Source organism: Pseudomonas vlassakiae, from assembly GCF_014269035.2.
GTDB classification, from domain to species: domain Bacteria; phylum Pseudomonadota; class Gammaproteobacteria; order Pseudomonadales; family Pseudomonadaceae; genus Aquipseudomonas; species Aquipseudomonas vlassakiae.
In genome coordinates this window covers 1-56386 of sequence record NZ_JABWRP020000001.1, presented here as the reverse complement: position 1 = coordinate 56386, position 56386 = coordinate 1, and the positions used below count along the sequence as shown (strand labels likewise).

General features: G+C 63.1%; 54 protein-coding genes (1 of these 54 cut by a window edge). 28 read left to right on the top strand and 26 right to left on the bottom strand.

Features of this window, described 5'->3' with window-relative positions:
- The 4 genes from purM to HU738_RS00250 all read left to right on the top strand — a co-directional run.
- Positions 1-64, top strand: the end of a protein-coding gene (gene purM / locus HU738_RS00265; protein ID WP_186602155.1) for a phosphoribosylformylglycinamidine cyclo-ligase. It extends 995 nt beyond the left edge of the window; 64 of the gene's 1059 nt are visible here — the last part of the coding sequence; the start codon falls outside the window, past its left edge; it ends in the stop codon at positions 62-64.
- Positions 64-717 carry a phosphoribosylglycinamide formyltransferase gene (purN, locus tag HU738_RS00260; protein WP_186602157.1) on the top strand — a complete coding sequence of 218 codons (654 nt, stop codon included), beginning with the start codon at positions 64-66 and terminating at the stop codon, positions 715-717. Before purM ends, purN begins: the two co-directional genes overlap by 1 nt.
- An 8-nt stretch (positions 718-725) precedes the next feature.
- Positions 726-1436: a DUF3108 domain-containing protein gene (locus HU738_RS00255; RefSeq protein ID WP_176509897.1), complete on the top strand. Its 711-nt coding sequence runs from the start codon at positions 726-728 to the stop codon at positions 1434-1436.
- A 169-nt stretch (positions 1437-1605) separates the two neighbouring features.
- Positions 1606-1788 carry a hypothetical protein gene (locus HU738_RS00250; protein ID WP_054885555.1) on the top strand — a complete coding sequence of 61 codons (183 nt, stop codon included), beginning with the start codon at positions 1606-1608 and terminating at the stop codon, positions 1786-1788.
- A 45-nt stretch (positions 1789-1833) separates the two neighbouring features.
- On the opposite strand, the gene HU738_RS00245 is transcribed toward HU738_RS00250, so the two are convergent.
- The 7 genes from HU738_RS00245 to HU738_RS00215 all read right to left on the bottom strand — a co-directional run bounded on the left by HU738_RS00245 (position 1834) and on the right by HU738_RS00215 (position 10116).
- The gene (locus tag HU738_RS00245) at positions 1834-2373 is read right to left on the bottom strand and encodes a DUF2058 domain-containing protein (RefSeq protein ID WP_186602159.1); all 540 of its coding nucleotides are present in this window, start codon (positions 2371-2373) and stop codon (positions 1834-1836) included.
- 26 nt (positions 2374-2399) lie between these two features.
- On the bottom strand, positions 2400-3233 hold the full coding sequence (gene mazG, locus HU738_RS00240) for a nucleoside triphosphate pyrophosphohydrolase (protein ID WP_186602160.1): 834 nt from the start codon (positions 3231-3233) through the stop codon (positions 2400-2402).
- Between the two features lie 104 nt (positions 3234-3337).
- Positions 3338-5578: a GTP diphosphokinase gene (relA, locus tag HU738_RS00235; RefSeq protein ID WP_054885558.1), complete on the bottom strand. Its 2241-nt coding sequence runs from the start codon at positions 5576-5578 to the stop codon at positions 3338-3340.
- A 96-nt stretch (positions 5579-5674) separates the two neighbouring features.
- Complete coding sequence (gene rlmD / locus HU738_RS00230) at positions 5675-7033, bottom strand: 23S rRNA (uracil(1939)-C(5))-methyltransferase RlmD (RefSeq protein WP_186602168.1); 1359 nt, start codon at positions 7031-7033, stop codon at positions 5675-5677.
- Positions 7034-7933 carry a cysteine synthase CysM gene (gene cysM / locus HU738_RS00225; protein ID WP_186602170.1) on the bottom strand — a complete coding sequence of 300 codons (900 nt, stop codon included), beginning with the start codon at positions 7931-7933 and terminating at the stop codon, positions 7034-7036.
- Positions 7934-8019: 86 nt separating this feature from the next.
- Positions 8020-9396 carry a sensor histidine kinase gene (locus HU738_RS00220; RefSeq protein ID WP_186602172.1) on the bottom strand — a complete coding sequence of 459 codons (1377 nt, stop codon included), beginning with the start codon at positions 9394-9396 and terminating at the stop codon, positions 8020-8022.
- Between the two features lie 3 nt (positions 9397-9399).
- The gene (locus tag HU738_RS00215) at positions 9400-10116 is read right to left on the bottom strand and encodes a response regulator transcription factor (RefSeq protein ID WP_186602174.1); all 717 of its coding nucleotides are present in this window, start codon (positions 10114-10116) and stop codon (positions 9400-9402) included.
- 191 nt (positions 10117-10307) lie between these two features.
- Between HU738_RS00215 and HU738_RS00210 the strand changes: the two genes are divergently transcribed.
- The 4 genes from HU738_RS00210 (at position 10308) to HU738_RS00195 (ending at position 15020) form a co-directional block, all read left to right on the top strand.
- Entirely contained in the window at positions 10308-13082 is a 2775-nt protein-coding gene (locus tag HU738_RS00210; protein ID WP_186602176.1) for a response regulator, read from the top strand.
- A gap of 78 nt (positions 13083-13160) precedes the next feature.
- A complete protein-coding gene (locus tag HU738_RS00205; protein ID WP_186602178.1) occupies positions 13161-14150 on the top strand; it encodes a 2-hydroxyacid dehydrogenase in 990 nt (329 codons plus the stop codon).
- Between the two features lie 31 nt (positions 14151-14181).
- Complete coding sequence (locus tag HU738_RS00200; RefSeq protein WP_054885565.1) at positions 14182-14619, top strand: hypothetical protein; 438 nt, start codon at positions 14182-14184, stop codon at positions 14617-14619.
- On the top strand, positions 14616-15020 hold the full coding sequence (locus HU738_RS00195; protein ID WP_176509472.1) for an META domain-containing protein: 405 nt from the start codon (positions 14616-14618) through the stop codon (positions 15018-15020). The genes HU738_RS00200 and HU738_RS00195 overlap by 4 nt, the downstream gene beginning before the upstream one ends.
- Positions 15021-15053: 33 nt before the next feature.
- Here the strand turns inward: HU738_RS00195 and HU738_RS00190 are convergent, their stop codons facing one another.
- Complete coding sequence (locus tag HU738_RS00190) at positions 15054-15518, bottom strand: TlpA disulfide reductase family protein (RefSeq protein WP_054885567.1); 465 nt, start codon at positions 15516-15518, stop codon at positions 15054-15056.
- Between the two features lie 85 nt (positions 15519-15603).
- On the opposite strand from HU738_RS00190, the gene arsC reads away from it, so the two are divergent.
- The 3 genes from arsC to HU738_RS00175 are packed head-to-tail and all read left to right on the top strand — an operon-like array spanning position 15604 to position 16965.
- A complete protein-coding gene (arsC, locus tag HU738_RS00185) occupies positions 15604-15957 on the top strand; it encodes an arsenate reductase (glutaredoxin) (protein WP_176509473.1) in 354 nt (117 codons plus the stop codon).
- Positions 15954-16559 carry an NAD(P)H:quinone oxidoreductase gene (wrbA, locus tag HU738_RS00180; protein ID WP_054885569.1) on the top strand — a complete coding sequence of 202 codons (606 nt, stop codon included), beginning with the start codon at positions 15954-15956 and terminating at the stop codon, positions 16557-16559. The genes arsC and wrbA overlap by 4 nt, the downstream gene beginning before the upstream one ends.
- Positions 16552-16965, top strand: coding sequence for a DUF2069 domain-containing protein (locus tag HU738_RS00175; RefSeq protein WP_176509474.1), 414 nt, complete (start codon positions 16552-16554; stop codon positions 16963-16965). Before wrbA ends, HU738_RS00175 begins: the two co-directional genes overlap by 8 nt.
- 40 nt (positions 16966-17005) lie before the next feature.
- On the opposite strand, the gene HU738_RS00170 is transcribed toward HU738_RS00175, so the two are convergent.
- Complete coding sequence (locus tag HU738_RS00170; RefSeq protein WP_176509475.1) at positions 17006-17677, bottom strand: DNA-3-methyladenine glycosylase I; 672 nt, start codon at positions 17675-17677, stop codon at positions 17006-17008.
- Between the two features lie 4 nt (positions 17678-17681).
- Positions 17682-18506 (bottom strand): tRNA 2-thiocytidine(32) synthetase TtcA, encoded by an 825-nt coding sequence (gene ttcA / locus HU738_RS00165; protein ID WP_176509476.1) that lies wholly within the window; start codon positions 18504-18506, stop codon positions 17682-17684.
- A gap of 263 nt (positions 18507-18769) precedes the next feature.
- On the opposite strand from ttcA, the gene HU738_RS00160 reads away from it, so the two are divergent.
- Positions 18770-19369, top strand: coding sequence for a Yip1 family protein (locus HU738_RS00160; protein WP_186602180.1), 600 nt, complete (start codon positions 18770-18772; stop codon positions 19367-19369).
- A gap of 145 nt (positions 19370-19514) precedes the next feature.
- Positions 19515-20009 carry a SprT family zinc-dependent metalloprotease gene (locus HU738_RS00155; protein ID WP_186602182.1) on the top strand — a complete coding sequence of 165 codons (495 nt, stop codon included), beginning with the start codon at positions 19515-19517 and terminating at the stop codon, positions 20007-20009.
- A gap of 53 nt (positions 20010-20062) precedes the next feature.
- On the opposite strand, the gene HU738_RS00150 is transcribed toward HU738_RS00155, so the two are convergent.
- From HU738_RS00150 to HU738_RS00135, 4 genes are all read right to left on the bottom strand, one after another.
- Positions 20063-21385: a dicarboxylate/amino acid:cation symporter gene (locus tag HU738_RS00150; RefSeq protein WP_176509479.1), complete on the bottom strand. Its 1323-nt coding sequence runs from the start codon at positions 21383-21385 to the stop codon at positions 20063-20065.
- A gap of 297 nt (positions 21386-21682) precedes the next feature.
- Positions 21683-23029, bottom strand: coding sequence for an ATP-binding protein (locus HU738_RS00145; protein ID WP_186602184.1), 1347 nt, complete (start codon positions 23027-23029; stop codon positions 21683-21685).
- Positions 23026-23703, bottom strand: coding sequence for a response regulator (locus tag HU738_RS00140; RefSeq protein ID WP_186602186.1), 678 nt, complete (start codon positions 23701-23703; stop codon positions 23026-23028). The genes HU738_RS00145 and HU738_RS00140 overlap by 4 nt, the downstream gene beginning before the upstream one ends.
- 133 nt (positions 23704-23836) lie before the next feature.
- Positions 23837-24442 carry an outer membrane beta-barrel protein gene (locus HU738_RS00135; protein ID WP_176509482.1) on the bottom strand — a complete coding sequence of 202 codons (606 nt, stop codon included), beginning with the start codon at positions 24440-24442 and terminating at the stop codon, positions 23837-23839.
- 128 nt (positions 24443-24570) lie between these two features.
- On the opposite strand from HU738_RS00135, the gene HU738_RS00130 reads away from it, so the two are divergent.
- Both HU738_RS00130 and HU738_RS00125 read left to right on the top strand, forming a co-directional pair.
- Positions 24571-25365, top strand: a complete 795-nt coding sequence (locus HU738_RS00130) for a dienelactone hydrolase family protein (RefSeq protein WP_186602188.1) — start codon at positions 24571-24573, stop codon at positions 25363-25365.
- A gap of 66 nt (positions 25366-25431) precedes the next feature.
- Positions 25432-26133 carry a 4'-phosphopantetheinyl transferase family protein gene (locus tag HU738_RS00125; RefSeq protein ID WP_186602190.1) on the top strand — a complete coding sequence of 234 codons (702 nt, stop codon included), beginning with the start codon at positions 25432-25434 and terminating at the stop codon, positions 26131-26133.
- 3 nt (positions 26134-26136) lie between these two features.
- Here the strand turns inward: HU738_RS00125 and HU738_RS00120 are convergent, their stop codons facing one another.
- Together HU738_RS00120 and HU738_RS00115 are read right to left on the bottom strand one after the other, a co-directional pair.
- Complete coding sequence (locus tag HU738_RS00120; RefSeq protein WP_186602192.1) at positions 26137-27738, bottom strand: ATP-binding protein; 1602 nt, start codon at positions 27736-27738, stop codon at positions 26137-26139.
- Positions 27735-28433 (bottom strand): response regulator, encoded by a 699-nt coding sequence (locus HU738_RS00115; protein ID WP_054885582.1) that lies wholly within the window; start codon positions 28431-28433, stop codon positions 27735-27737. Before HU738_RS00115 ends, HU738_RS00120 begins: the two co-directional genes overlap by 4 nt.
- A 663-nt stretch (positions 28434-29096) precedes the next feature.
- Here HU738_RS00115 and HU738_RS00110 point away from each other — a divergent pair.
- The 5 genes from HU738_RS00110 to HU738_RS25880 all read left to right on the top strand — a co-directional run bounded on the left by HU738_RS00110 (position 29097) and on the right by HU738_RS25880 (position 35452).
- Positions 29097-31976 carry a ribonucleoside-diphosphate reductase subunit alpha gene (locus HU738_RS00110; protein ID WP_186602194.1) on the top strand — a complete coding sequence of 960 codons (2880 nt, stop codon included), beginning with the start codon at positions 29097-29099 and terminating at the stop codon, positions 31974-31976.
- 247 nt (positions 31977-32223) lie between these two features.
- Positions 32224-33474, top strand: a complete 1251-nt coding sequence (locus HU738_RS00105; protein WP_054885584.1) for a ribonucleotide-diphosphate reductase subunit beta — start codon at positions 32224-32226, stop codon at positions 33472-33474.
- A gap of 471 nt (positions 33475-33945) precedes the next feature.
- The gene (locus HU738_RS00100; protein ID WP_186602196.1) at positions 33946-34248 is read left to right on the top strand and encodes a helix-turn-helix domain-containing protein; all 303 of its coding nucleotides are present in this window, start codon (positions 33946-33948) and stop codon (positions 34246-34248) included.
- On the top strand, positions 34248-34856 hold the full coding sequence (locus tag HU738_RS25885) for a HipA N-terminal domain-containing protein (RefSeq protein ID WP_225923366.1): 609 nt from the start codon (positions 34248-34250) through the stop codon (positions 34854-34856). The genes HU738_RS00100 and HU738_RS25885 overlap by 1 nt, the downstream gene beginning before the upstream one ends.
- A complete protein-coding gene (locus HU738_RS25880; protein ID WP_225923365.1) occupies positions 34853-35452 on the top strand; it encodes a type II toxin-antitoxin system HipA family toxin in 600 nt (199 codons plus the stop codon). The genes HU738_RS25885 and HU738_RS25880 overlap by 4 nt, the downstream gene beginning before the upstream one ends.
- Before the next feature lie 376 nt (positions 35453-35828).
- Here HU738_RS25880 and HU738_RS00090 read toward each other — a convergent pair whose 3' ends face one another.
- On the bottom strand, positions 35829-38210 hold the full coding sequence (locus HU738_RS00090; RefSeq protein WP_186602198.1) for a glucose/quinate/shikimate family membrane-bound PQQ-dependent dehydrogenase: 2382 nt from the start codon (positions 38208-38210) through the stop codon (positions 35829-35831).
- Positions 38211-38520: 310 nt separating this feature from the next.
- Between HU738_RS00090 and HU738_RS00085 the strand changes: the two genes are divergently transcribed.
- The 8 genes from HU738_RS00085 (at position 38521) to HU738_RS00050 (ending at position 46450) form a co-directional block, all read left to right on the top strand.
- A complete protein-coding gene (locus HU738_RS00085) occupies positions 38521-39765 on the top strand; it encodes an OprD family porin (RefSeq protein ID WP_186602200.1) in 1245 nt (414 codons plus the stop codon).
- A 207-nt stretch (positions 39766-39972) separates the two neighbouring features.
- Positions 39973-40779 carry an NAD-dependent epimerase/dehydratase family protein gene (locus tag HU738_RS00080; protein WP_186602201.1) on the top strand — a complete coding sequence of 269 codons (807 nt, stop codon included), beginning with the start codon at positions 39973-39975 and terminating at the stop codon, positions 40777-40779.
- Positions 40780-40805: 26 nt separating this feature from the next.
- Complete coding sequence (locus HU738_RS00075; RefSeq protein ID WP_186602202.1) at positions 40806-41681, top strand: glucurono-1,5-lactonase; 876 nt, start codon at positions 40806-40808, stop codon at positions 41679-41681.
- A gap of 74 nt (positions 41682-41755) precedes the next feature.
- Positions 41756-42727 carry a TRAP transporter substrate-binding protein gene (locus HU738_RS00070; RefSeq protein WP_176509801.1) on the top strand — a complete coding sequence of 324 codons (972 nt, stop codon included), beginning with the start codon at positions 41756-41758 and terminating at the stop codon, positions 42725-42727.
- A gap of 67 nt (positions 42728-42794) precedes the next feature.
- Positions 42795-43322 (top strand): TRAP transporter small permease, encoded by a 528-nt coding sequence (locus tag HU738_RS00065; protein ID WP_186602203.1) that lies wholly within the window; start codon positions 42795-42797, stop codon positions 43320-43322.
- Positions 43323-44603 carry a TRAP transporter large permease gene (locus HU738_RS00060; RefSeq protein WP_186602204.1) on the top strand — a complete coding sequence of 427 codons (1281 nt, stop codon included), beginning with the start codon at positions 43323-43325 and terminating at the stop codon, positions 44601-44603.
- Positions 44604-44660: 57 nt separating this feature from the next.
- Positions 44661-45581: an EamA family transporter gene (locus HU738_RS00055; RefSeq protein ID WP_186602205.1), complete on the top strand. Its 921-nt coding sequence runs from the start codon at positions 44661-44663 to the stop codon at positions 45579-45581.
- Positions 45581-46450, top strand: coding sequence for an aldose 1-epimerase (locus HU738_RS00050; RefSeq protein WP_186602206.1), 870 nt, complete (start codon positions 45581-45583; stop codon positions 46448-46450). The genes HU738_RS00055 and HU738_RS00050 overlap by 1 nt, the downstream gene beginning before the upstream one ends.
- Before the next feature lie 44 nt (positions 46451-46494).
- On the opposite strand, the gene HU738_RS00045 is transcribed toward HU738_RS00050, so the two are convergent.
- The 9 genes from HU738_RS00045 to HU738_RS00005 form a co-directional block, all read right to left on the bottom strand.
- Positions 46495-47790: an MFS transporter gene (locus HU738_RS00045; RefSeq protein ID WP_186602207.1), complete on the bottom strand. Its 1296-nt coding sequence runs from the start codon at positions 47788-47790 to the stop codon at positions 46495-46497.
- A gap of 196 nt (positions 47791-47986) precedes the next feature.
- A complete protein-coding gene (locus HU738_RS00040; RefSeq protein WP_186602208.1) occupies positions 47987-48883 on the bottom strand; it encodes a LysR family transcriptional regulator in 897 nt (298 codons plus the stop codon).
- A gap of 43 nt (positions 48884-48926) precedes the next feature.
- Positions 48927-50939: a pyridoxamine 5'-phosphate oxidase family protein gene (locus HU738_RS00035; protein WP_186602210.1), complete on the bottom strand. Its 2013-nt coding sequence runs from the start codon at positions 50937-50939 to the stop codon at positions 48927-48929.
- Between the two features lie 28 nt (positions 50940-50967).
- A complete protein-coding gene (locus HU738_RS00030) occupies positions 50968-51591 on the bottom strand; it encodes a glutathione S-transferase family protein (RefSeq protein ID WP_054885601.1) in 624 nt (207 codons plus the stop codon).
- A gap of 124 nt (positions 51592-51715) precedes the next feature.
- A complete protein-coding gene (locus HU738_RS00025) occupies positions 51716-52270 on the bottom strand; it encodes a UPF0149 family protein (protein WP_186602212.1) in 555 nt (184 codons plus the stop codon).
- A 90-nt stretch (positions 52271-52360) separates the two neighbouring features.
- Positions 52361-53350, bottom strand: coding sequence for an asparaginase (locus HU738_RS00020; protein WP_186602214.1), 990 nt, complete (start codon positions 53348-53350; stop codon positions 52361-52363).
- The gene (locus tag HU738_RS00015) at positions 53347-54501 is read right to left on the bottom strand and encodes a hypothetical protein (RefSeq protein ID WP_186602215.1); all 1155 of its coding nucleotides are present in this window, start codon (positions 54499-54501) and stop codon (positions 53347-53349) included. The genes HU738_RS00020 and HU738_RS00015 overlap by 4 nt, the downstream gene beginning before the upstream one ends.
- Positions 54502-54510: 9 nt before the next feature.
- Entirely contained in the window at positions 54511-55407 is an 897-nt protein-coding gene (locus tag HU738_RS00010) for a nitrilase family protein (RefSeq protein ID WP_186602217.1), read from the bottom strand.
- Positions 55408-55559: 152 nt separating this feature from the next.
- On the bottom strand, positions 55560-56386 hold an 827-nt coding region (locus HU738_RS00005; RefSeq protein ID WP_217871414.1), incomplete at its 5' end, for an FAD-dependent oxidoreductase.

Here is a 56386-nt window from a genome sequence, read left to right as displayed (position 1 = left end):
CCACATCGCCGAAGCCGTCGAAGGCGCCGCCCAGGTCGAACTGCAGAACCTCAAGGCACACTGATGCCGAGCAAGCCCTGCAATGTAGTGGTACTGCTGTCGGGTTCCGGCAGCAACCTGCAAGCCTTGATCGACAGCTGCCGCACGCAGGACAGCCAGGTACGCATCGCCGCGGTGGTCTCCAACCGTGCCGATGCCTATGGTTTGCAGCGGGCCCAGGCAGTCGGTATCGACACCGTGGTGCTCGACCACACCCAGTTCGACGGCCGTGAAGCCTTCGATGCCGCGCTGATGGCGCACATCGACGGTTTCACCCCGGACCTGGTGGTGCTGGCTGGCTTCATGCGCATCCTCAGTGGCGGCTTCGTGCGCCACTACCACGGTCGCCTGCTCAACATCCACCCGTCGCTGCTGCCCCGCTACAAGGGCCTGCATACTCACCGTCGGGCACTGGAGGCAGGCGACGCCGAACATGGCTGCAGCGTACACTTCGTCACCGAGGAACTCGATGGCGGGCCTCTGGTCGTACAGGCTGTAGTACCGGTGCTGCCTGATGACACGGTGGAAAGCCTGGCCCAAAGGGTTCACCATCAGGAACACCAGATCTACCCGCTGGCGGTGCACTGGTTTGCCCAAGGGCGCTTGCGCCTGGGTGAACAGGGTGCCTTACTGGATGACCAACCGCTGCCGGCCAGTGGTCACTTGATCCGACCCTAGGAGAATTTATGCGTCGCGCCCTGCTATTGGCTCTCGCCGTGCTCGCCCTGCCCCTCCAGGCAGCTGACCTGAAGCCGTTCTCGGCAAGCTACACCGCCGACTGGAAGCAACTGCCCATGAGCGGCACCGCCGAGCGCAGCCTGGTCAAGAACAAGGACGGCAGCTGGAACCTTGATTTCAAGGCCTCCATGATGATCGCCAGCCTGACCGAGCAAAGCACCCTGCGCCTGGACAACGACACCCTGCTGCCGCAAAAGTACCACTTCGAGCGCGGCGGCCTGGGCAAGGCCAAGACCGTCGACCTGACCTTCGACTGGAACGCCAAGAAAATCACCGGTACCGACCGCAAGGACGCCATCAACCTGCCGCTCAACCGCGGCGTGCTGGACAAGTCATCCTATCAACTGGCCCTGCAGCACGATGTGGCTGCCGGCAAGAAGAGCATGACCTACCAGGTGGTCGATGGCGACGAGATCGACGCCTATGACTTCCGCGTACTCGGCACCGAGAAGGTCACCACCAAGACTGGCCAGGTCGAGGCGGTGAAAGTCGAGCGCGTGCGCGACCCCAGCCAGAGCAAGCGCATCACCGAGCTGTGGTTCGCCAAGGATTGGGATTACCTGCTGGTACAACTGCGCCAGGTCGAGACCGATGGCAAGGAGTACGTGATCGTGCTGCAGGATGGCACGGTCGATGGCAAGACGGTGAAGGGTAACTGATCCGCTACAGCCCGCAGTATCCGGAGCCCCGCCTTGTGCGGGGCTTCTTTTTGCCTGGCTTTCATGAAACTTGTTTCATGCCTGTTTTATTTACTTAGCCTGCTAACAAACTCTATAAAGGGGTTGTGCGACACAGTGTCGCAGCCAACTCAAGCAGTGGAGTTTACCGATGACAGTCCAAGTAACCGAACGCGACGAATCGAAAATGTCCCACGAAGGCCTGGCCGCTGGCGTGCGGATCTGGGATGTGCACCAGCAAGGCCAGCTGGTAGGCATGTTCCACCAGGAACATGAAGCTCACCAGTATCGGGCAGAGCTCGAAGCCCTGGAAAACCAGCGCACCACGCAATGACCCAGTCTCCCAATGAAAAACCCCGCCGCGGCGGGGTTTTTCGCATCACCACATCAGATCATCCGGGATCTTGTAGGCCGCGTACGGATCGTCTTCGTCCGCCTCCTCGACATGGGTATTGAGCAGCAGGATGCGGCTCGCGTCGCGCTCCTGAATCTTCACCGCCGCCTCGCGCGGGATCACTTCATAGCCACCGGCATGCGACACGATGGCCAGGGCACCGTTACTCAGGCGGGTGCGCATCAGGGCATTGACGGCAATGCGCTTGACCTTCTTGTCGTCGACGAAGTTGTAGTAGTCCTCGGTGGTCAGCTTGGGCAGGCGGGTGGCTTCGATCAACTGCTTGATCTGCGCCGCACGGGCCTTCTGCTCGGCCTTTTCCTGTTGCTGGCGATTGAGCTCCTGGTCACGCCTGGCCTTCTCGGCCATGGCTTCCCTGGCCATGCGCTGCTGGCTGTCGTCGACTTCGACCTGGCCTTTGTGCTCCATGCGCTTCTGTTTCTTTTCGGCTTTGTTGGTCTGTGCGACCTGTTTCTGGTTGACCAGACCGGCTTTGAGCAATTGGTCGCGAAGGGAAAGGCTCATGAATGTTCACTCACTTATGCAACAGCTCAGCCGCAGCTGGGCAGGTTCTTTTCCTGACGTTTGGCTTCACCCCAAAGGGCGTCCAGCTCGTCAAGGTTACAATGTTCAATCGGCCGACCGCTGTCGCGCAACGCCTGTTCGATAAAGCGGAAACGCCGCTCGAACTTGCGGTTGGCGCGGCGCAGGGCGTTTTCCGGGTCTTGCTTGAGGTGCCGGGCCAGGTTCACGGCGGCAAACAGCAGGTCGCCGACCTCATCCTCGAGGGCATCGGCGTCGTTGTCGGCCATGGCCTGCAACACTTCGTCGAGTTCCTCGCGCACCTTGTCCAGCACCGGCAATGCCGCTGGCCAGTCGAAACCGACAGTGGCCGCGCGTTTCTGCAGTTTGGCCGCCCGCGACAGCGCCGGCAATGCCGTTGGTACGTCATCGAGCAGCGACAGTTGTTCAGGGGTGCTTTTCTCGGCGCGTTCCTCGGCCTTGATCTCTTCCCAGCGTGACTTGACCTGGGCCTCGTCCAGGCTGGGGGTGTCGAGCGGTGCGTACAGTTCGCCGGTCGGGAAGACGTGTGGGTGGCGACGGATCAGCTTGCGGGTGATGCTGTCGACCACGCCATCGAACTCGAAACGCCCCTCCTCGCGGGCCAGCTGGCTGTAGTACACCACCTGGAACAACAAGTCGCCGAGCTCGCCCTGCAGGTGTTCGAAATCGCCGCGCTCGATGGTGTCGGCGACTTCGTAGGCCTCTTCGATGGTGTGCGGCACGATGCTCGCGTAGTTCTGCTTCAGGTCCCATGGGCAGCCGTACTGCGGGTCGCGCAGGCGGGCCATGAGATGCAGCAGGTCTTCGAGGGTGTAGGTCATTTGAGCAGGTCCTTCGGGGGGCTGCATCGCGGATAAATCCGCTCCTGCAGGCATTGCACCATTCCTGTAGGAGCCGATTCATCCGCGACGCAGGCGCCGCGGTCTCAAGGGGTACGATTACGCCGCGTCTCGATGATGTTCGGCAACTGCGAAATCCGCCCCAGCAAGCGCCCCAGCGCATCCAGGCCCGGAATCTCGATGGTCAGCGACATCAGCGCGGTGTTGTCTTCCTTGTTCGAGCGGGTGTTGACCGCCAGCACGTTGATCTTCTCGTTCAGCAGCACCTGCGACACGTCGCGCAACAAGCCTGGGCGGTCATAGGCGCGGATGACGATGTCGACCGGATAGGTCTGCACCGGGATCGGCCCCCAGCTTACCTGGATCATACGCTCCGGCTCGCGCCCGGCCAGTTGCAGCGCCGAGGCGCAGTCCTGGCGGTGGATGCTGACGCCGCGGCCCTGGGTGATATAACCGACGATGGCGTCGCCCGGTAGCGGCTGGCAGCAGCCGGCCATCTGCGTGAGCAAGTTGCCGACGCCCTGGATCTGGATATCGCCACGCTTGCCGGTACGCGGCCCGGTGGGCTTGCGCGGCACCAGCTCGATCTGCTCGATGCGCTCGGGCTCGAGCAATTGCTGGGCGGCGTTGACCAGATGCGCCAGGCGCAGGTCACCGGCACCCAGCGAGGCGAACATGTCTTCGGCGGTCTTGACGTTGGTCTTCTCGGCCAGGCGCTCGAAGTCCACCTGCGGCAGGCCCAGGCGGCTGAGCTCGCGTTCGAGCAAGGTCTTGCCGGCAGCGACGTTCTGGTCACGCGCCTGCAGCTTGAACCAGTGGACGATCTTGGCCCGCGCCCGCGAGGTGGTGACGTAGCCCAGGTTGGAGTTCAGCCAGTCGCGGCTCGGGTTGCCGTGCTTGCTGGTGATGATCTCCACCTGCTCGCCGGTCTGCAGGCTGTAGTTGAGCGGCACGATACGCCCGTTGATCTTGGCGCCACGGCAGTTGTGACCGATCTCGGTGTGCACCCGATAGGCGAAGTCCAGCGGCGTGGCCCCCTTCGGCAGGTCGATGGCGTGGCCATCCGGGGTGAACACGTAGACCCGGTCAGGCTCGATATCGACCCGCAGCTGCTCGGCCAGGCCACCGATATCGCCCAGCTCTTCATGCCATTCGAGCACCTGGCGCAGCCAGGAAATCTTCTCTTCGTAGTGGTTGGAGCTCGGCTTGACGTCGGTGCCCTTGTAGCGCCAGTGGGCGCAGACGCCGAGTTCGGCTTCTTCGTGCATGCCGTGGGTACGGATCTGCACTTCCAGCACCTTGCCCTCGGGGCCGATCACCGCAGTGTGCAGCGAGCGATAGCCGTTTTCCTTGGGGTTGGCGATGTAGTCGTCGAATTCCTTGGGAATATGCCGCCACAGGGTGTGCACGATGCCCAGCGCGGTGTAGCAGTCGCGCACCTCCGGCACCAGCACGCGGACCGCACGCACGTCGTAGATCTGGCTGAACTCGAGGCCCTTGCGCTGCATCTTGCGCCAGATCGAATAGATGTGTTTTGCCCGGCCGCTGATGTCAGCCTTGACCCCGGTGGCCAGCAGCTCGTTCTGCAGCTGGTTCATCACATCGCTGATGAAGCGCTCCCGGTCCAGCCGGCGCTCGTGCAACAGCTTGGCGATCTGCTTGTACTGGTCGGGCTCCAGGTAGCGGAAGGACAGGTCTTCCAGCTCCCATTTGATGTGGCCGATGCCCAGGCGGTGGGCCAGTGGCGCATAGATGTCGAACACCTCGCGCGCCACGCGCAGGCGTTTTTCGTCATCGGCGGACTTCACTGCACGGATCGCACAGGTACGCTCGGCCAGCTTGATCAGCGCCACGCGCACATCGTCGACCATGGCCACGAGCATCTTGCGCAGGTTCTCGACCTGCGCCTGCGACCCCAGCACCAACGACTGGCGCGGGCTGAGGCTGGCACTGATGGCGGCCATGCGCAGCACGCCGTCGATCAGCTTGGACACCACCGGGCCAAAGCGCTGGCCGACTTCGGCCAAGGTCACCTTGCCTTCACGGACCGAGCGATAGATCACCGCCGCGACCAACGAATCCTGATCGAGCTTGAGGTCGGCGAGGATTTCAGCGATTTCCAGGCCAGCCTGATAACTGGACGTACCATCGGCCCACGAATGCTTGGCCGGGTTGCCCTTCTTTTCGATTTCCTGGGCGAACTCGCAGGCTTCTTTCAGTGCCACGCGATCCAGAGCCGAATCGACGCTCACCACATGATCCAGCCATGCTTCGAGATTGATACTGCCGTCTGTGTTGACCGGCTGGTGCACTCTCACCTGTACCATCTTTGTTTTACCTTTCCATACAGCGCACCACACGGGTGCACTGGCTATCACCGTGCAGCTTCGCTTCCGTGGAAGCCGCACCAAGGGGCCAGCTCGCTAGCCCGCTTCGAATAACGCCATGGCTTCGACATGCGCCGTCTGAGGAAACATGTCGAGAATCCCGGCCCTTTTTAACCGGTACCCCTGGCCGACCAGCACCTGGGCGTCTCGCGCCAGCGTGGCCGGGTTGCACGATACATACACCAAGCGCTTGGCCCTGAGGCGGGCGATGTCTTGCACCACCTCGTATGCACCGTCGCGCGGTGGATCCAAGAGTACCGCAGAAAAGCCCTCGGCGGCCCATCCGGCACCTGCCAAAGGCTGCGATAAATCGGCCTGAAAAAACGCGGCGTTATGCACATCGTTGTTCCGGGCATTGGCCGCGGCCCGATCGACCATGGCCTGTACACCTTCAACTGCCACCACTTCACGTGCCTGGCGCGCCAGCGGCAGGGCGAAGTTGCCGAGGCCGCAGAACAGGTCCAGTACCCGCTCGTCAGCTCGCGGAGCGAGCCAGGCCAGGGCCTGCTCGATCATCGCCGTGTTGACCTGGGCATTGACCTGGACGAAATCGCCCGGGCGCCAGGCCAGCTCCAGCTGCCAAGGCTCCAGGGCAAAGCCCAGTTTCGCCTCGGCATCCACGGGGGCCGGCTCCCCTTCACCCTGCAGCCACAGCTGCGCCTTGGCCTCGTCGCAGAATGCCTGCAGGCGCGCCTGGTCGTCCGCAGGCAACGGCGCCACATGACGCACCAGCACGGCTTCGGCGGTACCGCTGAACAACTCCACATGGCCGATCACCTGGGGCTTGCCCAGCGAGCGCAGCACGGTCGGCAAGTGGCGAAGAATAGACTGCAAGGGCTGTACCAGCACGGCGCAATCATCGATGGCGACAATGTCCTGGCTGGCCTCGGCGCGGAAACCGACCTCCAGGTGCTTGGCCTTCACGTCCCAGCGCACGGCTACGCGCGCCCGGCGCCGGTAGCCGAATTCCGGCCCGCTCAGCGGTGCAGCCCATTCTTCGGGCTGCACGCCGGCCACCCGTTGTAGCTGTTCAGCCAGGGTACGCTGCTTGAGCGCCAACTGGGCGTCGTGCGGCAGGTGCTGCAGGTTGCAGCCGCCGCAACGCGCGTAGTGGCGGCAGGGTGCCTGGCGGCGTTCAGGGCTGGCTTGCAGCACGCGCTCCAGGCGCGCCTCGACGACCTTGCCGCGGGCGTTGAGCACCCGCGCTTCGACCGCTTCACCGGCCAGGGCGCCGCTGACGAACCACGTACGCCCTTCCAGGAAGGCGATACCGCGGCCGTCACCGGCCAGGCGCTCGATAGCCAGGCGCTGCTTCTTGCCCACGGGGACCTGGGGCGTGCGGTTGCCGCCGGCCGGCTGGAAGCGCAGGCCGCTGTTGCTTTTTTTCTTGGACATTTAGCTCGGGTCGAACAGGCCGGTGGACAGGTAACGGTCGCCGCGGTCACAGATGATCGCGACCATCACGGCGTTTTCCACTTCGCGGGACAGGCGCAGCATGGCGGCTACCGCACCACCGGAAGACACGCCGCAGAAAATGCCCTCTTCGCGCGCGAGGCGGCGAGTGGTGTCCTCGGCCTCCTGCTGGGACATGTCCATTACGCGGTCGATGCGGGTGGCATCGAATATCTTTGGCAGGTACTCCTCGGGCCAGCGGCGGATACCCGGAATGGCCGAGCCTTCCATCGGCTGCAGGCCGACGATCTGCACCTTGGGGTTCTGCTCCTTGAGGTACTGCGAGCAGCCCATGATGGTACCGGTGGTACCCATGGAGCTGACGAAATGGGTAATGCTGCCTTGGGTCTGCTGCCAGATCTCCGGGCCGGTGCTGGAGTAGTGGGCGATCGGGTTGTCGCCGTTGGCGAACTGGTCGAGGACCAGGCCGCGGCCTTCGGCCTGCAACCTCTCAGCGAGGTCGCGCGCACCTTCCATGCCCTCCTCCTTGGTCACCAGGATCAGCTCGGCGCCATAGGCGGTCATGGCTGCCTTGCGTTCGGCGGTGGAGTTGTCGGGCATGATCAGGATCATCTTGTACCCCTTGATCGCCGCCGCCATCGCCAGGGCGATGCCAGTATTGCCGGAGGTAGCTTCGATCAGGGTGTCGCCTGGCTTGATCTGCCCGCGCAGTTCGGCACGGGTGATCATCGACAGTGCCGGGCGGTCTTTCACCGAGCCAGCGGGATTGTTACCTTCGAGCTTGAGCAGCAGGGTATTGCTGGTTTCGCCAGCGATGCGCTGCAGGCGAACCAGGGGCGTATTGCCGACGCAATCGGCGATGGTTGGGTACTGCAAGGTCATGGCGTATTTCACAATCCGGACGCAGGGGTGCCTATCATACCGGCAAACCTTTCCCGGCCATATCACGCAATCTGTGGTTGCTATAGCTACACGCTATAACGGGGCGCCCCAGAAGAAGCCGGCACATGAAACGGCAACCGCATGCACAGCCTGAGCCCTGACGTGCCATTTTCGGCCCACAAGGTCCCACCCTGGCGCTGAATGGCACTGCGGGCAATGCTCAACCCCAGGCCAAAACCGCCGTCCCCAGGCCGCGAACCATCGAGCCGGGAAAACGGCGCGAAGATGCGCTCCAGATCCTCATCGGCGACACCGCCGCCTTCATCTTCCAGCCACAGACGCCAGTAGCCTCCTTCGCGCTGACCGCCCAGCCGTACCAAGCCGTTTTCCGGCGAATGGCGGATGGCATTACGCAACATGTTCTCCAGGGCCTGGGCCAAGTGGTTGAGGTTACCCTGCACCCAGCAACTGCCCGGCAGCTCACAGCGCAAGCGCTCCGGCGACCAGCCGCTTTCGTAGCTGGCGTCCTCGGCCAGCAGCTCCCAGAGCGCCTGGACCTGGATCGGCTCAAGGTTCATCGGCGCGCGTTCGGCATCCTGCCAAGCCAGTTGCAGCGTGTTCTCGACCAACTGCTGCATGCAGTCGACTTCGCGACCCAGGCGCTCACGCAGGCGCGCGAAGTCAGTCTCGCCATCGCAGGCGACGCGCAGGCGGCTCAGCGGGGTGCGCATTTCGTGGGACAGGTCGCGCAGCAGTTGCTGCTGCATCGCCACGGTACCTTGCAGGCGCTCGGCCATCTGATCAAAGGCTCGGGCCAGTTCACCCAGTTCGTCGTGGCGGGCCGTGGTACGTGAATCCAGCCGTGCCGAAAGCTGGTCGGCACGCCAGGCACTGGCCTGCTCGCGCAACTGGTTGAGCGGGACGATCAGCATGCGGTACAGGCCGACACACAGCAGCAAGGTGAACAGGCCAGGGATGATGCCGTTGGTGACGACCCGCCAGAACACCCGGTACTGGCCGGGGTTGAAACGTTGCGGCAGCTCGATCACCAGCATGCCCTGCTGCGGCGCACCGGGGAACGGAATGCGCAACCAGGGTTGGTCGACGCTGCGCCGGCTCATCGGCCAGTCGACCCCACGCAGGCGGGTCAGCCGCTGCATGATCTCAGGGCCAAGAATGGCGCTGTCCAGGGGCCGCAGGTTAAGGTCGAGCACACCGATCCAGCCATGCTCACGCTGGTGCATCGCCGCTACCCAGCGGTCCAGCCCTTCGCGTCCTCCGGTACGCCAAGCCCTTTCGGCGTCGCCGGCATAGTCGCGCAGCACCTGGCGCGCCGGCGGATCGAGAAAGGCGTTGCGGGTTTCCATATGACGGCCCCAGGTGTAGCTGAGGCCGATCATCAACAGGCAGAAACCCACCAGCAGGATGGCCAGCTTCCAGAACAGTGAATGGCGATCAAGCATGGCTTACTCCGCTTCGCCGGCGCTGAGCACGTAGCCCTTGCCCCACACCGTGCGGATCTGCCAGGCGTGGTAATCGATACCCTTGAGTTTGCGGCGGATCTGACTGATATGCATGTCGAGGCTACGGTCATGCCGCGAGTAGCCGCGCTGCAGCACCTGCTGGTAAAGGAAGGGCTTGCTCAGCACTTCATCGACATTGCGGTGAAGGATATCGAGCAGGCGGTATTCGCTCGGCGTCATGCCGGCGTGCTGGCCATTCAGGCTGACATCACACCGGCTTTCGTCGAAGTACAACTCGCTTGCGGCAACCTCCTGCTGCGGCTGATGACGCCGCTCAAGAGCGACCCGGCGCAGGATCGCCTCGATCCGCACCTGCAGTTCGGCGATGCTGAAGGGCTTGGGCAAGTAATCGTCGGCGCCGCGCTGGAAACCGCTGATGCGGTCGGCCTCGGCGCCCAGTGCCGACATCAGGATCACCGGCGTGGCGCTGCGCTGACGCAGCCGGGCAAGGGCATCCAGACCATTGAGGCCGGGCAGCAGGATGTCCAGCAGGACCACGTCGAACGCTTGGCGGTCGGCTGCTTCCAGGCCATCCAGGCCGTTGCGGCACCAGGTGACCTGGAAGCCGCCACGCTGCAGCTCTTCGTGCAGGTACGCCCCCAGCACGGGATCGTCCTCGATCGCCAGGATGCGCGAGGCGCAATTAGTTACAGGATTCATTGGCAACTGCCACACATTCGCAATTGCGCGATTATTGTGCATGCTCTCCTTTCAGGCAACTGCCTGCGCCCCATGCCTTGGCGCGGCACGAAATGACATTCAAAGGGTGCAATAGCGCAGCCAGCGGAGTAACTTTCCGCTTTGTGCCGTCGCAGCGACGTCGGCATCCAGGCACATTACAGGAGGCGAGTGTGCTCGATCGTTTGGGAATCAGAAGCCGGGTGCTGCTGCTGGCATTGCTGCCTGCCAGCTTGATGGCACTGGTGCTGGGCAGCTATTTCACCTGGCTGCAGCAAGACCAGTTGCGCACCCAGCTGCTGCAGCGCGGCAAGATGCTCGCCGAGCAACTGGCCCCGCTGGCCGCACCGGCCCTGGCACGCCAGGCGCCTGCCCAGCTGGAGCGCATTGCCGCGCAGACCCTGGAGCAGGCCGACGTGCGTGCCGTGGCCTTCCTCGCCCCCGACCGCAGCCGCCTGGCCCATGCCGGGCCGAGCATGATCAACCAGGCGCCCAGCGGCGGTACCGGCACGCAGTTGCTGCAGCGCACCGGCAACGACGCCACCCGTTACCTGATGCCGGTGTTCGGCCACCACCGCGATCTGGCTACCGATGCCGTACCGGCCGAAGCCGAGCGCCTGCTCGGCTGGGTCGAGATCGAGCTGTCCCACGACGGCACGCTGCTGCGTGGCTATCGCAACCTGTTCACCAGTGTGCTGCTGATCCTCGCCTGCCTGGCCCTCAGTGGCCTGCTGGCGATGCGCATGAGCCGTACCATCAATGACCCGATCGCACGCATCAAGCAGACGGTCAACCTGCTCAAGGACGGCCACCTCGACGAACGCCTGCCGGCCATGGGCAGCCATGAGCTGGATGAACTGGCCCGCGGCATCAACCGCATGGCCGAGACCTTGCACGGCGCCCACGAAGAGCTGCAGCACAGCATCGACCAAGCGACCGAGGACGTACGCCAGAACCTGGAAACCATCGAGATCCAGAACATCGAGCTGGACATGGCGCGCAAGGAGGCCCTGGAGGCCAGCCGCATCAAATCGGAATTCCTGGCCAACATGAGCCACGAAATCCGCACCCCGCTCAATGGCATCCTGGGCTTCACCCACCTGCTGCAGAAGAGCGAGATGACCCCGCGGCAGCTGGACTACCTGAACACCATCGAGAAGTCCGCCGACAACCTGCTGGGGATCATCAACGAGATCCTCGACTTCTCCAAGATCGAAGCGGGCAAGCTGGTGCTCGACAGCATCCCGTTCAACCTGCGCGACCTGGTCCAGGACACCTTGACGATCCTCGCCCCCGCCGCCCACGCCAAGCAGCTCGAACTGCTCAGCCTGATCTACCGCGATACGCCGATTTCGCTGATCGGCGACCCCTTGCGGCTGAAACAGATCCTTACCAACCTGGTGAGCAACGCGATCAAGTTCACCCGCGAAGGCACCATTGTCGTCCGGGCGATGCTCGATGACGAACACGAAGACAGCGCCCAGCTGCGCATCAGCGTGCAGGACACCGGCATCGGCCTGTCACCCCAGGACGTGCGCACGCTGTTCCAGGCCTTCAGCCAGGCCGACAACTCACTGGCCCGTCAACCCGGCGGTACCGGCCTGGGGCTGGTGATTTCCAAGCGCCTGATCGAGCAGATGGGCGGCGAAATCGGTGTCGACAGCACGCCGGGGGAAGGTTCGCAGTTCTGGATCAGCCTGAGCCTGCCCAAGGCACACGACGACATCGAGGAGCAGCCACTGCAACCGCTGCTGGGTCGCAGAGTGGCCATCGTCGACGGCCATGAGCTGGCGCGCCAGGCCCTGGAGCACCAGCTCGAGGATTGCGGCCTGAGCGTCAGCCTGTTCGCGTCCTACGACCAGTTGCTGCAAGGCGTGAAGGCCGGCTTCCAGGCCGGCATGCCCTTCGAGTTCGCGGTGCTCGGGGCCAACCTCGGTACGCTTTCACCGGAACAGCTCGGCCAGTACAACCAGCAACTGGAGCGCCTGCACTGCCAGTGCGTGGTGCTGTGCCCGACCACCGAGCAGGCGCTGTATCACCCCTTCCTGCCCAACGGCCATGGCCAACTGCTGTCCAAGCCCACCTGCACGCGCAAGTTACGCCGCCTGTTGCTGGAGCTGGTACAACCGCGACGGCTGCAGGCCGAACCGGGGTTGCCCGGCAGCGGCCAGCGCCGGGCGAAGATTCTGTGCGTCGACGACAATGCTGCCAATCTGTTGCTGGTACAGACGCTGCTCGAGGACCTGGGCGCCGAAGTGCTGGCGGTCGACAACGGCCTTGCCGCCGTGCAGGCGGTCCAGGCTGAGCCTTTCGACCTGGTGCTGATGGACGTGCAGATGCCCGGCATGGACGGCCGCGCCTGCACCGAGCAGATCCGTCTGTGGGAAAAGACCCAGAGCGGCAACCCGATGCCGATCGTCGCCCTGACCGCGCATGCCATGGCCAACGAGAAACGCGCTCTGTTGCACAGCGGCATGGACGATTACCTGACCAAGCCGATCAGCGAGCGGCAGTTGGCCCAGGTAGTGCTGAAGTGGACCGGGCTGAGCCTCGGCGCATCGCCACTGGAGCATGCCAGCGAGCCACTGGGTGACGGCCATGAGCTACCTGTGCTGGACCCGGACGAAGGCTTGCGCCTGGCTGCCGGCAAGCCAGACCTGGCAGCGGATATGCTGGCCATGCTGCTGGCGTCGCTGGAAACCGACCGCCAGGCGATTCGCTCCGCTCGCGAGGCAGCTGACAGCGCGACGCTGATCGAGCAGGTACACCGGCTCAATGGTGCCTCGCGTTACTGCGGTGTGCCGCAGTTGCGGGCGGCGTGTCAGCGCAGCGAGACACTGCTCAAGCAGGACAGCCCGCAGGCCCAGCAGGCGCTGGACGAGCTGGACGCGGCGATCAATCGGTTGGCGGCGCAGGCGCGCTTGACGGGATATTTTCGGCGCCTGTGAGATCGTGCGCCGCGCGAGCGGCGCTTTATCTTCATGGCACCACACCACCCAAGGCATGCACTGCAAAGGACTCTCACCATGCGCGTTCTGTTATTCAGCAGCCAGCACTATGACCAGGAAAGCTTCACCCAGGCCGCCCGTGACAGCACCCTTGACCTGCACTTCCAGCCCACCCGCCTGACCCTCGACACCGCCCCGCTGGCCCAGGGCTACGAGGTTGTCTGCGCCTTCATCAACGACGAGCTCGACGCCCAGGTGCTGCAGCGCCTGGCCGCAGGTGGTACGCGGCTGATCGCCCTGCGCTCGGCCGGCTACAACCACGTCGACCTGGCAGCGGCGCAGCGCCTTGGCCTGGCCGTGGTGCGCGTGCCGGCCTATTCGCCACATGCCGTGGCCGAGCATGCCGTGGCCTTGATCCTGGCGCTCAACCGCCGCCTGCACCGTGCCTACAACCGCACCCGCGAAGGTGACTTCAGCCTGCACGGGCTGACCGGCTTCGACCTGCATGGCAAGACCGTCGGCGTAATCGGCACTGGCCAGACCGGCAGCGCCTTTGCCCGTATCATGGCCGGTTTCGGCTGCCAGTTGCTGGCGTATGACCCCTACCCCAACCCGGAACTGCTGGCCTTTGGCGCGCGCTACATGGCATTGCCCGACCTGCTGCGCGAGGCGCAGGTCATCAGCCTGCACTGCCCGCTGACCGAGCACACCCGGCACCTGATCAATGCACAAAGCCTGGGCCAGTTGCAGCCGGGCGCCATGCTGATCAACACCGGGCGTGGCGCGCTGGTCGACACACCGGCACTGATCGACGCCCTGAAAAGCGGCCAGCTCGGCTACCTGGGCCTGGACGTCTACGAAGAAGAAGCCCAGCTGTTCTTCGAGGACCGCTCCGACCTGCCGCTGCAGGATGATGTGCTGGCACGGCTGCTGACCTTCCCCAACGTGATCATCACCGCGCACCAGGCATTCCTGACCCGCGAGGCCCTGGACGCGATCGCCGCCACCACCCTGGACAACATCATCCGCTGGGCGGCGGGTAATCCGCAGAATCTGGTCAGCGGTTGATGCTAGGATACGCGGCATTTCTGGAGGACCCATGGTCGAGCACGATTTCCGCTATACCCTTTTCAACCCGCAACACACCCTGATCGAGTGCCGCGCCCTGGTTCCGGGCCGCTATCAGGTGACCGGCAACGGTGGCTCGATGCACAAAGGCGACGTTCTGATCGTGACCCTCAAGGGCAGCAAGGACCTGGCCATGCGCCTGACCGTCGAGAGCGTGCGCCACCTGATCAACCCACGTGGCCAATGGGTAGCCGTGGCCAGCGGCCCGGTGTTCAACGAGCTGGAAATCCTCACCTGGAAGGTCGAGTGCGACAGCTGCGACGCGGTGCTGGACTTCGAGTTCGCCGTCGACGCCAAACTCGGCAAGGCGGCCCGTCAGCCGGCTGCCAGCGCCCGTGTTGCCGAGCTGGGCTGGGCCAGCCGTGGCGACAAGCACCTGTGCCCGCGTTGCCAGGAGAGCGCCGAGTGAAGAATCTGCTGACCGGCGTGCTGATTGCCACCGGCCTGCTCGGCTGTGCTGCCGAACCTTCCAAGCTGCAGCAGGAACGCAGCTACGTGCTGGAGTGGATTGGCGAACGTCCGCTGATCGACTACAGCCACCTGACCCTGACCCTGGCCAGTGATGGCCGCGCCTACGGCAATGCCGGTTGCAACCACTGGTTTGCGCCGTACACGCTGGACGGTGAGCACCTGAGCTTCGGCAAGGTCGGCAAGACCCGCAAACTGTGTGCCCCGGCGTTGATGGAGCAGGAAAAGCGCTTCCTGCAGGCGCTGGAAACGGTGCAGCGCTGGGATGTGTCGCCTATCGAGCAGTTGCGCTTCTGGCCTGAAGCAGGCAAACCCCTGCGCTTCTGGCCCGAAGAAGGCTGAAAACGTTGGGGCCGCTTGGCGGCCCCTCCTCCATCAGGCGCCCTTCAGGGCCTTGATCTTGGCCTGCAGCCCTTCCAGGGTCTGCTCGCCCATCAGTTGTTCACGCACCTTGCCCTTGTCATCGATGATGTAGGTCACCGGCAGCGCCTCGCTGCGTGGCAGGTCATAACGCTCGGCCGGGTCCTGGGCCAGCACGGTGAAGCCGATGCCCAAGGCCTCGGCTGCCTGCTTCAGCTCAGGCCCTTGCAGGCCATCGAAATTCACCCCGACCACCTTGATGCCATCGGCAGCCCACTGCTTGGCCGCCTGGTTCAGTTCAGGTACCTCGGTACGGCACGGGCCACACCATTCGGCCCAGTAGTTGAGCACTACCCAGTGCCCGTCGATCTGCTCCGCCTTTACCGTCTTGCCATCTTGGTCCACGCCGTAATCGGCACCGCAACCACCGAGCAAAAGGCTCGCGGTGATGGCCAGTACTGCTGCCAGACGCCTTGCCATGGGTCAATCCTTCTCGAAGTTTCAAGCAAATAGGTCAGTCGCTGCGGTTAGAATAGCTGCCACACCCAGCTGGATGCGACCCGACATGACTGACTTGACGCTCTATCATAACCCGCGCTGCTCGAAATCCCGCGGCGCGCTGGAACTGCTTGAACAACGCGGCCTGGCACCGACCATCGTGCGCTACCTGGAAACCCCGCCCGATGCCGCCACCCTCAAGGCCCTGCTCGGCAAGCTGGGCATCGCCCCCCGCCAGCTGCTGCGCAGCGGTGAAGACGAATACAGATCCCTTGATCTGGCAAACCCGGCGCTGAGCGACGCGCAGCTGATCGACGCCATGGTAAACCACCCCAAGCTGATCGAACGCCCGATCCTGGTCGCCGGTGACAAGGCCGTGATCGGCCGCCCGCCGGAGAAGGTCCTGGAGATCCTGCCGTGAGTGCGCCGTACATTCTGGTGCTGTATTACAGCCGCCACGGCTCGACCAGTGAGATGGCCCGGCACATCGCCCGCGGCATCGAGCTGGCCGGCATGGAAGCACGCCTGCGCACGGTGCCGGCGATTTCCACCGAATGCGAAGCGGTAGCCCCGGACATCCCGGCCAGCGGCGCGCTGTACGCCACCCTCGACGACCTGCGCCACTGCGCTGGCCTGGTGCTGGGCAGCCCGACCCGCTTCGGCAACATGGCCGCACCGCTGAAGTACTTCCTCGACGGCACCAGCAGCCTGTGGCTGGGTGGCGAGCTGGTCGGCAAGCCGGCCGGCGTGTTCACCTCCACCGCCAGCCTGCACGGCGGCCAGGAAACCACCTTGCTGTCGATGATGCTGCCACTGATGCACCACGGCATGCTGGTGATGGGCCTGCCGTACAGCGAGTCGGCGCTGCTGGAGACCCGTGGTGGCGGCACGCCTTATGGCGCCAGCCACCACGCCGGCGCCGACGGCAAGCGTGAGCTGGACCCCCACGAGATCGCCTTGTGCCGTGCCCTTGGCCAACGCCTGGCGACCACGGCCAAGGCCCTGGAGGCCGCACGTGGCTAGAAAGCCCAAGGTGTTGCCGCCGCTCGAGTGGCTGGCGCCGCGCCTGCGCCTGACACGGGCGCTGAGCCTGGCCTTCTTCCTTGGCCTGATCGCGCTGCTGGTGGTCAACAACCTGTGGTTCGCCAACCTGCATGGTGCGCGGGTCGAAGTGATCCTGGCGATCGAACTGGTGCCGCTGCTGTTGCTGCTGCCGGGCATGCTGATGGGCAGTGCCCGTGCGCATGCCTGGACCTGCTTCGTGGTGAACATCTACTTCATCAAGGGCGTGCTGGCAGCGTTCGATCCGGCGCGTGCGCTGTTTGGCTGGGTGGAAGTGCTGGCGAGCCTGGGGCTGTTCGTGGCCGGGCTGTTGTATGTGCGCTGGAAGTTTCAGTACGAGCGGCGCATGGCGGGCGAAGGGCGCTAGCTGCTTCGCGGGTTTACCCGCGCAGCAGCCAGTTCAGGACTCAGTGGTTGACGGTATGCGCCAGCATCACCGACAACTGGCACAGCGGTCGCCCGCTCTCTGCGTGCCATTGATTGAACGCTTGCTGTACCAGGGCCAGGTCACGCTGACTGGTCGGCTGCTTGTCGATCACCTTCTGTGCAATCAACGCCGCCGCCATGTCTTCGGTGGGGATGAAGGTGTCCTTGCCAACCATGCGCAGGAAGCGCGGCGCCGACAACCCACCCAACTGGTTGCCGTGCTTGGCCAGGTACTTCCACAGCCCGACGATGTCGGTCTCAGGCCAGTCGGCGATGAACGCGCCGAAGCTGCCCTTCTCCTTTGCCACATCGAGGATCATCTGCGCATTGCGTGGCACGCTCTTGAGCTTGCCCAGGTGGCGGATGATGCGTTCGTCGTGCATCAAGCGCTCCAGGTGCTCGGCTCCCATCAGCACGACTTTCTCCGGGTCGAAGCCGAAGAACACCTGTTCGAACGCTGGCCACTTGGCATCCACCAGGCTGTGCTTGAGCCCGGCGCGAAACACACGCAGGGCCAGGGTCGACAGGTAGCGGTCGTCAGCGATGTCGCGCAACTGCGCGGGCGTGCGCGGCTGCGGCAGAAATGCCTCCAGCGCCTTGGCCGAGCCGAAGCGGTTCAGGCAATACTCGTGCAGCCACTGGTAATCGCGCATGGCTTCAGAGGTTCACCACGTCGAGGAAACGCGGGGTGGCGTTTTCGTCGATCTTCAGGCTGGTGAAGTCGAACAGGTTGCGGTCGGCCAGCTGCGACGGCGCCACGTTCTGCAGGGCGCGGAAGATGCTCTCGGTCCGGCCCGGGTGCTTGCGCTCCCACTCCACCAGCATGTCCTTGACCACCTGGCGCTGCAGGTTCTCTTGCGAGCCGCAGAGGTTGCACGGGATGATCGGGAATTGCTTCATGTCGGAGTAGGCCTGGATGTCCTTCTCGCTGCAGTAGGCCAGCGGGCGGATCACCACGTTACGGCCGTCGTCGGCACGCAGCTTTGGCGGCATGCCCTTGAGCGCGCCGTTGAAGAACATATTGAGGAAGAAAGTTTCGACGATGTCGTCGCGGTGGTGCCCCAAGGCCATCTTGGTCGCGCCGATCTCATCGGCGAAGGTATACAGCGTGCCACGGCGCAGGCGCGAGCACAGCGAGCAGGTGGTCTTGCCCTCGGGGACCAGTTCCTTGACCACCGAGTAGGTGTCCTTCTCGACGATGTGGTACTCGACGCCCAACTCCTTGAGGTACGCCGGCAGCACATGCTCGGGGAAGCCTGGCTGCTTCTGGTCCATGTTCACCGCGACGATCTCGAACTTGATCGGTGCCACCTTCTGCAGGTGCAACAGAACGTCGAGCATGGTGTAGCTGTCCTTGCCGCCAGACAGGCAGACCATGACCTTGTCGCCATCTTCGATCATGTTGTAGTCGGTGATGGCTTCGCCAGCGAGACGACGCAGGCGTTTTTGCAGTTTGTTCTGGTTGACCGAGAGGGTGCCCATAGCGCTTGGATCCGCGAGGTGTGACAAAAGCCGGCTATTTTACGCACAAACCACGCGCACCTGTAGGGATTCCGATAAAGACTTCAAGGTAATCAACAACGGCCGCGACAGCGCAATTTGCTCTAAAAAGCGGGGTTTGTGCAGGGATTGACTTCCTATACTGCGACATAAGGCCACATTACCGTTCTGCTTCGGTGCCTTGGCCTCGGGCCGCTTGCGCTCCACGTGGGGGGCGATTGGCAACATTGAGAGGAGTGACCGGCATGATTCATCACGTTGTGGGGCTGTTTACCCATCCCGACCAGGAATGGCGGGAGATTCGTGGCGAAGAAGAAAGCATCAGCCACATGTACCTGACCCATACCCTCATTTTGGCGGCGATTCCCGCCATTTCGGCGTTTATCGGCACAACCCAGGTGGGCTGGGTGATCGGTGGCCGGCCGGCGGTGATGCTGACCATGGATAGCGCGATCTGGATGAGCATCATGTCCTACCTGGCGATGCTCGCCGGGGTTGCGGTGATGGGTGCGTTCATTCACTGGATGGCCCGCACCTACGACGCCAACCCGTCCATGGCGCAATGCATCGCCTTTGCCACGTACACCGCCACTCCGCTGTTCCTCGGCGGCCTGGCGGCGCTCTATCCGCACTTGTGGTTGGGCATGCTGGTGGGGACCGCTGCCATTTGCTACACCGTGTACCTGCTGTATGTCGGCTTGCCGACGTTCATGAACATCCCTTCGGATGAAGGCTTCCTGTTCTCAAGCTCAGTACTGGCCGTGGGCCTTGTAGTGCTGGTGGCGATCATGGCCGCAACCGTGATCATCTGGGGCTTGGGCGTGGGGCCGGTGTACACCAACTAGATCAGATCCAGCCAACATAGGGCATCAAGCAGAGGCCGCCGCAAAGGCGGCCTTTGTCTTTGTACCGATGGCTGCTTGCTGACCGGTGGCTCGGCAAGCGCGACCGGCATGCGGCATAATGCCCGGTCAGGAGAACCACCCCGCCATGCCCGAGCTGCTCAAACAACGCGTCGAAACCTGTTACCAGCAAGCCGAAGCCTTCTTCAAACGCCCCTTCCCGCGCCCGGAAGTCAGCTTCAAGCTACGCGGCCAGAAAGCCGGCGTCGCCCACCTGCACGAGAACCTGCTGCGCTTCAACCTGCAACTGTATCGCGAGAACCAGGACGACTTCCTGCGCCAGACCGTGGCCCATGAAGTGGCGCACCTGGTGGCCCATCAGCTGTTCGGTGACCGCATCCAGGCCCATGGCGAGGAGTGGCAGCTGATCATGCGTGGGGTGTATGAACTGCCGCCGAACCGTTGCCACAATTATGCAGTGCAGCGGCGCGTGGTGACCCGCTACATCTACCGCTGCCCGTGCCCGGAGAGTGATTTCCCGTTTACCGCGCAGCGGCACAAGCTGGTGCGCCAGGGGCGCCGCTACCTGTGCCGGCGCTGCCGCGCGATTCTGGTGTACAGCGGTGAAAACCGCCTCGAATAGCCAGGCACAAGAAAGGCGACCCGAGGGTCGCCTTCTTTTTTACCGCCTGAGGATCAGCGTACCGGGGTTTCCGCCACGCCCAAATCATCGGTAGGCACCGACAACTCCAGCGGTGCGCCACCGGAAGCCAGCTCGGAGGCCAACTTGTCGTCGTCCATCTCCTTGACCCACTTGGCCACCACCACGGTTGCCACGGCGTTGCCGATCAGGTTGGTCAGTGCGCGGGCTTCGGACATGAAGCGGTCGATGCCGAGGATCAGCGCCAGGCCGGCAACCGGCAGGTGGCCAACGGCCGACAGGGTGGCAGCCAGCACGATGAAGCCCGAGCCGGTCACGCCGGCAGCCCCCTTGGAAGCCACCAGCAGCACCAGCAGCAGGGTGATCTGGTGGGTGATGTCCATGTGGGTGTCGGTGGCCTGGGCGATGAACACCGCAGCCATGGTCAGGTAGATCGAGGTACCGTCGAGGTTGAACGAGTAGCCAGTCGGGATCACCAGGCCGACGACCGACTTCTTGGCACCCAGGCGCTCCATCTTGGCCAGCATGCGTGGCAGGGCCGATTCCGAGGAGGAAGTACCCAGCACGATCATCAGCTCTTCACGGATGTAGCGGATCAGCTTGAGGACGCTGAAGCCGTGGGCGCGGCAGATAGCGCCCAGCACCAGCAGCACGAACAGCAGGCAGGTGATGTAGAAGCACGCCATCAGGTAGCCCAGCTGCACCAGCGAGCCCACGCCGTACTGGCCGATGGTGAAGGCCATGGCGCCGAAGGCACCGACCGGGGCCAGCTTCATGATCATGTTGATGATGTTGAACATCACGTGGGCGAAGCGGTCGATCAGGTCCAGCACTGGCTTGCCGTAGCTGCCCAGGCGGTGCAGGGCGAAGCCGAAGATCACCGAGAACATCAGCACCTGCAGGATGTCGCCGTTGGCGAAGGCGCCCACCACGGTGCTGGGGATGATGTTGAGCAGGAAGCCGACGGTGGTCTGCTGCGCGCCGGCGGCGGCGTAGGCGGCCACGCTGCTGGCGTTCAGGGTGCTGACGTCGATGTGCATGCCAGCGCCCGGCTGGACCACGTTGACGACCACGAGGCCGATGATCAGGGCGATGGTGGAGACGATCTCGAAGTACAGCAGCGCGTAGCCGCCGGTCTTGCCGACCGACTTCATGCTCTGCATGCCGGCGATGCCGCTGACCACGGTACAGAAGATGATGGGCGCGATGACCATCTTGATCAGTTTGACGAAACCATCGCCCAAAGGCTTCAGGGCGACGCCGGTTTCGGGGTAGAAGTGGCCGAGCAGGATGCCGATGGTGATGGCGACCAACACCTGGACATACAGGGATTTGTACAGCGGCTGACGTGTCGTCATGGCTCATTTTCCTCAAGTGTGCCGGCGTCACCCTTCCCAGGGTGTTCGGGCACCTGAATCGCTAACCCTCCTGCACCTGGAGGGATTTGTCGTTGTGTTCGAGCTGCCTGGGCAGGCCTCTGCCAAGTGAGATAGCAAGGGCGATGCCAAAATGCCCATCTTGGGTGCAGCGCTACTGTTTACGGGCTGTAAATGCCCAACGACGGGGCGATTCTTCCGAGCAATGGTGGCGGATTTCCGCCCGATGGCGGGAAATGTACAAGGGATATGGCGGGAATCCGCCCGCCCGGAGTGGCATCAATCCAGATGGAAGGTGATGCAGAAGACGGCCCCGCCCAACGCGGATTCATCAAGGGTCAGCCCGGCGCCATAGCTGTCGACGATGTCCTTGACCACCGCCAGACCAATACCCTGCCCCGGGTGCTGCCGGTCCAGCCGTTCACCGCGCTCGAGAATCCTCTCACGCTGGTCGGCCGGCACCCCGGGGCCATCGTCCTCGATGCACACCCTCAGCGTGCTAGGTGCCTCCTGCAGGCTCACCCGCACGCGCCCCAGGCTGAGCCGGTAGGCGTTCTCCAGCAGATTGCCCAGCAGTTCCAGCAAGGCCCCCTGCTCCATCGGCACGTGCGACTGTGCCGGTATATCCAGCTCGACCTCGACGCGCTTGTCGCGATAGACCTTGGCCAAGGTGCTGCACAAGCTCTCCAGCACCGGCCGCAACAGCACGTTGTGGCGCACCAGGCCGCTCTTGCGCAGGCTGGCGCGCTGCAGCTGGTAATCGATCTGCTGGCTCATGCGCTCGATCTGGCTCTGCAGCACCCGCGCCTGTTCGCGCTCGCCGGCACGCTGCTGCATGCTCTCGCCCACCCCCTGCAACACCGCCAGCGGGGTCTTCAGGCTGTGGGCCAGATCGCCCAATGAATCGCGGTAACGGGTGCGCTGCTCGCGTTCGCTGCTCAGCAGGCGGTTCAGCGAGCGGGTCAGGCGCAGCAGTTCCCGTGGGTGCTCACCACTGAGGCCATCACGTGCGCCAGACTCCACTTCATCCAGCTCGATACTCAACCGGCGCAACGAACGCAACCCCCAGGTCAGGCCGGCCCAGAGCAGCGCCAGCAAGACCAGCAAGGCCGCGCCAAAGCCCAGGTAGAGTTTTTCGCGCAGGCCATCGAGCGTGGCCCGGTATTCACTCACCGGTTGCAGCGCCACGATGCTGTAGGCCGCGCTCTGGCCACCGAGCAGCTTGATCTCGACGTCATAGACGAAGAACTCTTCGCCATCGTCCTGGCGGATGCGGGCAAACTCGTTGCCGCGCCCGTCGTAGCGCGGGCGGTAGTTGATATGGCGGTCGCTGGTGGCACGCGAGCGCCAGACCAGGTTGCCGTCACGGTCGAAGATATAGCCGAGCAGGCCGGTATAGGGCAGGTTGTAGCGTTCATCCGGGAGCAGGTCTGGCATCTGCAACTGGCCATGCTCGATGCGCGCTGCGGAAATCAGCGTGGTCACGTCCGAAGCCAGGCGCTGCTCGATCGACTCCTGCAGGGCCAGGCTGAAAGCCTTCTGCAAGGCTGGCAACAAGGCCAGCATGAACAGCAGCGCCAGCACCGCGGCCGCCAGCATCAGGCGTACCCGCAGCGAGCGGATCATCGGCAGCGCTCGGTGAACAGGTAGCCCAGGCCGCGCACCGTGTCGATCGGCTTGAAACCGTTCTCGCCCTCGAGTTTGCGGCGCAGGCGGCCGACCAGCACCTCGATCACGTTCGGGTCGCGCTCCTCGTCGCCGGGATAGAGCTGCTCCATCAGACGGTCCTTGGCCACCACCTGCTGGTGATGTCGCATGAGGTACTCGAGGATGCGGTACTCATAGGCCGTCAGTGCCAGCGGCTGTTCATCCAGGGTCGCCTGCTTGCGGTTGAGGTCAAGCACCAGGGGCCCGGCGGCGATGGTCGATTGGGTGAACCCGCTGGAACGGCGCAGCAAGGCGTTCAGGCGTGCCTCGAGTTCTTCGAACTGGAACGGCTTGACCAGATAGTCATCGGCACCGGCAGCCAGGCCTTCGACCTTGTCCTGCCAGTTGCCACGGGCGGTGAGAATAAGGATGGGGAAGGCCTTGCCCTGGCTGCGCAGGCGGCCGATCAGTTCAAGCCCGCTGATGCCCGGCAGGCCAAGGTCGACGATGGCCAGGTCGAAGTGAAAGTGTTCGGCCTGGTACAGCGCCTCTTCGGCATTGGCCACGGCTTCGACCACATGGCCGCTTTCACCCAGACGCGTATGGAGGTGGTGCCGCAGCAGGGCTTCGTCCTCGACCACCAGCAGTTTCATTCAACGCTCCTCATTAATGTACTGCCTGTAACGGCCTTTTCGCGGGGACTGCACAGGTTGTGAAAGCTGTGCGATCCCTGTGGGAGAGGGTTTCCCCGCGAAGAGGCCGGTACAGGATAACCCGGCTCGCCGGTCAGAACTTGTAGGTTGCAGCCAGATACGTCTGAGCACTGCTGGTCAGACGCAAGGTGCCGTCCTTCGGCCCGCCACTGGCGCCCACTTCTGTAGCAGCGTTGGTGCGCAGGTAGCGATACCCCAGCTCCATCGAAGCCTTGTCGGTGATTTCCTGGATCACGCCGGCCTGCAAGCCGACAGCATAACCGTAGTCGGTATCCCGGCTTGCCCCCGGCGAATCCTGAGTCAGCTTGGTCACGCCCAGGCTGCCACCGCCGAACAGCTTGGTTGTGTCCCCCACCGGCAGCAGCAGGTCGTAGCTGCCGAGCAGGTTTTCCTGGCGCAGCTTGTAGCCGCTATGGTCACCGGAAACGTTGTCATAGGTCATGTAGTAGCGGGCCTGGTCATTGATCTTGCCCAGGCGCACACCCCAGGTATCGTCCTTGCCAATGATGCCGTCGGCGTTCAGGTGGTCGGTGTTGCTCTGCAGCAGCCCGGACTTGCGTACTTTGTCGCTGGTCTGGCCGTAGGTGAGGCTGGCGAAGGTGTCATCGGCGGCCTGGGCAGTGGTCATGCCAGCGGCGCACACGGCCATGGCAGCGAGCAGGGTGTTGAAGGTTTTCATGACTTCTTACTCCAGTTGAATGCGCTGTTGCGGTCTGGAAGCTAGAGTAAGCAGGGTGCCCTGAACCGCGGCTGAACCCTGACTGAACCGCGGCTGAACGATTCGTGTGCAAACAAGGAGTAGTCAACATGCGTGCCCTGCTGGCCCTGATTCTGATGTGCAGCGCCGTCTTCGCCCAAGCGGCAGTGCAGACCCGCGAGATCCGTTACCAAGATAAAGACGGCACCGCGTTGATCGGCTATTACGCCTACGACGACGCCGTCAAGGGCGAACGCCCGGGCGTGCTGGTGGTGCACGAGTGGTGGGGGCTGAACGACTACGCCAAACGCCGTGCCCGTGACCTCGCCGCGTTGGGCTACAGCGCGTTGGCCATCGACATGTATGGCGAAGGCAAGCACACCGAGCACCCACAGGATGCCCAGGCGTTCATGGCCGAGGCGATGAAGGACCCGGCGGTATCGGCCACGCGCTTTGACGCTGGGTTGGAAATGCTGAAGAAACAGCCCTACACCGACAAGCACAAGCTCGGCGCGGTGGGTTACTGCTTCGGCGGCAAGGTGGTGCTGGATGCCGCACGCCGGGGTGAACACCTGGATGCCGTGGTGAGTTTCCACGGCGCGCTGGCCACCCAGACACCAGTCACCGAGCCTGGCAAGGTGCGGGCCTACGTGCTGGTCGAGCACGGCGCGGCGGACAGCATGGTCACCCCGCAACAAGTGGATGCCTTCAGGAAGGAGATGGACGCGGCCAAGGTCAACTACCAGTTCGTCAGCATTCCCGGCGCCAAGCATGGCTTCACCAACCCGGATGCGGACCGACTGAGCCATGGTGATCATGGCGGGCCCGACATTGGCTACAACGAGGCGGCGGACAAGAGCTCCTGGGCGGACATGCAGGCGTTCTTCAAGCAAGTGTTCAAGTAAAGATGGCAGGGGCCGCTTTGCGGCCCCATCTCCCACATGCGACTCACGACTGGCACAATACCGGTCATGAACACACTCCCCGCCTGCTGCGCCCCGCTCCAGCATCACTGGCCCCTGCCCCGCCCACTGCCCGGCGCAGTGCTGGTCAGCTGTGCCTTCGACCCCGCCCACCTGGCCGCCGATGACTTCCAGCGCGCCGGCATCGTGCCCAGTGCCAGCCTGCGGCGTTCGGTGGCCAAGCGCCAGGCCGAGTACCTGGCCGGCCGCGTTTGCGCCCGCGCTGCACTGCAGCGCCTGGATGGCCGCGACTACGTGCCCGGCAGCCATGAGGACCGCTCGCCGATCTGGCCCACGGGTATCCACGGCTCGATCACTCACGGCAAAGGCTGGGCCGCTGCGGTGGTCGCTGCCGAGGGCACCTGCCGTAGCCTCGGCCTGGACCAGGAAGCGCTGCTGGAAGACGAGCGCGCCGAGCGGCTCATGGGCGAGATCCTGACGCCCGCCGAACGCGAACGGCTGGCCCCTGGCCAGCTGGGCCTCACGGTCACCCTGACCTTCTCGTTCAAGGAAAGCCTGTTCAAGGCCCTCTACCCGCTCACCCGGCAGCGCTTCTATTTCGAGCATGCCGAAGTGCTGGCGTGGTCCGCCGATGGCCTGGCGCGTCTACGCCTGCTCACTGACCTGTCGCCGCAGTGGCGACACGGCGCCGAAGTCGAAGGCCAGTTCTGCCTGCAGGACGGCCACCTGCTCAGCCTGATCAGCGTCTGAGCCTTACTGCGGAGCCTGTTCACGCGGCCAGCTGAGGCTGAAGCAGGCCCCGCCCAGCGCCTCGCTGCGCCCCACCGTGGCCCGGCCTGCGTGCCAGTAGATGATCCGTCGCACGATCGACAGGCCCAGGCCATGCCCTCCGGAAGCGCGGGTGCGACTGTCATCGAGCCGGGTGAAGGGGGTGAAGATGCGATCCCACACCCCCTCGGGGATCCCCGGGCCATCGTCTTCGACATCGATGCGGCAACGCTGCTGCCCCAACTGGTAGCTCAGGCGCACTTCACTGCTGGCGTGACGCAAGGCATTGCTCACCAGATTCTGCAGCGCACGATGCAGGTAGCGCGGTTCGGCCTCGACCCAGCAGCCGTCGCTGGCCAGGCACGCCCCGCGCAGCAAACGGACCTTGCTGTTGAGCGGCGCCAGTTCTTCGATCACCCGGTCGAGCAAGGCATCCAGTTCGACCCGCTGGAACTTCAGCGCCGGGGCGCCCTGCTCCAGCCGCGCATAGGTGAGCATCTCGTCGACCAGCTGGTCCAGGTCCTGGATATCGCCATCCATGCCGGCCAGGTGCTTGGCGCGGGCCTGCTCGGTGGGCGCACTTTCGATCATCTCCAGGCCAAAGCGCAGGCGTGCCACCGGGGTGCGCAGTTCATGCGACACCGCACGCACCAGTTCGCGTTGCATGTTCAGCGAACGTTGCAGGTGCTCGGCCATGCCATTGAATGCCGCAGCCAGGCGCCCCACCGAATCGGCATCACCGGCCGGCACGCGGGTGTCCAGGCTGCCTTGGGCGATACGCGTGGCAGCGATTTCCATGCCTGACACGCGCCGCTCCAGCTGGCGCACCAGCAGGTACACCACCAGGCCGATGAGGCAGAGGCCAAGAAAGGCAATCAGGATCAGCAGCTGCGGTGGATAAGGGTTGAGTTGATAGAGCGGACCGATCTCCAGCACCAACGGCGAACCTGGCAGGCCGGCGAACACACGGATGGAGTCACCATCGCGACCCAGCGCCATCACTGTATCCCCCTCCTCCACCCGGCGCCGCTGGTCGTCGTCCAGGCCGACCCGCTCGATGCGCTGCAGGGCGACGCCAAAGCCGAAGCCCTTGCTCCGGGTGATGTCCGCCAGGCGCTGCTGCTGCTCGGTCACCGGGTAGCGCACCAGCTCATCGGCCAACAGATAAAGCGTGGCACGCGCCAGCTGCTCGCTGACCTGCTTGACCTGAGCCACCAGCATCAGGTCCTCCTGGCCGACCTTGCGCAGCACCTGGGCGGCGTGTGGCCCGGTCTTCTCCACCACCACCAGGCCACGGTTCAGGCGAGCGCGCTGGCCGCCATCGAGGGTACGCGCCGACATCGGCTGCAGCGCCAGCGGCACGCCCAGCAAGCGCTCCCACATCAACAGCGAGCGCTTGCGCTCGGTTTCGTTCTGCTGCGCCAGGTTGTCGGCCATCAGGCTGAACGTGCCCTGGGCCAGGCGTTCGCGGTGCTGGGCCGCGCGCACTTCGTTGACCCAGTGCAGGCTGAGCGCGCCGAGCAGCGCCACCAGCACCAGCACCGCGAGCATGCCGCCGTAGATGCGCAGGAATATCGAGCGGTTCATGGGGCATCGCCGACGAACAGGTAGCCCTTGCTGCGCAGCGTCTTGATCAGCCGCGGGTGGATCGGGTCGTCGCCGATCTTGGGGCGAATCCTGGAAATGCGCACGTCGATGGAACGGTCCTGGCCGTCGTAGCCGACCCCGCGCAAGGCGGTGAAGATCTGCTCACGCGACAGCACTCGCCCGGCGTTGCTGGCCAGCAGCCAGAGCAGGTCGAATTCAGCGCCGGTGAGGTCGATCTGCTGCGCGCCGAGCCAGGCCTCGCGCAGGCGATTGTCGATGCGCAACGCACCGAAGGCCAGGTCATGGCGCTTGGACTCTGGGCTTTCACTGCGCCGCAGCAGGGCCTGGATCCGCGCCAGCAGCAAACGCGGACGCACCGGCTTGCACACGTAGTCGTCGGCCCCCAGGTCCAGCCCCTGGACCTGATCGAGTTCGTCGCTGCGGGCCGTCAGCATCAGGATCGGGCCGGGGTACTGGCCACGCACGCGACGGCAGATGCTCAGCCCGTCTTCGCCGGGCAGCATCAGGTCGAGGATCACCAGGTCCGGCTGGCTGTCGACGATGCGGCGCGCAGCGCGGGCGCCATCGCCCTCGACGGCGACCTCGTAGCCGTTGGCCTGCAGGTATTCGGCGGTGAGTTCGGCCAGGCGCTGGTCGTCTTCGACGATGAGGATGCGATTGCTGGGTTGGTCCATGGCCCCTGCCTTTGGATTATTGTTTTTCTGTCGGTACCGGCCTTTAACCAAAAGGCAACATCACCCCCGGATACTACGTGCCGCCCGCCAGTACTGCCAACCTGCCCGCCGGTAGCCTCGACTGAACCGTTTTTTGTGGTAGGGTGCGCGCCCGAAAAATTCTGGTTGCGGCCAGCAGCCCTCTGAAAAATAGTGCAAACCTCTTGGTACAAGGCCTACAGGGAATACCCACTATTCACTCACAAAGTACGCACAACTTATCCACAGGCGATTGCCTTGCAAAGCCCCTAAGACCGCATTATCTTGTATCCCTATCGCAACGAACCACTAGATGTTGGGGTTGACCTTTCGTCACCAACACCAGTCAGCGCAGAAATTCAAGCGATATTTCTGGCAGAACTTTACGTGGTTTCATAAGCCAAACCGCTCCAGCGGAAGCATTTGAGAGCAACAGCTTTCGGGGTCATCCCGGTGAGCATTTGACTTCGGCCAGGGAGCGGCAGGTTATTGCCCCTTATTCCTGATCTGTCCCGAAGTCGGTACGCCCGAGCGGGTGGATGCGCGTGCATGACGCATCCTCGCCAAGGCCATCGAGCAAGTGGACGGAACGGTGGGCGCCGAAAAAGCGCCTGAACACTATAGAAATTGTGGAGACACCCACCCATGCAAACCGACACAACTCGCGAGAACCCGCAGGCTTTGGCGCCGCAGGCCGCCGATTCCAATCAGGATCTGGCCGCCACCGCTCCGGGCCAACTGCGCGTGATCAAGCGCAACGGCACTGTCGTTCCCTACACCGACGACAAGATCACCGTGGCCATCACCAAGGCGTTCCTCGCAGTTGAAGGCGGCACCGCCGCTGCCTCGTCGCGCATTCACGACACCGTTGCGCGCCTGACCGAGCAGGTCACCGCCACGTTCAAGCGTCGCATGCCATCGGGTGGCACCATCCACATCGAAGAAATCCAGGACCAGGTCGAACTGGCCCTGATGCGTGCCGGCGAGCAGAAGGTCGCCCGTGACTACGTGATCTACCGCGACCAGCGCGCCAAGGAGCGCGCGACCCGCAGCAACGCCGAGGCCGTGGTCGAGCCGCACCCAAGCATCCGCATCACCCTGGCCGACGGCAGCCTGGCGCCGCTGGACATGGCGCGCCTGAACACCATCATCAGCGAAGCCTGCGAAGGCCTGGCCGAAGTCGATGGCGACCTGATCCAGCGCGAAACCCTGAAGAACCTGTACGACGGCGTAGCCATCAAGGACGTCAACACCGCCCTGGTGATGACCGCCCGTACCCTGGTCGAGCGTGAGCCGAACTACTCGTTCGTCACCGCCCGCCTGCTGATGGACACCCTGCGTGCCGAAGGCCTGGGCTTCCTCAACGTTGCCGACAGCGCCACCCACCACGAGATGGCCGACCTGTACGCCAAGGCCCTGCCAGCCTATGTCGCCAAAGGTATCGAGTTCGAACTGCTGAACCCGGCCCTGGCCGACTTCGACCTGGAAAAACTGGGCAAGGCGATCAACCACGAGCGCGACCAGCAGTTCACCTATCTGGGCCTGCAGACCTTGTACGACCGCTACTTCATCCACAAGGATGGCGTGCGCTTCGAGCTGCCACAGGTGTTCTTCATGCGTGTGGCCATGGGCCTGGCGCTGGAAGAGAAAGATAAAGAAGCCCGTGCGATCGAGTTCTACAACCTGCTCTCGTCGTTCGACTACATGGCTTCGACGCCGACCCTGTTCAACGCCGGTACCCTGCGTCCACAGCTGTCGAGCTGCTACCTGACCACCGTGCCGGACGACCTGTCGGGCATCTACCACGCGATCCACGACAACGCCATGCTGTCGAAATTCGCTGGTGGCCTGGGCAACGACTGGACCCCTGTGCGTGCACTGGGCTCCTACATCAAGGGCACCAATGGCAAATCCCAGGGCGTCGTGCCGTTCCTGAAAGTGGTCAACGACACCGCCGTAGCCGTCAACCAGGGTGGCAAGCGCAAAGGCGCCGTGTGTGCCTACCTGGAAACCTGGCACCTGGACATCGAAGAATTCATCGAGCTGCGCAAGAACACCGGTGATGACCGCCGTCGTACCCACGACATGAACACCGCCAACTGGATCCCTGACCTGTTCATGAAGCGCGTCTTCGATGACGGCAAGTGGACCCTGTTCTCGCCATCGGAAGTGCCTGATCTGCACGACCTGACCGGCAAGGCCTTCGAAGAGCGCTACGAGTACTACGAAGCCCTGACCGAGTACAACAAGATCAAGGTGTTCAAGACCATCCAGGCCAAAGACCTGTGGCGCAAGATGCTGTCGATGCTGTTCGAGACCGGCCACCCGTGGCTGACCTTCAAGGACCCGTGCAACCTGCGTTCGCCGCAGCAGCACGTGGGCGTGGTCCACAGCTCGAACCTGTGCACCGAGATCACCCTGAACACCAACAAGGACGAGATCGCGGTCTGCAACCTGGGCTCGATCAACCTGCCGAACCACATCGTCGACGGCAAGCTGGACACCGCCAAGCTGCAACGCACCGTGAACACCGCCGTGCGCATGCTCGACAACGTGATCGACATCAACTACTACTCGGTGCCGCAAGCGCGTAACTCGAACTTCAAGCACCGCCCGGTCGGCCTCGGCATCATGGGCTTCCAGGACGCGCTGTACCTGCAGCACATCCCGTACGGCTCCGACGCTGCCGTCGAGTTCGCCGACAAGTCGATGGAAGCGGTCAGCTACTACGCGATCCAGGCTTCCTGCGACCTGGCCGACGAACGTGGCGCCTACGAGACGTTCCAGGGTTCGCTGTGGTCCAAGGGCATCCTGCCGCTGGATTCGCAACAGATCCTGATCGAAGCCCGTGGCCAGAAGTACATCGACGTCAACCTGGAAGAGTCGCTGGACTGGGCGCCGGTCCGTGCCCGCGTGCAGAAAGGCATTCGTAACTCGAACATCATGGCCATCGCGCCAACCGCGACCATCGCCAACATCACCGGCGTGTCGCAGTCGATCGAGCCGACCTACCAGAACCTGTACGTGAAATCGAACCTGTCAGGCGAATTCACCGTGATCAACCCATACCTGGTCCGTGACCTGAAGGCTCGCGGCCTGTGGGACTCGGTGATGATCAACGACCTGAAGTACTACGACGGTTCGGTGCAGCAGATCGAGCGTATCCCGCAAGAGCTGAAGGACCTGTACGCCACCGCGTTCGAAGTCGAGACCAAGTGGATCGTCGACGCCGCCTCGCGTCGCCAGAAGTGGATCGACCAGGCCCAGTCGCTGAACCTGTACATCGCCGGCGCCTCGGGCAAGAAGCTGGACGTGACCTACCGCATGGCCTGGTACCGTGGCCTGAAGACCACTTACTACCTCCGTGCCCTGGCCGCGACCAGCACCGAGAAGTCGACCATCAACACCGGCAAGCTCAACGCCGTTTCCAGCGGTGGCGACAGCGCCCCGGTCCAGGCAGCGGGCCCAGCGCCAGTGCCGAAGGCCTGCGCGATCGACGAGCCTGACTGCGAAGCCTGCCAGTAAGGCCAGGCCGAGGCTTCCTTCGGGAAGCCTCGACGCGTTATCCGCATCGCTGCGGACCCTGTGGGCGCGGGTTTACCCGCGATGAGGCCGGCACTCCCCGCCGCCTCTCCACAGCCAGACACAATAAGCCGTGACTGCAAAGCCCCGGCCAGCCCTCCCCGGGCATTCCAGATTTGCGTGCACCGCACCGCAACCAAGATCCACCGGCCATACTCCATAGATGGCCCTCAAGCAGGAGAATCTCACCATGCTGAGCTGGGACGAATTCGATAAAGAAGACGGCGAAGTCGCCGCCAAAGGCAACACCCCTGCGCAGGCCACTGCCGCCGCCACCCTCGACAAGCTCGACAGCGCCGGCGGTGCCGCCGCCCTGGAAGCCCGTGCCGCCACCGCCTCGGACTCCGACGCCGTGAAGCGCGCCAAGGCCGCCCTGGACGCCCTCGACATCGCCGAAGGCCTGGCCGAGCTGGAAGGCTCCTCGGCCCGCGTCGCCGTTGACGAAAAGCGCATGATCAACTGCCGCGCCGACCTCAACCAGCTGGTACCGTTCAAGTACGACTGGGCCTGGCAGAAGTACCTCGACGGCTGCGCCAACCACTGGATGCCGCAGGAGGTCAACATGACCGCCGACATCGCCCTGTGGAAGAGCATGGACGGCCTGACCGAAGACGAGCGCCGCATCGTCATGCGCAACCTCGGCTTCTTCTCCACCGCCGACTCGCTGGTTGCCAACAACCTGGCCCTGGCCGTGTACCGCCTGATCACCAACCCGGAGTGCCGCCAGTACATCCTGCGCCAGGCTTTCGAAGAGGCGATCCACACCCACGCCTACCAGTACTGCATCGAGTCGCTGGGCATGGATGAAGGCGAGATCTTCAACATGTACCACGAGATCCCGTCGGTCGCGAAGAAAGCCGCCTGGGGCCTGAAGTACACCCGCGCCATCTCCGACCCGGAATTCAACACCGGCACCGTCGAGACCGACAAAGAGCTGCTGCGCAACCTGATCGCCTACTACTGCGTACTGGAAGGCATCTTCTTCTACTGCGGCTTCACCCAGATCCTGTCGATGGGCCGCCGCAACAAGATGACCGGCGTCGCCGAGCAGTTCCAGTACATCCTGCGTGACGAGTCGATGCACCTGAACTTCGGTATCGACGTGATCAACCAGATCAAGATCGAGAACCCGCACCTGTGGGACGCGGCGATGAAGGAAGAAGCGACCCAGATGATCCTGCAAGGGACCCAGCTGGAGATCGAATACGCCCGTGACACCATGCCACGCGGCGTGCTGGGCATGAACGCCGCGATGATGGAGGACTACCTCAAGTTCATCGCCAACCGTCGCCTGACCCAGATTGGCCTGAAGGAAGAGTACCCAGGGACTACCAACCCGTTCCCATGGATGAGCGAGATCATGGACTTGAAGAAGGAGAAGAACTTCTTCGAGACTCGCGTGATCGAGTATCAGACTGGTGGTGCGCTGAGCTGGGACTGATCGTCCGGGCTGAGCATCGAGAAGGCTGCCGAATGGCAGCCTTTTTTATTGGCTGCAAGGGAGTGTGCTCAGCGGGCGCTCAGACTACACGGGGTCTAGCTGGGCTACGCAGGTACTCCAGGAAGCGGGCTAACGCCGTCTGGCAAACGACTCGATGCCTGGCACCGGCTGTGCCGGTGTTCGCGGGCAAGCCCGCTCCCACAGGATTTGCGTATCGCTCACAGCCTGGCGATATCTGCGCCGTCCTCATCGCTGGCAAGGCCAGCTCCCGCAGGTACCTATAGATCCCAGTACAACGGAGATCCTGTGGGAGCGGGCTTGCCCGCGAACACCGGCACAGCCGGTGCCATTCACCATGTCTCCTGATGTGTGCAGTGGGTAATGTATAACGCCCGGACATACCTCCCTGAATGATAAGACCTGCTATAGTAGTTTTTATATTTCATAAGCACTGTTATAGCAGGCCTTAAAATGAATGTTTTTCCCTTGGCATGCGCCGATAGGCTAATGAAAATAGGGCTTCTGGCCAAAACCAGACGCCTTGAACGAAAAATTCGCCAAAAAGACCTCGCCGTTCAATCCGGCTTGTCCATCACCACGCTCGCCAAAATTGAAGCAGGTACGCCGACTGTGGAGATGCGTAGCTACATGATCGCGCTGTGGCACCTCGGCTTGCTCGACGAGGTATTCCAGGACGTGCCGATGTCTTCGCCGGCCTCCTTCGCCACTGAGCACAGGGTACGCCTCAAGAACGTGACCGAGGATGATTTCTGATGACGGTGATCTACCTCTACATGCAGATGCCAGACTCGCTGGAGGTTTCCACTATCGGGCGGTTGAGCGTGGAGAACAATGTTGGCGAGTTCGTCTACAACCCAGCCCATGTCGAAGCTGGGGGTTGGATACCTGATGCTGCGCGCTACCCACTTCGAACGCAGCCGTACAAACGCATCACCAAGAACCGGGGCATACCTGGATTCATCCGGGATGCGGCCCCTGATGGCTGGGGTGAGCACCTGGTTGCGCGAGAGCACGGTGACCAAAAGGATGCCATTGGTTTTATTCTGAAGTCGCCAAACCATGACCGTACGGGGAACCTCATGGCGGGCGCTGGCCGCAAGCCACCTGCCGGTATCGGCCAGGCTGGACTGGGCAAGATCACCCAACTGGAAGCCTTTATTCAATTTGCAGACGGTGTGCAAGGTGGATTTCCACGCGATACCGACAACGCGACAAAAGCAACGCTGCAGCAGCGCTCGTCACTGGGCGGTGCTCGCCCCAAATGCACACTGATCAATGAAGACCGGCTGCTGCTGGCCAAGCCAAGGGACCGCCACGATGCCTACGATGTGCCGGCGCTTGAACATGCCTGCATGACATGAACGTGGCGCGTGTGCACTTGCACCGTGGTCGGGTAAACACGTTACTGGTCGAACGCTTCGACCGAGTGCCCGCTGACGACGGACATTTCTATCGCATCCCCATGTTGAGCGGTTTGACATTACTCGACAGTGACTGGAACAACCCGCTGGGCTGGGCGCACGAGTGGCACTATGGATTGCTCGTAGACGAAATGAGCCGCCGGGGTGTGCCGCTGAATGATCTCCAGGAGCTGTTCAAGCGTATCTGTTTCAACATTCTGGTTGGCAACGATGATGACCATCCCAACAACGTGGCCGTGCTTTACCTGAATGGCCGTTGGCGGCTGTCACCCATGTATGACGTGGTGCCGACCACCGAAGGCGATGCACCTACCAGCCTCGCCATGGGCGTCGGGAGTTTCGGAAAGGAACTGTCGCGGCGCAATTTGCTGAGCCAGGTTGGCCACTATGGCCTATCTCACACCCAGGCAGAATCAATCATTGATGAAGTGGCTGGATGGGAAGCTGAATTAGCGGCGCACTATCAACAGCATCTGCAACGTGCTGAGCTTGAGCTGGCATTAGCCGCCATCGGCGCAGATAAGCTGCGCATCTGATACTTTCGAACCTAGAGGTCTTCGAACTGAACCCTAATGCGCAGGGGAGACGACAGTCGCTCTGCCACAGTCGCAATCAGCTCCTGTTTGGGAACAGCATGATCGACAGGCAGGTAAGCTTTGCAGGAAGCCGGTAACGCCTGTTGTGTGTGGCGCATGCGCTTGGTTTTAGGCATACAAAACAAGAGGCCTCGCCCACGCCGACAGGAGGGGTACGGCACACTCAGTAGCCATGTGCCGGGACTGGACTTGCCAGTCTACGTGGTCGAGGGCGAGGCCTCGGATGAGTATAAAACTTTCCGGATTATGCCAGTCAGACAGATGTTCGGCATAAAGCGGCCCTCTCACGACACAAGGCCGCTCCTGCAAAAAAGCGTTACTCCGGCAAGGCAAACGCCATCACATAGTCCCCTTGCCTGGTCCCCAGCGAGCCATGCCCGCCGGCCATCACCAGCACATACTGGCGCCCGTCCTTGCCGGTGTAGGTCATCGGTGTGGTCTGCGCCCCTGCCGGCAACCGCCCTTCCCAGAGCACCTTGCCGTCGCGTACGTCATAGGCACGCAGGTACTGGTCGAGGGTGCCGCTGAGGAACGCCAGGCCGCTGGCGGTGGTGAAGGCCCCGCCCAGGCTCGGTACGCCCATGGTCAGCGGGATCGGTACTGGCGAGCTGTCCCGCACAGTGCCGTTCTTGTGCTTCCAGATCACCTTGTGCGTGGTCAGGTCCACGGCCGCCACGTAGCCCCAGGACGGTGCCTGGCACGGCAGCCCCATCGGCGACAGGAAAGCGCTCATGATCACACCATACGGCGCCCCCTTGTTCGGCTGAATGCCTTCGGTCTCGCTCTTGCGCGCCGGCTGCCCGGCAATCTTGGACGCTGGCACCAGCTGTGACTTGAAGGCCATGTAGCTGGGGTTGACGAAGGCGATCTGGCGCACCGGGTCGACGGCAATGCCACCCCAGTCGAACACCCCGAAGTTGCCCGGATACACCAGCGAGCCCTGCAGCGACGGCGGGGTGTAGATGCCTTCATAGCGCAGCGAACGGAAGTCGATGCGGCAGAGCATCTGGTCGAACGGCGTCACGCCCCACATGTCGCGCTCGTGCAGGGTCGGCGGCATGAAGTTGAGTTCGGACATCGGCTGGGTCGGCGAGGTGTGGTCGCCTTCCACCGCACCTTGTGGCACTGGCGTTTCGTGAATCGGCACCAGCGGCTGGCCATTGCTGCGGTCGAGCACGTAGATGCTGCCCTGCTTGGTCGACGCCATGACCGCAGGCTTCACCCCTTCGGCAGTCTTGATGTCGATCAGGCTTGGCTGGCCGCCGACGTCCATGTCCCACAAGTCGTGGTGGGTGAACTGGTAGTTCCAGCGCACCTTGCCGGTGGCGATGTCCAGGGCCACCAGGCCCGCACTGAACTTCTCGGCTTCCGGCGTGCGGTTGCCCCCCCACTGGTCGGGCATCTGGTTGCCCATGGGCAGGTACAGCAGGCCAAGCTTTTCGTCGGCGCTGATCACCGACCACACGTTCGGCGAGTTGCGGGTGTAGAACTCGCCGTCGGCGATTGGCGTGGTGGCGTCGGGCTTGCCGCTGTCCCAGTTCCATACCAGCTTGCCGGTGATCGCGTCGTAGGCGCGCACCACACCGGACGGCTCGTCGGTGGAGACGTTGTCGGTGACATGGCCGCCGAGCACCAGCAGGCCACCGGCCACGGTGGGCGGCGAGGTGGAGTAGTAGCCACCGGGGGCGAAGCTGCCGATATTGCGGGTCAGGTCGATCTGGCCCTTGTCGCCAAAGCCTTCGCACTGCTTGCCGGTGTCGGCATCCAGGGCGATCAGGCGGGTGTCGGCGGTAGGCACATAGACGCGCTTGGCACAGGCTTGCCCGTCAACCGGGCTGGCCTGCGACCTGGCCGTGTCGTAGTAGGCCACGCCGCGGCAGGTCATGTGCGCCCAACCCTTGAAGTTGGCGGCGTTCTGGGTGCTGAGCTTGGGGTCGAAGCGCCAGAGTTCCTTGCCGCTGTCCGGGTCCAGGGCGATCACCTGACTGTGCGGGGTGCACACGTAGAGCTTGCCGTTGACCTTGAGCGGGGTGTTTTCCGCCGTTGTCTCGCCCGGGTCATTGGGACCGGGGATGTCGCCGGTGCGGTAGGTCCAGGCCAGCTTGAGCTTGCCGACGTTCTCCGGGGTGATTTGCTTGAGTGGCGAATAGCGGTCGCCAAATTCAGTGCGGCCATAGGATTGCCAGTCCCCCTCAGGCATTTGCGGTGCGGCACTGGTGGTGCCTGCGGTTTCCCGGTCGAGGCGGCCGACGAGGGTATTGGGGCTGGTGAACTGGCTGGCCAAGGCCATCAGCCCGGCCACTACCACCGCCAGACCCAGCACGCCATTGCCCAGCAGGTAAGGCTGACCGAGGGTCAGCGGCCTGCGCAGCCAAGGCAACAGCAAGACCAGGCCAAGGACGAACCAGAGCGCCAGGCGTGGTACCAGTTGCCACCAGTCCAGGCCTACCTCCATCACTGACCACAGCGTGCTCAGCAGCAACACGATGCCATATACGCTCAGCGCCTCGCGCCGCACGGCCAGCAGCAAACCAGCGGTGATCAGCAAGCCGATGCCGGCCAACAGGTAGTACAGCGAGCCGCCGAGGCCCATCAGCTTGATGCCACCGGCCACCAGGGCCAGGCCCATCAGCAGAAAGAGCACGCCTAGCAGCCTGGGCAGCAAGGGTGAGGGTTGTGAAGCACGGGTTGTGCTCATGGGTGAATTCTCCGTTTCCATTGGACTGAATCGATTAGCCCTTCAGCAGCGAAGAATAGTATTACGAAATGATTCTGCGTCTAACCGTCGCGGCAAAGTCACTCCGTTGCCGCAAATGCAACAATAATCGCCCACGTCATAGTATGACTATAGCGTTATCTGAACCTTGATCTAGAGCGCTCGCTGGCGATGTTTCACTTGACTGCGCTAATTCATTGCATTTTTCGACGTTGACAGTGCATTTCCCGCTTGATAAAAAACGCCGCAGTTGTACGACAACACATAACAAAAACAACAGCGGACCCACCCCATGTCGAAAATCTGCCAGACATCCCTTCCCTTTGCGCTACTCGGCGCCAGCCTGCTCGGCGGCATGCCGGGCATCAGCCTCGCCCAGGGCTTCGTCGAAGACAGCAAGGCCGTGTTGGGCCTACGCAACTTCTACATCAACCGTAACTTCACCAACCCCGGCAACCCACAGAGCAAAGCTGAAGAATGGACCCAAAGCTTCATTCTCGACGCCCGTTCCGGCTTCACCGAGGGGCCGGTGGGGTTTGGCGCGGATGTGCTGGGGCTGTGGTCACTGAAGCTCGATGGCGGTGGCGGCACCTACGGCACGGCGCTGCTGCCACGCCATGACGATGGCAAGCCGGCGGATGACTACGGGCGCCTGGCAGTAGCAGGCAAAGCGCGTATATCCAAGACCGAACTGAAGATCGGCGAGTGGATGCCGGTGCTGCCGATTTTGCGCTCTGACGATGGTCGCTCACTGCCGCAGACCTTCCGCGGCGGCCAGGTAACCTCCAGCGAAATTGCCGGGCTGACCCTGTATGGCGGCCAGTTCCGCGGCAACAGCCCGCGCAACGATGCGAGCATGGAAGACATGAGCTACGGCGGCGGCGTATCGGACCGCTTCAACTTTGTCGGTGGCGAATACACGTTCAACCAGAACCGCACCCTGGTCGGGCTATGGAACGCGGTGCTCAAGGACGTCTACGCGCAGCAATACCTGCAACTGAGCCACAGCCAGGCGCTGGGCGGCTGGACCCTCGGCGCCAACCTGGGCTACTTCCGCGGTGGCGAGGACGGCTCGGAACGTGCCGGCAAGCTGGACAACAAGACCTATTCGGGGATGTTCTCGGCCAGATACGGCGGCAACACCTTCTGGATCGGGCTGCAGAAAGTCGATGGCGATACCTGGATGCGGGTCAATGGCACCAGCGGCGGGACCTTGGCCAACGACAGCTACAACTCCAGCTTCGACAATGCCGAAGAGCGCTCGTGGCAGGTGCGCCATGACTTCAACTTCGTGACGCTCGGGGTGCCCGGGCTGACCTTGATGAACCGCTATATCAGTGGCCGCGACGTGCACACCGGGTCGGTGACCGATGGCAAGGAATGGGTCCGCGAGTCGGAACTGGCCTATGTGATCCAGAGCGGGCCGTTCAAGGATTTGAGTGTGAAATGGCGCAACTCGAGCATTCGTCGCGACTACAGCAACAACGAATTCGATGAGAACCGGTTGATCTTCAACTATCCACTGTCGCTGCTGTGATCGCATGGCACGGGCTTCGCCCGTGTTCGCGGCTAAAGCCGCGCCTACAGGGACCGCGCGACACCTGAAGGCAACGCTGTTCCTGTAGCGGCTTTAGCCGCGATGAGGCCTCAGAATCCAGGTAAACAGCATTGACAACCTCGGGAAGCGCTGCCGATAATCAGTCGAGTCATACGACAACTTACAACAATCACAAGTAGAGCTGCCATGACCACCACCCCCTTCAAGCGCCTGCTGCTCACCGGAGCCGCAGGCGGCCTGGGCAAGGTGCTTCGCCAACGCCTCACCGGCTTCGCCGAAGTCCTGCGCCTTTCCGATATCGCGCCGATGGCCCCTGCCACTGGCCCCCATGAAGAAGTCGTCCCTTGCGACTTGGCCGACAAGGCCGCGGTTCATGCCCTGGTCGAAGGCGTCGACGCTATCGTCCACTTCGGGGGCGTGTCCACCGAGCACGCCTTCGAGGACATCCTCGGCCCCAATATCTGCGGTGTTTTCCACATCTACGAAGCCGCACGCAAGCACGGGGTCAAACGCATCATCTTCGCCAGCTCCAACCATGTGATTGGCTTCTATCGTCAGGACCAGACGATCGACGCCCATGCCCTGCGCCGCCCCGACAGCTACTACGGCCTGTCCAAGTGCTACGGCGAGGATGTCGCCAGCTTCTACTACGACCGCTACGGCATCGAGACCGTCAGCATCCGCATCGGCTCCTCGTTCGACGAGCCACAGAATTTACGCATGCTCAGCACCTGGCTGAGCTACGACGACCTCACCCAGCTGATCGAGCGCGGCCTGTTCACCGCCGATGTCGGCCACACCGTGGTCTACGGCGCCTCAGACAACCGCACCGTCTGGTGGGACAACCGCCATGCTGCGCACCTAGGCTACCAACCCAAGGACACCTCGGAAGTGTTCCGCGCCGCAGTCGAGGCCAAACCGGCGCCCGCCGCCGACGACCCGAGCATGGTCTACCAGGGTGGCGCCTTCGTCGCTGCCGGCCCGTTCAGCTGACACCCCCCCTGCCAGGAGGCTCCAGTATGCACTGCGAACTGATCGTCGACGCCCGCAATGGCACCGGTGAAAGCCCTGTATGGCACCCCAGCGAACAGGCCCTGTACTGGGTCGATATCCCGGCCCGTCAGTTGCACCGCTGGCAGGACGGCGCCCATCAGGTCTGGCAGGGTGACGAGATGCTCGCCTGCATCGCCCGCACCGAACGGGGCTGGGTCGCTGGCATGGAAAGCGGCATATTCCAGCTGCAGGCCCAGGCCGACGGCCGCCTCGACAGCCACCGGTTCGCCGCAGTCGAACACCCGCAACACGGCATGCGTTTCAACGATGGCCGCTGCGACCGCCAGGGCCGGTTCTGGGCCGGCAGCATGTTGATGGACATGCAGCAAGGCGCCCATGTCGGCACGCTGTACCGGCTCGATGGCGAGGGCCGGTTGCACCAGCAGCTCAAGGACATGATCGTGCCCAACGGCCTGGCCTTCAGCCCGGACGGCACGCGCATGTACCTGTCCGACTCGCATCCCAACGTGCAGAAGATCTGGACGTTCGATTACGACACCGACAGCGGCACCCCGCACAGCCAGCGGCTGTTCGTCGACATGCGCGCCTTCCCCGGCCGCCCCGACGGCGCCGCCGTCGATGCCGACGGCTGCTACTGGATCTGCGGCAACGACGCCGGGCAGATCCACCGGTTCACGCCCGACGGGCGGCTCGACCGCTCGCTCAGCGTGCCGGTAAAAAAACCGGCGATGTGCGCCTTCGGCGGGGCCAACCTCGACACCTTGTTCGTCACCTCGATCCGCCCTGCAGGCAGTGACCTCAGCGACCAGCCCCTGGCCGGTGGCGTATTTGCCCTGCGCCCCGGCGTCCAAGGCCTGGAGGAACCTGCCTGGCGCGGCTGACCGCGGCCCATGCAACACCGCAGCACCCGACACTCGCGCGCGAAACCAGATAATAAAAACCACGGAGTTTCACCATGACCTTCAAACGCAAGCTGCTTCTTGCCGTACTCCCATTCGCGTTCAGCCTGTCACTGCCGGCCTCGGCACTCGACATCAAGTTCGCCGAGATCCACCCGGCCGGCTACCCGACCGTGGTCGCCGAACAGAACATGGGCAAGAAGCTCGAACAGGCCAGCAATGGCGAAATCACCTTCAAGATGTTCGCCGGCGGCGTGCTGGGTTCGGAAAAGGAAGTGATCGAGCAGGCGCAGATCGGTGCCGTGCAGATGACCCGCGTCAGCCTCGGTATCGTCGGCCCGGTGGTGCCGGACGTGAATGTGTTCAACATGCCGTTCGTGTTCCGTGACCATGAGCACATGCGCAAGATCATCGACGGTGAAATCGGCCAGGAGATCCTCGACAAGATCACCAACTCCGAATTCAACCTGGTGGCCCTGGCATGGATGGATGGCGGCTCACGCAGCCTCTACACCAAGAAGCCGGTGCGCAGCCTCGAAGACCTCAAGGGCATGAAAATCCGCGTGCAGGGCAACCCGCTGTTCATCGACATGATGAACGCCATGGGTGGCAATGGTATCGCCATGGACACCGGCGAAATCTTCAGCGCGCTGCAGACCGGGGTGATCGACGGCGCCGAGAACAACCCGCCGACCCTGCTCGAACACAACCACTACCAGAGCGCCAAGTACTTCACCCTGACCAATCACCTGATCCTGCCGGAGCCGGTGGTGATGTCCAAGACCACCTGGAACAGGCTCACGCCTGAGCAGCAGGTGCTGGTGAAGAAGGTTGCCCGTGAAGCGCAGATGGAAGAACGCGCACTGTGGGACGCCAAGTCCGCCGCCAGCGAAGAGAAGCTCAAGGCCGCCGGTGTCGAGTTCATCGCCGTCGACACCAAGCCGTTCTACGACGCCACCGCCCCGGTGCGCGAGAAGTACGGTGCGCAATATGCCGACCTGATGAAGCGTATCGACGCGGTCCAGTAACCCGGCCCTCCTCCCAAGATGACCTCGGCAGTGCGACGCCCGTCGCCCTGCCGCTCTGGTGATGCCTATGAAAATGCTTTTCCTGAGCGTCAACGACACGCTGTACCGCACCTGCATCTGGGTCGCCGGCCTGTCGATCCTGACCATGTCGCTGATCATCCCTTGGGGCATCTTTGCCCGCTACGTGCTGGGTACCGGGTCCAGCTGGCCGGAGCCGGTGTCGATCCTGCTGATGGTGCTGTTCACCTTCATCGGCGCCGCGGCCAGCTACCGCGCCGGCGCGCACATGGCGGTGGCGATGATCACCGACCGCCTGCCGCAACCGCTGCGTCGGCTGGTGGCGGTGTTCACTCAACTGTTGATGGTGGGGGTCTGCGTGTTCATGACCTGGTACGGCTACAAGCTGTGCGTCACCACCTGGAACCAGTACATGGCCTCGCTGCCCGGCGTGCGGGTGGGCATGAGCTACGCGCCGATCCCGGTCGGCGGCGTGCTGACGCTGATCTTCGTGCTGGAGAAACTTCTGCTGGGCGACCAGAGCCAGCGCAAGGTGGTGCGCTTCGACCTGGTTGAAGAACACGAGGGGGCGGCGTAAATGGATGCGTTCATTCTGTTGGGCAGTTTCATCGCGCTGATCCTGCTGGGCATGCCGGTGGCCTACGCCCTGGGCCTGTCGGCACTGATCGGCGCCTGGTACATCGACATCCCGTTGCAGGCGATGATGATCCAGGTCGCCAGTGGTGTTAACAAGTTTTCGCTGCTGGCCATTCCATTCTTCGTACTGGCCGGTGCGATCATGGCCGAGGGCGGCATGTCACGGCGCCTGGTAGCGTTCGCCGGGGTGCTGGTGGGCTTCGTGCGCGGGGGACTTTCGTTGGTCAACATCACCGCGTCGACCTTCTTCGGAGCCATCTCCGGCTCGTCGGTAGCGGATACCGCATCGGTGGGCTCGGTGCTGATCCCGGAAATGGAGCGCAAGGGCTACCCGCGTGAATTCTCCACAGCCGTGACCGTGAGCGGCTCGGTGCAGGCGCTGCTGACGCCGCCGAGCCACAACTCGGTGCTGTACTCGCTGGCAGCTGGGGGAACGGTGTCGATCGCTTCGCTGTTCATGGCCGGGGTGATGCCCGGGCTGCTGCTGAGCGCAGTGATGATGGGCCTGTGCCTGATCTTCGCCAAGAAGCGCAACTACCCCAAGGGCGAGGTGATCCCGCTGCGCCAGGCGCTGAAGATTGCCGGTGAAGCCCTGTGGGGCCTGATGGCCATGGTGATCATCCTTGGCGGCATCCTGTCGGGCGTGTTCACCGCGACCGAGTCGGCTGCGGTGGCGGTGGTGTGGTCGTTCTTCGTGACCATGTTCATCTATCGCGACTACAAGTGGCGCGACCTGCCCAAGCTGATGCACCGCACAGTACGCACCATCTCGATCGTGATGATCCTGATCGGCTTCGCCGCAAGCTTCGGCTATGTGATGACCCTGATGCAGATCCCGTCGAAGATCACCACGGCGTTCCTGACCCTGTCGGATAACCGCTACGTGATCCTGATGTGCATCAACTTCATGCTCCTGCTGCTGGGCACGGTGATGGACATGGCACCGCTGATCCTGATCCTCACGCCGATCCTGCTGCCGGTGATTACCGGTATCGGCGTGGACCCGGTGCACTTCGGCATGATCATGCTGGTCAACCTGGGGATCGGGCTGATCACCCCGCCGGTGGGGGCGGTGCTGTTCGTCGGGTCAGCGATTGGCAAGGTCAGCATCGAGGCCACGGTGAAGGCGTTGCTGCCGTTTTACCTGGCGTTGTTCCTGGTGCTGATGGCGGTGACCTACGTTCCGGCCATCTCGCTGTGGCTGCCGAGCGTCGTCCTGTAGTTCCAGTAACCGGGGCCGTTTTGCGGTCCCGGGCTCTCATGCAAACGGATCGTGCACATGGCTGTCTCTTCTTCTGCTGCACCGCTCTTTCCCCGTAACCTCGCCATCGCCCTTCTGGCCCTGCTGGCCTGCTCGTTCGCCGGCAACCACATCGCCGCCCGCATCGCCTTCGACAACGACACCGGGGTGCTGCTGGCCATTCTCTGCCGCTCGGGTATCACGTTCCTGGTGCTGGCCAGCTTGGTGCTGTGGCAACGCCAGCCGCTCGGCCTGCCTGCCGGCACACGGCGCTGGCAAGTGCTGTTGGGCCTGCTGATTGCAACCCAGAGCCTCTGCCTGTATTCGGCAGTGGCGCGCATTCCGGTGGCCCTGGCGCTGCTGGTGGGCAATACCTTTCCCATGCTCCTGGCGTTGCTGACCTGGGCACTGGGGGGGACCCGCCCGAGTAGACGCACGCTGTTGTTCATGGGGCTGATCCTGTGTGGCCTGGTACTGGCGCTGGATATACCGGCACGGCTGGCCGACGGTGGCAATGCCAGTCCGCACTGGAGCCTGGGTGTGGGCTTGGCGTTCTGCGCCGCCTGCGTGTTTGCCTGCGCCCTGTGGATCACCGACCACAAGCTGGCCGCCGTACGCGGCCCGGTGCGCAGCCTGCTGACTTTGCTGATCGTGTTCACCAGCATGCTGGCCGCGGGTATCAGCGGCGTGATGCCTGCCGGCTTGTCGCTGCCGGGCAGCACCACCGGCTGGGTGGCACTGGCCAGCCTGGTAGTGCTGTATGGCGTGGCCTTCACCTTGCTGTTCGTCTGTGTGCCAAGGCTGAACATGGCGCAGAACGCTCCGGTGATGAACGTAGAGCCCATCGCTACCCTGCTGTTGGGCTGGGCGTTGCTCGGCCAGCAACTCAGTGGCTTGCAATTGATTGGCGGTGCCGTGGTGGTGTGCGGCATCGTCCTGCTGACCTACCGGAGGCCCTGATGAGCGTCCCCCTGCTGCACCTGCAAGACCCGCTGACCCGCCTGAGCATCGCCCCTGAGCTGGGCGCCAGCCTGGTCAACTGGCAGGCCAGCGCCACCGGCCAGGCGTTGCTGCGCCCTGCCGACGCGGCCGCCCTGGCCAGCGGCAGCCCGCGGCGCCTGGGCTGCTACCCCTTGGTCCCCTGGTCCAACCGTATCGCCGAGGGCGGCTTCCAGCGTCCCGATGGCTGGCTGGCCCTGGCACCGAACACCGGGCACGATCCCTACCCGATCCACGGCAGTGCCTGGCAGCAGCCCTGGCAGGTGGAGCAGCACAGCGAGCACCACGCCCGCCTGAGCCTCGACAGCACACTACCGTTTGCCTACCGGGCGACACTGGATGTGCACCTGCAAGAGGGCTGCCTTGCCATCGACCTGCAGGCCACGCATCTGGATTCGGCGGCTAGCTGGTATGGCCTCGGGCTGCATCCTTACTTTCCACGCCATCCTGATACGCGATTGCAGGCGCAGGCGCGCACCGTTTGGCTGGCGGAGAACGGTGCATTGCCGTCACGGCAAGCCGCGGTACCTGATCACTGGAACTTCGCCCGGGCACGGACGCTGCCAGCCACGGTGGTGGACCATGCCTTCAGCGAATGGCCCGGCCACTGCGTGATCGAGCAGCCGGGCGCGGGGTATCGGCTGCTATGCAGCGCCAGCGGCGCAGAACATTTTCTGTTGTTCTGCCCGCACGAGCAGCCATTCTTCTGCTTCGAGCCAGTGAGCCACCCGATCAATGCCCATCACTTGCCAGGGCGACCAGGATTGAGACTGTTGCAGCAGGGGGAATCGATCAGCCTGGGATTGAGGATGCACTATCAGCCAATGTGACCGGCTGGGATTGGGGCTGCTTTACAGCCCCAGGACTTCAAGCCTTACGCCAGTGCCTCGGACGAGGTTGCCAAGGGCTGTGGCGAAGCAGCCCCATTCACCTCGCGTGCGACCTTCCATACCAGCACTGCCGCCACGATATCGAATGCCGCCAGCACCACGAACAGTGGGCTGTAGCCAATTTGCGTAACCAGGATGCCGAACACCAGGGTAAACAGCGCCGCGCCCAGGTAACCACACATCCCGCCCATGCCGGTCGCCGTCGCCACCTGGTCCTTGCTGAACGAATCCGAGGTGATCGAATACAGCGCCCCCGACAAGGTCTGGTGGGCAAAGCCGCCAATGCACAGCAGCAGGATCGCCGTGTACGGGCTTTCGACCAAACCGATACAGGCCGGGCCGATCATGCAGCTGGCGCCGAATACCAGCACCATCTTGCGTGAGGTGAACAGCGACACCTTGAAGTAACGATGGAACAGTGGGCTCAGGTAGCCCCCAAGCACGCAGCCGATGTCGGCAGCCAGGAACGGCAGCCAGGCGAACATCGCCACTTCCTTGATGTTCATGTGCCGCTCGGTCATCAGGTACAGCGGGATCCAGGCGTTGAAGGTCTGCCAGGCCGGCTCGGAAAGAATGCGTGCCGAGGCGATCGCGTAGAAGTTGCGGGTCTTGAAGATGCGCTTCCACGCGCCCTTTTCACGCTGCTCGGCTTTGAAGTGGGCTTCCTGGCCGCTGAGGATGTAGTCACGCTCGGCGTCACTCAGGCGCTGCTGATCACGCGGATGCTTGTACAGCAGCATCCACAGCAGGGTCCACAGCACACCGGACGCGCCAACGATGACGAATGCCAGTTGCCAGCCACTGTGCAGGATCGCCCATACCACCAGCGGTGGCGCCAGCAATGCGCCCAAGGACGAGCCGATGTTGAACCAGCCGATGGCGACCGAGCGCTCCTTGGCCGGGAACCATTCGGTGGTGGCCTTGACCCCGGCCGGCAAGCCGGCCGCCTCGGTCATGCCCAGCAACCCGCGCAGGAACGCCATGCTCTGCCAACCGCTGGCCAGGGCGGCCCCCGCACAGGCCAGCGACCAGGCCAAGGCGAAGACGGCAAAGCCCAGCTTGGTGCCGATGAAATCGATGAGCCAGCCAGCAATCGGTTGCATGAGGGCGTAACACATCTGCCAGGTCGCGACGATCTTGGCGTACTGCTCGGTGGTGATGGAAAGGTCGGTCATCAGGGTGGGAGCTGCCACCGAGAGGGTGTTGCGGGCGAGGTAGTTGACGACGAGCCCGGCCGTGACAAGGCTGACCATCCACCAACGGATGCCTTTGATCTTCATGGTTCACCTGAATCTTGTTTTTAGAGTGACGGGTGATCTGCCTCATGCGCCGGCAGGGCGAAATGAGACAAATTGTTTCAGGTGAAGAGTGCCATGTCATAGGTCGTCGTACAACAACAATTATCAATGACCCGTAAAACGGACAAAACCGCAGCGCGCCTCTGATTATCCAACCTCGTTGTACGATCTCGTATGGTCAATCAAGGTGACGGGCTCGCAAATCCTGCGCCAGCATGTCGATGAACGAACGCACCTTGGCTGAGCCGTACTTGCTCTCTCGATGCAAGATATGGATCGGCCAGGGGGCCTCCTCGTAATCGGCAAGAATGACCTTCAGCTTGCCGCTGGCCAGCTCATCGACCACCTGATACGACAACAGCCGGGCGACGCCCAGCCCATCCACTGCCGCAGCGATCGCGCCATCGTTGCTGGTGACTGTCAGCCTCGGCTTCATGCGTACCAGGGTCGGTTCGTCGGCCAGGCCGAAGCGCCAGCCCGCGCGCGGCGAGAGGGTGGTAGTGGCGATCACCGCATGCTCCAGCAAGTCCGACGGGTGCTGCGGCTCGCCCCAGCGGGCAAGGTAGTCGGGCGATGCGCACAGCATCCGCCGCACCCGGCCCACGCGCAGCGCCTTGAGGCCGGAGTCAGGCAGCGGCCCGATGCGCACGGCCACGTCCATGCCCTCCTCGACCATGTTCACCACGCGGTCGAGGAAGTATGCCGACACATCGACCTCGGGGTATTGCTGCAGGTAGCGCACGATGCAAGGCATGACGAACTTCTTGCCGAACAGGATCGGTGCGGTGATCGCCAGTTCACCCTTGGGCGTGGCGTTGATCCCGGCCGCAGCTTCGTTGGCTTCATGGATGCTGGCGAGAATGTGCCGGGTGTCTTCCAGGTAACGGCCGCCCGCCTCGGTCAGCCGCACGCTGCGGGTGGTGCGCAGCAGCAGCTTGACCCCGATCTGCTCTTCGAGGGCGCTGACGGCACGGGTGACGGCGGCCGGCGAGATGTCCAGGCGGCGGGCGGCAGCGGCGAAGCTTTCCAGCTCGCCAACAGCAACGAACACCTTCATCAGGTGGATCTGGTCCATGCACGCTCCAGGGCATCGGGGATGCAGGAGATTATCGGCTGCCTTAAAGCTCAAGCACCAGTGCCTGCGCTGGCACGGCACAACAGATCAGCGCAGTGCCTTCCTCCGGCATCTCGGCTGGGGGATTCGGATAATGCACCTGCCCACTCACCACCTTGATCTTGCACGTCCCGCAAGACCCACCCCGGCAACTGAACTCCGGTGACAGCCCGCGCGCCTCGGCCAGCTCCAGCAAGGTACCAGCCCCCGGCGCCCAACGTGCCTCCTTGGCGGAGCTGGCGAAGTACACGGGTACCGGCTCGCTGGCAGCCGGCGGCTGCTGCAGCGTGGGGCGCTGGTCGTCGCCATGCCGGCGCAGTGTCGATGGCCCGAAAGCTTCGGCATGAATGCGGGCATCCGGCACGTGTACGCCGCGCAATCCCTCATAGAGGTCCTGGGTGAAGCTGGCCGGCCCACACAGGTAGAAGTCGTAATCATCCAGTGCCAGCGCGCCCTTCACCTGCTCGATGCCCAGTCGCCCGACGTGTTCGAAGTCACGCCCTTGCACGGCTTCGGCCTCAGGCTGGCTCAACGAACGATGCACGCTCAAGCCAGGGCCGGCTCGCTGACGCAGTTCGGCCAGTTCCTGCTGGAACGGCAGATCACTCAGGCTGCGGGCGCCGTGGAACAAGTGGATGCGGCGCGCCTGCCCGTTCGCCAACAGCTCGCGCAGCATGGCGATCAGCGGTGTGATGCCCACGCCCGCACCGATCAGCACCACAGGCCTGTTGCTGGCGCTGTCCAGGGTGAAGCTGCCCATCGGCAGGCGTACTTCCAGCCTGTCCCCTGCCCTGACACGCTCATGCAGAAAGCGCGACGCCGGGCCCTGCGCCTTGACGCTGATCCGCAGGTAGCCATCGGACGGCGCGCAAGACAGGCTGTAGGTGCGAATCAGCGGCGCATCGGCTCCCAGCGGAATACGCACGGGAATATGCTGGCCGGGCGAGAACGTCACCGGCTCATCCGCGGCTAGATAGAACGAGCGAATGTCTCGACTCTCCTGCTCCACCCGCGCCACCCGCCAGGTCAGCCACTGGCGTTGCCGCTCACGCTGCTGAAGCCGCTGCTGCGCCTCGGCCCAGGTGCCGGTCATCAAGCTGGTTGGCGCGTACTCCTCGAAGGCCCAGCGCAAACTCACCGCCGCTCGGCGCAGGACCACCTGCTCGATGTCCAGTGTCCATAACCGCTCGGCGCCTTCGAATACCGTGATCAGCGGGCTGTCGAGTATCACCTCGGTGCGTCCGGTCACTTGCAGCACATCACCACTGCTGAAGTCGACGAACAACAGCCCGGCCACCGGGTTTTCCAGCAGGTTGCCAAGGGTGTTGAAATGCAGGTTGCCGGCATAGTCTGGAATGCTCAGGCGGTTGCCTTCGACCCGAACGAAGCCGGGGCGGCCGCCACGGTGCGAGACGTCCACCGAACGGTGCCCGTCGGCGTGGTCGATGTAACTGGCGACGAAGAACGTGTCCGCGTTTGCGATCATCTGGGCGGTCGTTGCGTCCAGCCCTCGCGCATCGATCCGCCCTTGTGGCGGTTCATCGACACGGGTGTATTGGCGCAATTGGATGTACTGCGGGCAATTGCCGAAAGACTGCTCGACCCGCACCTGCAGCGCACCACTTGCGCCCTGAGCGATCAGGCCGTTGATGCGGTTACGCCGGCGCGTATGCAATTCGATGCCCAGCAGGCCGATGGCCTCGCCAGCAGCCAGCCCTGGCGCTGCCGGGTCGTCGCTGGCCGGGTGGCAGTCGATCAGCAATTGCCGTGGGTCAGGCGAGCTGACGAAGCCTGCCGGGCCTTCGAGCAGCGTCGCCCAAGGCTTGCCGCCCTGGTCTACAGCACCGGCAACGATAAATGGCAGTTGCTGGTAGAACGCGCGGTGCTGGTCGGGCATGTAGTCGCGGATGACTTTCTGCCCGAACACTTCCATGCGCTCCGAAACACCGACCTGTTCTTGCAGGCGCTTCTCGCCGGCATGCCAGGGCGAAGTGCGATGGCTGGGGAGTTGCTGCATGGCGGCAGTCCTCGTGTGGAGTAGCGGCTCAGATACTGGTCTGCAAGCCAATGGCCGTGCGCGGCATGGCGACGAAGCCAGGCAATGCTTCTATCCGGGCCAGCCAGGCACGCACGTTGGGATAGGGTTCCAGCGAGACATTGCCCTCGGGGGCGTGGGCAATGTAGGAATAGTTGGCGACGTCGGCGATGGTCGGCTCGCTGCCGGCGAGGAACGCCGACTTGGCCAGCTCGGCGTCCATCACCTTGAGCAAGGTGTGCGCGCGCGCAATGACTTCGTCGGTGTTGAACGAAGCGCCGAACACGGTCACCAGGCGGGCGGCTGCAGGGCCGAAGGCCAACGGCCCGGCTGCAACCGACAGCCAGCGCTGCACGCGTGCCGCTTTGACCGGGTCATGGGGCAACCACTTGCCCGCCTTGTCGTAGGTGCTGGCCAGGTACACGAGAATGGCATTGGAATCGGCGATCACGGTGCCGTTGTCATCAATCACCGGTACCTGGCCAAACGGATTGAGGGCGAGGAACTCCGGCTGCTTGTGCGCACCTTTGGCCAGGTCGACGAACACCAGTTCGGTAGGCAGGCCGAGCAGCGACAGCATCAGCTCGATGCGGTGGGCGTGGCCGGACTTGGGGAAGTTGTAAAGCTTGATCATGGGTTGGGCTCCTGGGCCGGCATCGGGGTGATGCCAGGTGGAGCCCATCCTGCACTGATCCGGCCGGCAGCAGAATCAGCGCAAGGAGCAAACCATAATTTCGCCTAGCGGAATAATAGGCCGGTCAGTGCCGCGACTGCTTCTGATAGCGATACAGGCCGCGCACTGCCTCGACCACGTGCGGCACGCAAGCCTGCAACTCATCGAAACTCATGGCATCGAGCAATTCGAAGTTGTCTTCCAGCCCGTGCAGCGAAATCGCCTTGAGCAACTGCTCCTGCTCTGGCGGCAGTTCCCCCCAACCCGCCACCTGCGTGCCGCGCATGTAACCGAAGCACCACTCTTCCATGATGATCGCTGGCCCCTCCTCGGCCTCGCTCTGTTCGAACAACGGCTCGAAGCTTTCGAGGTCCTGCGCCAGTTGCTCGGCAATCTGGTAGGCATAGCGCAGCATCAAGGCGGTGTAGGCCTCTTCATGGGCGGGTTTCTTGAACTTCGGCACCTTGCCGCCAGCGACGGTGGGCAACCATTGCTCGGGCAGCACATCGACCGGCGAGCTGGCCAGGGCGGTGAAAAAGCCGTTGAGCTCGGCCAGGTTGAGCACCGAATAGTCGTTGCCGTAGGTGATCAGCAAGTCTTCGAGGCGGGCGAGTTCTTTTTCGCTGAGTGGAGGGAGCATGAGTAAACGTCCTGGAAAGCAAAGATGCGTGAACCCTAACACAGGACTGCTCCCAGTTAGCCCGCCGCTTCGCTGCGGCGGGCATTTTCCCTAGCTTGCCAACCAACCCGGCAATGCCGCCTGGTTATCCAGGCCAATCAAGAGCCATAGCAATATCCGACATTTGCGCGGGCAGAGACTGCCAGCCATGTGCATGCCCTTGCTTTGCAGGTCGATTTCCGCACCGACAAAGCCGTAAGTGGCCCTTGCTGTCGGCCCACAACCGGTGCGCGTCGCCACGATGACTGGCATGTCCTGGGCAATCCGCGCCAGTGTCTCAGACCAGGCAAGGGATACATGGCCCGCACCGAACCCTGCAACGACAAGGCCCTCGTAGCCAAGCGACGGGATGGCCTGCAGCAATGCGTGGTCTGCATCCAGGCAAGCATCGAGCAAGGCGACACGCTGCTCGCAATGTTTCGGTAGCGGTAAAACCTTGCGCGGTGCCGGAGGGCTACGATAGATCACCTGCCCTTCCGCCACGCTGCCATGAATGCCCCAGCCGGGCGACTCGAAGGCAGCCATCGCAAGGCTGGCAGTCTTGCGGACATGGGCTGCCAGGTGAATCTGATCATTGAGCACCACCAGCACACCACGACCATGACTCTTGCTGGCCAGCGCCACCTGCACTGCAGCCATCAGGTTGGCCGGCCCATCATTACCCGGCTGACTGGCGGAGCGCATGGCTCCGGTCATGACCAGCGGGATATCGAAAGGCCAGAGCAAATCGAGGAAGTAAGCTGATTCCTCAAGTGTGTCCGTCCCCTGAGTCAGCACCACCGCCTGTGCTCCGCGCTCCACCTCGCCACGCGCCCAGGCCAGCACGTCGAGCAGGATCCGGAATGTCAGCGATGCGCTGGGTAACAGACCAAGCGTGACGGTGCTGATCTCGGCGAGCGCCGCTAATTGCGGTACTGCAGCCAACAACTCGTCCCCACCCAGCCGCGGCGTCACACCGTTACCAGGCAACCCTGCCTGCATGCTGACCGTTCCCCCCAGGCACCCTAACGACAAACGAGACAAGCAACTTTTGTCGTTCATGCTTCGGCCCCCACGACCAGCCCCAGTACCGATACGATGCCGGCTGTACATACGGCCATGGACACCACATTGCCGATGTATCCGTGCACGTAACCCGGCAGGCGCTGGCTGATTGCTGCCGCCAGCGGTGGCGAGAACAGCGCTCCCAAGGTGGCGCTGCCGACCACCACCTGCCAGCTTGCACCCAGCGTCAGCAGCGACGCCGGCACAATCGACACGATGGGAATATAGGTCGGATACCACCCGCGCTCGCGCCACTGGCGCCGCCACAGCAGCACGCCGAGTAGCGAGGCCAATGCCTGGCCCGCGATCATCGGTAGTAACAGCTGGGATCCATAGGCGGGGGCCGAAGGTGCCAATGCATGGGCAAGCAGGGCCCCAGACAATAGGCCGAGGCTGGCCAATTCATTGCCGAAGAACGGCGCTTCGCTGAAATCGGCAAGTACCCGGCGCAATACCCACACTATGCCGTAATCGGGTTTGCCAGTGGTGGCCTGCGGCATGCGAGGGCATATGCCGTCGCGCACCAGCACAGGAAAGCGCTTGCACAAGCCAAATGCCAACAGGCTCGCCAACGCCATGCCGCTCACGTTGCCGATCACCACCGGCAGTTGCAATGGATAGCATACGTAGTTGACCAATAAGAGGCTCGCTGGCGTTACCAACACTGCGCCCAGTAGCGCACCGTTGAGGGTAACCCGCCAGCCACCCCCGAATAGCAGCACCAGGGCAGCTGGCAGAGAGACGAAAGCCACAAAGGTGGGTTGCCAGGTACCACTGGCCAATGTCCAGCCCCAAAGCATATGGCTGAGCACCAGCCCGAGCAGTGAGCTGGCAAACAACCAAGGCCACAGGCCACTGCCGTAGCAGATGGCGAAACCCTGCCAGCGATACCCCTGCACATGGGCCCAATGGGCCAGGCTGGCGCCCAGAAGCAGGCCCAGCGCCGGTAGTTCATGTTTGTAGAAAGCGACTTCGCTGATATCTCCGACGATCCAACGCAGCCGGCTCAATGGCTGCTCCAGCGAAGCAGCCAACGTTGTGTAGTCTGGCCACTCGTCCAACGCCAAACTGGCTACCAGCAACGTCAACAGAGCCAGCATCGTCAGTAAAGGCATACGCTGCCGAGCGGCAGGAAGTGTCTGTTCCATACGCCCTCCTCAACGCGGCATCGCTGGATGCAGGCGATAGCCCAGCGTGGCATCGTACAAATCGGTACGACGATCGCGCGGCAGGTCGTTGAGGCTGTTCCAGACAGGCGCCGAGCGTGCTGCACTCAGATCGACATCGGCGTAGACGACGCATTCCTCTTCGGCACCGGCGACCTCTCCAATTGGCCAGCCATCGGTGCCCGCGATCAGCGAACAGCCAAGGAAGCAACCGCCTCGCTCATTGCCGATACGATTGGCCGCTGCGATATACAGGTTGTTGACGTGGGCAGCGGTCATGGTCAGGTACGACGCCATGCAGCGTCCCGCCGTATCGAACAGGGGCGGCGGTGTCCACACCCAGTTATTCAGGCTGCAGATGATATCGGCGCCTTGGCTGGCCATCACCCTCGGCACTTCCGGAAACCAGATGTCCCAACAGATCAGCAGGCCGATGCGACCTATTGGCGTTTCGAATACCGGGAAGCCGAGATTTCCCGGGGTAAACCACAACTTCTCCTGGTCCCACAGGTGTGCCTTGCGGTAATGCCCAAGCCGGCCTTCGGGGCCAAACAGCACGGCACTGTCGTACAGCTTGAGCCCATCGCGCTCGGCGAAGCCTGCTGCGAGATAGACCTGCTGCTCCTGAGCGAACGTTTCCCAGGCCAGCAGGCTGGGGCCATCTTCCAGGGACTCGGCATGCGCGTAGGCCTCGGCCCGAGAATCGAAGCTATATCCGGTGTTGGCCAACTCAGGCAGCACAATCAGATTTGCCCCCTCTCTGACTGCGCGTTGGGCCAGCGCCAATCCTTTGCTGACGTTGCCATCCGTGTGCTCCAGGCCCACCTGTGGGTCGTACTGGATGACAGCGACACGAACGGGACTTACCGGTTTGCGATCTGCAGGCATGGCGGCTTCCTTGGTTTTGGTTGTTGTGGAAGGACGCCAGTAGAGCGGGAGTTGCCCGGGGAGTAACAGTCAGGAGACTCCCACGGAGCTTGAAGGAAAGGGCGAATCAGAATGTAAGAGTTGTCCTACATATGCGCTTGGATTTCTAGCACTTACCGAACGTGATAATGCGGATAGTGCGCTAACTCGAAGCCACCTCTAAACTGAGCAGAAGTGTGATTGCAAAGATTGATGACCGCATCGATAGCCGTGCGAAGACAAGGCTCTGTCCAGCCGGCATCTACAGAGAAGGACTCACCGGCCAGATAGAGCCCCGACGCGCTACTCAGGTCACGGTTGTACTTCATCAGGCTGACAGCATCATAGTAGGTGCCCGCACGGTACAACTTCGCACATCCCAATGCATTTCGGTCTGTCATCCAACGCTGTATGCGGATGTTTCGGGTATCGATGTAAGGCGAAATAGCCTCTCCGATGTTGCTGCAGCGCAACATGATCCTGTCGAGTTCCTTGATGCATTTATCGGCCAGTTCGCTATCTGAAAATGACGCCAGTTTTGTCGCATCATCCTCCCAGGTATAACTGAGTAAAATGCAGTCCTCAGGGTAACTGTCGTTGTAGCGATAGGCGTAGACATCGTGCACGAAGCTGTCAGTCACGAGTATCTGCGGCAGATGCGGGTTACGGTCGAGGAAGCTTTTGCGTAACGGTGCGTAGACCTTGCAGCTGGTTTCCCAATGGGCGTGTTTCCAGGCATCGATCACCGCTTGCGGCAAGACCTCGGCGCTGAAGCCTTCGAGGCGCATATTGGTTTCGATCAACCATGACGGCGTTGTGAGGATGACGCTGTCGAATACTTCGTTCAGCAGCTGTGCCTGGCCCGGCTGGCTGTGTCGCCAGCGATACTCCACCCGAATGGAAGTGTCAGATTTTTTGCGTGCGGGCCGGTAGCGGCCTGCCGTCAGGCAGGCCCTGATTT

What these genes read in the sequence shown, in the direction of transcription:
- HU738_RS00255 (WP_176509897.1), top strand. Translation starts at nt 726, where the DNA reads ATGCGTCGCGCCCTGCTATTGGCTCTCGCCGTGCTCGCCCTGCCCCTC.
- HU738_RS00085 (WP_186602200.1), top strand. Translation starts at nt 38,521, where the DNA reads ATGTCGAAAATCTGCCAGACATCCCTTCCCTTTGCGCTACTCGGCGCC.
- HU738_RS00170 (WP_176509475.1), bottom strand. Translation starts at nt 17,677, where the DNA reads ATGCGCGATTACCAGTGGCTGCACGAGTATTGCCTGAACCGCTTCGGC.
- HU738_RS00055 (WP_186602205.1), top strand. Translation starts at nt 44,661, where the DNA reads ATGGCTGTCTCTTCTTCTGCTGCACCGCTCTTTCCCCGTAACCTCGCC.
- HU738_RS00010 (WP_186602217.1), bottom strand. Translation starts at nt 55,407, where the DNA reads ATGCCTGCAGATCGCAAACCGGTAAGTCCCGTTCGTGTCGCTGTCATC.
- HU738_RS00250 (WP_054885555.1), top strand. Translation starts at nt 1,606, where the DNA reads ATGACAGTCCAAGTAACCGAACGCGACGAATCGAAAATGTCCCACGAA.
- HU738_RS00035 (WP_186602210.1), bottom strand. Translation starts at nt 50,939, where the DNA reads ATGCAGCAACTCCCCAGCCATCGCACTTCGCCCTGGCATGCCGGCGAG.
- HU738_RS00075 (WP_186602202.1), top strand. Translation starts at nt 40,806, where the DNA reads ATGCACTGCGAACTGATCGTCGACGCCCGCAATGGCACCGGTGAAAGC.
- HU738_RS00100 (WP_186602196.1), top strand. Translation starts at nt 33,946, where the DNA reads ATGAATGTTTTTCCCTTGGCATGCGCCGATAGGCTAATGAAAATAGGG.
- HU738_RS00090 (WP_186602198.1), bottom strand. Translation starts at nt 38,210, where the DNA reads ATGAGCACAACCCGTGCTTCACAACCCTCACCCTTGCTGCCCAGGCTG.
- HU738_RS25880 (WP_225923365.1), top strand. Translation starts at nt 34,853, where the DNA reads ATGAACGTGGCGCGTGTGCACTTGCACCGTGGTCGGGTAAACACGTTA.
- HU738_RS00145 (WP_186602184.1), bottom strand. Translation starts at nt 23,029, where the DNA reads ATGATCCGCTCGCTGCGGGTACGCCTGATGCTGGCGGCCGCGGTGCTG.
- HU738_RS00245 (WP_186602159.1), bottom strand. Translation starts at nt 2,373, where the DNA reads ATGAGCCTTTCCCTTCGCGACCAATTGCTCAAAGCCGGTCTGGTCAAC.
- HU738_RS00130 (WP_186602188.1), top strand. Translation starts at nt 24,571, where the DNA reads ATGCGTGCCCTGCTGGCCCTGATTCTGATGTGCAGCGCCGTCTTCGCC.
- HU738_RS00155 (WP_186602182.1), top strand. Translation starts at nt 19,515, where the DNA reads ATGCCCGAGCTGCTCAAACAACGCGTCGAAACCTGTTACCAGCAAGCC.
- HU738_RS00065 (WP_186602203.1), top strand. Translation starts at nt 42,795, where the DNA reads ATGAAAATGCTTTTCCTGAGCGTCAACGACACGCTGTACCGCACCTGC.
- HU738_RS00080 (WP_186602201.1), top strand. Translation starts at nt 39,973, where the DNA reads ATGACCACCACCCCCTTCAAGCGCCTGCTGCTCACCGGAGCCGCAGGC.
- HU738_RS00015 (WP_186602215.1), bottom strand. Translation starts at nt 54,501, where the DNA reads ATGGAACAGACACTTCCTGCCGCTCGGCAGCGTATGCCTTTACTGACG.
- HU738_RS00070 (WP_176509801.1), top strand. Translation starts at nt 41,756, where the DNA reads ATGACCTTCAAACGCAAGCTGCTTCTTGCCGTACTCCCATTCGCGTTC.
- HU738_RS00110 (WP_186602194.1), top strand. Translation starts at nt 29,097, where the DNA reads ATGCAAACCGACACAACTCGCGAGAACCCGCAGGCTTTGGCGCCGCAG.
- HU738_RS00205 (WP_186602178.1), top strand. Translation starts at nt 13,161, where the DNA reads ATGCGCGTTCTGTTATTCAGCAGCCAGCACTATGACCAGGAAAGCTTC.
- arsC (WP_176509473.1), top strand. Translation starts at nt 15,604, where the DNA reads ATGACTGACTTGACGCTCTATCATAACCCGCGCTGCTCGAAATCCCGC.
- ttcA (WP_176509476.1), bottom strand. Translation starts at nt 18,506, where the DNA reads ATGGGCACCCTCTCGGTCAACCAGAACAAACTGCAAAAACGCCTGCGT.
- HU738_RS00220 (WP_186602172.1), bottom strand. Translation starts at nt 9,396, where the DNA reads ATGCTTGATCGCCATTCACTGTTCTGGAAGCTGGCCATCCTGCTGGTG.
- HU738_RS00120 (WP_186602192.1), bottom strand. Translation starts at nt 27,738, where the DNA reads ATGAACCGCTCGATATTCCTGCGCATCTACGGCGGCATGCTCGCGGTG.
- cysM (WP_186602170.1), bottom strand. Translation starts at nt 7,933, where the DNA reads ATGACCTTGCAGTACCCAACCATCGCCGATTGCGTCGGCAATACGCCC.
- HU738_RS00125 (WP_186602190.1), top strand. Translation starts at nt 25,432, where the DNA reads ATGAACACACTCCCCGCCTGCTGCGCCCCGCTCCAGCATCACTGGCCC.
- HU738_RS00025 (WP_186602212.1), bottom strand. Translation starts at nt 52,270, where the DNA reads ATGCTCCCTCCACTCAGCGAAAAAGAACTCGCCCGCCTCGAAGACTTG.
- HU738_RS25885 (WP_225923366.1), top strand. Translation starts at nt 34,248, where the DNA reads ATGACGGTGATCTACCTCTACATGCAGATGCCAGACTCGCTGGAGGTT.
- relA (WP_054885558.1), bottom strand. Translation starts at nt 5,578, where the DNA reads ATGGTACAGGTGAGAGTGCACCAGCCGGTCAACACAGACGGCAGTATC.
- HU738_RS00105 (WP_054885584.1), top strand. Translation starts at nt 32,224, where the DNA reads ATGCTGAGCTGGGACGAATTCGATAAAGAAGACGGCGAAGTCGCCGCC.
- HU738_RS00135 (WP_176509482.1), bottom strand. Translation starts at nt 24,442, where the DNA reads ATGAAAACCTTCAACACCCTGCTCGCTGCCATGGCCGTGTGCGCCGCT.
- HU738_RS00215 (WP_186602174.1), bottom strand. Translation starts at nt 10,116, where the DNA reads ATGAATCCTGTAACTAATTGCGCCTCGCGCATCCTGGCGATCGAGGAC.
- HU738_RS00060 (WP_186602204.1), top strand. Translation starts at nt 43,323, where the DNA reads ATGGATGCGTTCATTCTGTTGGGCAGTTTCATCGCGCTGATCCTGCTG.
- HU738_RS00040 (WP_186602208.1), bottom strand. Translation starts at nt 48,883, where the DNA reads ATGGACCAGATCCACCTGATGAAGGTGTTCGTTGCTGTTGGCGAGCTG.
- mazG (WP_186602160.1), bottom strand. Translation starts at nt 3,233, where the DNA reads ATGACCTACACCCTCGAAGACCTGCTGCATCTCATGGCCCGCCTGCGC.
- HU738_RS00200 (WP_054885565.1), top strand. Translation starts at nt 14,182, where the DNA reads ATGGTCGAGCACGATTTCCGCTATACCCTTTTCAACCCGCAACACACC.
- HU738_RS00045 (WP_186602207.1), bottom strand. Translation starts at nt 47,790, where the DNA reads ATGAAGATCAAAGGCATCCGTTGGTGGATGGTCAGCCTTGTCACGGCC.
- purN (WP_186602157.1), top strand. Translation starts at nt 64, where the DNA reads ATGCCGAGCAAGCCCTGCAATGTAGTGGTACTGCTGTCGGGTTCCGGC.
- rlmD (WP_186602168.1), bottom strand. Translation starts at nt 7,033, where the DNA reads ATGTCCAAGAAAAAAAGCAACAGCGGCCTGCGCTTCCAGCCGGCCGGC.
- HU738_RS00190 (WP_054885567.1), bottom strand. Translation starts at nt 15,518, where the DNA reads ATGGCAAGGCGTCTGGCAGCAGTACTGGCCATCACCGCGAGCCTTTTG.
- HU738_RS00140 (WP_186602186.1), bottom strand. Translation starts at nt 23,703, where the DNA reads ATGAAACTGCTGGTGGTCGAGGACGAAGCCCTGCTGCGGCACCACCTC.
- HU738_RS00115 (WP_054885582.1), bottom strand. Translation starts at nt 28,433, where the DNA reads ATGGACCAACCCAGCAATCGCATCCTCATCGTCGAAGACGACCAGCGC.
- HU738_RS00050 (WP_186602206.1), top strand. Translation starts at nt 45,581, where the DNA reads ATGAGCGTCCCCCTGCTGCACCTGCAAGACCCGCTGACCCGCCTGAGC.
- HU738_RS00160 (WP_186602180.1), top strand. Translation starts at nt 18,770, where the DNA reads ATGATTCATCACGTTGTGGGGCTGTTTACCCATCCCGACCAGGAATGG.
- HU738_RS00030 (WP_054885601.1), bottom strand. Translation starts at nt 51,591, where the DNA reads ATGATCAAGCTTTACAACTTCCCCAAGTCCGGCCACGCCCACCGCATC.
- HU738_RS00150 (WP_176509479.1), bottom strand. Translation starts at nt 21,385, where the DNA reads ATGACGACACGTCAGCCGCTGTACAAATCCCTGTATGTCCAGGTGTTG.
- HU738_RS00020 (WP_186602214.1), bottom strand. Translation starts at nt 53,350, where the DNA reads ATGAACGACAAAAGTTGCTTGTCTCGTTTGTCGTTAGGGTGCCTGGGG.